Annotated in this window: 44 protein-coding genes and 1 pseudogene; 26 read left to right on the top strand and 19 right to left on the bottom strand. The window is 60.0% G+C overall.

Annotated features, from left to right (window positions below):
* Positions 1-98 precede the first annotated feature (98 nt).
* The 6 genes from KGB20_RS20080 to dadA form a co-directional block, all read right to left on the bottom strand.
* Entirely contained in the window at positions 99-2021 is a 1923-nt protein-coding gene (locus KGB20_RS20080) for an acetyl-CoA hydrolase/transferase C-terminal domain-containing protein (protein ID WP_154909792.1), read from the bottom strand.
* 271 nt (positions 2022-2292) lie between these two features.
* Positions 2293-2715 carry a c-type cytochrome gene (locus KGB20_RS20075; protein WP_150815265.1) on the bottom strand — a complete coding sequence of 141 codons (423 nt, stop codon included), beginning with the start codon at positions 2713-2715 and terminating at the stop codon, positions 2293-2295.
* 182 nt (positions 2716-2897) lie between these two features.
* Positions 2898-3446, bottom strand: coding sequence for a cupin domain-containing protein (locus KGB20_RS20070; protein WP_008023455.1), 549 nt, complete (start codon positions 3444-3446; stop codon positions 2898-2900).
* Between the two features lie 128 nt (positions 3447-3574).
* Entirely contained in the window at positions 3575-4648 is a 1074-nt protein-coding gene (gene alr, locus KGB20_RS20065) for an alanine racemase (protein ID WP_154909790.1), read from the bottom strand.
* A gap of 99 nt (positions 4649-4747) precedes the next feature.
* Positions 4748-5101, bottom strand: a complete 354-nt coding sequence (locus KGB20_RS20060) for a RidA family protein (protein ID WP_090452150.1) — start codon at positions 5099-5101, stop codon at positions 4748-4750.
* Complete coding sequence (gene dadA, locus KGB20_RS20055) at positions 5073-6377, bottom strand: D-amino acid dehydrogenase (protein ID WP_057716537.1); 1305 nt, start codon at positions 6375-6377, stop codon at positions 5073-5075. The genes KGB20_RS20060 and dadA overlap by 29 nt, the downstream gene beginning before the upstream one ends.
* 157 nt (positions 6378-6534) lie before the next feature.
* On the opposite strand from dadA, the gene KGB20_RS20050 reads away from it, so the two are divergent.
* Positions 6535-7023: an Lrp/AsnC ligand binding domain-containing protein gene (locus tag KGB20_RS20050; protein WP_007975155.1), complete on the top strand. Its 489-nt coding sequence runs from the start codon at positions 6535-6537 to the stop codon at positions 7021-7023.
* A gap of 138 nt (positions 7024-7161) precedes the next feature.
* Here KGB20_RS20050 and KGB20_RS20045 read toward each other — a convergent pair whose 3' ends face one another.
* Positions 7162-7515 (bottom strand): YkgJ family cysteine cluster protein, encoded by a 354-nt coding sequence (locus KGB20_RS20045; protein ID WP_057398678.1) that lies wholly within the window; start codon positions 7513-7515, stop codon positions 7162-7164.
* Positions 7516-7662: 147 nt separating this feature from the next.
* Between KGB20_RS20045 and KGB20_RS20040 the strand changes: the two genes are divergently transcribed.
* Positions 7663-8970 (top strand): NAD(P)/FAD-dependent oxidoreductase, encoded by a 1308-nt coding sequence (locus KGB20_RS20040; RefSeq protein WP_150815258.1) that lies wholly within the window; start codon positions 7663-7665, stop codon positions 8968-8970.
* Between the two features lie 143 nt (positions 8971-9113).
* Here the strand turns inward: KGB20_RS20040 and KGB20_RS20035 are convergent, their stop codons facing one another.
* Positions 9114-9359, bottom strand: a complete 246-nt coding sequence (locus KGB20_RS20035; RefSeq protein ID WP_154909788.1) for a DUF1127 domain-containing protein — start codon at positions 9357-9359, stop codon at positions 9114-9116.
* Between the two features lie 179 nt (positions 9360-9538).
* Here KGB20_RS20035 and KGB20_RS20030 point away from each other — a divergent pair, with 179 nt between their 5' ends.
* Positions 9539-10972, top strand: a complete 1434-nt coding sequence (locus tag KGB20_RS20030) for a PLP-dependent aminotransferase family protein (protein ID WP_154909787.1) — start codon at positions 9539-9541, stop codon at positions 10970-10972.
* 141 nt (positions 10973-11113) lie between these two features.
* Here KGB20_RS20030 and KGB20_RS20025 read toward each other — a convergent pair whose 3' ends face one another.
* Positions 11114-12256, bottom strand: coding sequence for an MFS transporter (locus KGB20_RS20025; RefSeq protein WP_150815261.1), 1143 nt, complete (start codon positions 12254-12256; stop codon positions 11114-11116).
* Between the two features lie 186 nt (positions 12257-12442).
* Complete coding sequence (locus tag KGB20_RS20020; RefSeq protein ID WP_150815262.1) at positions 12443-13936, bottom strand: aldehyde dehydrogenase; 1494 nt, start codon at positions 13934-13936, stop codon at positions 12443-12445.
* Positions 13937-14160: 224 nt separating this feature from the next.
* On the opposite strand from KGB20_RS20020, the gene KGB20_RS20015 reads away from it, so the two are divergent.
* On the top strand, positions 14161-14523 hold the full coding sequence (locus tag KGB20_RS20015) for a cupin domain-containing protein (protein ID WP_057395874.1): 363 nt from the start codon (positions 14161-14163) through the stop codon (positions 14521-14523).
* A 209-nt stretch (positions 14524-14732) separates the two neighbouring features.
* On the opposite strand, the gene rpmG is transcribed toward KGB20_RS20015, so the two are convergent.
* Both rpmG and rpmB read right to left on the bottom strand, forming a co-directional pair.
* Positions 14733-14888, bottom strand: coding sequence for a 50S ribosomal protein L33 (rpmG, locus tag KGB20_RS20010; protein ID WP_003177274.1), 156 nt, complete (start codon positions 14886-14888; stop codon positions 14733-14735).
* Positions 14889-14899: 11 nt separating this feature from the next.
* Positions 14900-15133 carry a 50S ribosomal protein L28 gene (gene rpmB / locus KGB20_RS20005; RefSeq protein ID WP_007975166.1) on the bottom strand — a complete coding sequence of 78 codons (234 nt, stop codon included), beginning with the start codon at positions 15131-15133 and terminating at the stop codon, positions 14900-14902.
* Between the two features lie 446 nt (positions 15134-15579).
* Here rpmB and KGB20_RS20000 point away from each other — a divergent pair, with 446 nt between their 5' ends.
* On the top strand, positions 15580-17166 hold the full coding sequence (locus KGB20_RS20000; protein ID WP_150815264.1) for an ABC transporter substrate-binding protein: 1587 nt from the start codon (positions 15580-15582) through the stop codon (positions 17164-17166).
* Positions 17167-17301: 135 nt separating this feature from the next.
* Here KGB20_RS20000 and radC read toward each other — a convergent pair whose 3' ends face one another.
* The gene (radC, locus tag KGB20_RS19995) at positions 17302-17976 is read right to left on the bottom strand and encodes a RadC family protein (RefSeq protein ID WP_057712747.1); all 675 of its coding nucleotides are present in this window, start codon (positions 17974-17976) and stop codon (positions 17302-17304) included.
* A 135-nt stretch (positions 17977-18111) separates the two neighbouring features.
* Between radC and coaBC the strand changes: the two genes are divergently transcribed.
* The 7 genes and pseudogenes from coaBC (at position 18112) to KGB20_RS19960 (ending at position 23760) form a co-directional block, all read left to right on the top strand.
* Positions 18112-19320 carry a bifunctional phosphopantothenoylcysteine decarboxylase/phosphopantothenate--cysteine ligase CoaBC gene (gene coaBC, locus KGB20_RS19990; RefSeq protein WP_090452162.1) on the top strand — a complete coding sequence of 403 codons (1209 nt, stop codon included), beginning with the start codon at positions 18112-18114 and terminating at the stop codon, positions 19318-19320.
* A 5-nt stretch (positions 19321-19325) separates the two neighbouring features.
* A complete protein-coding gene (gene dut / locus KGB20_RS19985) occupies positions 19326-19781 on the top strand; it encodes a dUTP diphosphatase (RefSeq protein WP_007975171.1) in 456 nt (151 codons plus the stop codon).
* Between the two features lie 267 nt (positions 19782-20048).
* Positions 20049-21425, top strand: a pseudogene (locus KGB20_RS19980) (phosphomannomutase/phosphoglucomutase); the annotation flags it as partial.
* A 17-nt stretch (positions 21426-21442) separates the two neighbouring features.
* Positions 21443-22348 carry an acetylglutamate kinase gene (gene argB / locus KGB20_RS19975; RefSeq protein ID WP_053163877.1) on the top strand — a complete coding sequence of 302 codons (906 nt, stop codon included), beginning with the start codon at positions 21443-21445 and terminating at the stop codon, positions 22346-22348.
* A gap of 190 nt (positions 22349-22538) precedes the next feature.
* On the top strand, positions 22539-22799 hold the full coding sequence (locus tag KGB20_RS19970) for a hypothetical protein (RefSeq protein ID WP_057712744.1): 261 nt from the start codon (positions 22539-22541) through the stop codon (positions 22797-22799).
* Positions 22800-22817: 18 nt separating this feature from the next.
* Positions 22818-23390 (top strand): hypothetical protein, encoded by a 573-nt coding sequence (locus tag KGB20_RS19965; RefSeq protein ID WP_057712743.1) that lies wholly within the window; start codon positions 22818-22820, stop codon positions 23388-23390.
* Positions 23377-23760, top strand: a complete 384-nt coding sequence (locus KGB20_RS19960) for a hypothetical protein (RefSeq protein WP_150812730.1) — start codon at positions 23377-23379, stop codon at positions 23758-23760. The genes KGB20_RS19965 and KGB20_RS19960 overlap by 14 nt, the downstream gene beginning before the upstream one ends.
* A 133-nt stretch (positions 23761-23893) precedes the next feature.
* Here the strand turns inward: KGB20_RS19960 and pyrE are convergent, their stop codons facing one another.
* Positions 23894-24538 (bottom strand): orotate phosphoribosyltransferase, encoded by a 645-nt coding sequence (gene pyrE, locus KGB20_RS19955; protein ID WP_034147724.1) that lies wholly within the window; start codon positions 24536-24538, stop codon positions 23894-23896.
* An 81-nt stretch (positions 24539-24619) separates the two neighbouring features.
* Here pyrE and KGB20_RS19950 point away from each other — a divergent pair, with 81 nt between their 5' ends.
* A complete protein-coding gene (locus tag KGB20_RS19950) occupies positions 24620-25399 on the top strand; it encodes an exodeoxyribonuclease III (protein WP_003229491.1) in 780 nt (259 codons plus the stop codon).
* A 107-nt stretch (positions 25400-25506) separates the two neighbouring features.
* Here the strand turns inward: KGB20_RS19950 and gltS are convergent, their stop codons facing one another.
* The 3 genes from gltS to rph form a co-directional block, all read right to left on the bottom strand.
* The gene (gene gltS / locus KGB20_RS19945) at positions 25507-26715 is read right to left on the bottom strand and encodes a sodium/glutamate symporter (RefSeq protein ID WP_150812729.1); all 1209 of its coding nucleotides are present in this window, start codon (positions 26713-26715) and stop codon (positions 25507-25509) included.
* A 393-nt stretch (positions 26716-27108) separates the two neighbouring features.
* The gene (locus KGB20_RS19940; RefSeq protein WP_057712740.1) at positions 27109-27477 is read right to left on the bottom strand and encodes a DUF4870 domain-containing protein; all 369 of its coding nucleotides are present in this window, start codon (positions 27475-27477) and stop codon (positions 27109-27111) included.
* A gap of 28 nt (positions 27478-27505) precedes the next feature.
* Positions 27506-28228 (bottom strand): ribonuclease PH, encoded by a 723-nt coding sequence (gene rph / locus KGB20_RS19935; RefSeq protein WP_057395880.1) that lies wholly within the window; start codon positions 28226-28228, stop codon positions 27506-27508.
* A 268-nt stretch (positions 28229-28496) separates the two neighbouring features.
* Between rph and KGB20_RS19930 the strand changes: the two genes are divergently transcribed.
* From KGB20_RS19930 to KGB20_RS19905, 6 genes are all read left to right on the top strand, one after another.
* Positions 28497-29360, top strand: a complete 864-nt coding sequence (locus tag KGB20_RS19930) for a YicC/YloC family endoribonuclease (RefSeq protein WP_057712739.1) — start codon at positions 28497-28499, stop codon at positions 29358-29360.
* Positions 29361-29372: 12 nt separating this feature from the next.
* Positions 29373-29993 (top strand): guanylate kinase, encoded by a 621-nt coding sequence (gmk, locus tag KGB20_RS19925; protein ID WP_046038947.1) that lies wholly within the window; start codon positions 29373-29375, stop codon positions 29991-29993.
* 167 nt (positions 29994-30160) lie between these two features.
* Positions 30161-30424 carry a DNA-directed RNA polymerase subunit omega gene (gene rpoZ, locus KGB20_RS19920; protein WP_007921129.1) on the top strand — a complete coding sequence of 88 codons (264 nt, stop codon included), beginning with the start codon at positions 30161-30163 and terminating at the stop codon, positions 30422-30424.
* Between the two features lie 57 nt (positions 30425-30481).
* Positions 30482-32587, top strand: coding sequence for a bifunctional GTP diphosphokinase/guanosine-3',5'-bis pyrophosphate 3'-pyrophosphohydrolase (spoT, locus tag KGB20_RS19915; protein ID WP_150812727.1), 2106 nt, complete (start codon positions 30482-30484; stop codon positions 32585-32587).
* A gap of 24 nt (positions 32588-32611) precedes the next feature.
* Positions 32612-32992: a RidA family protein gene (locus tag KGB20_RS19910; RefSeq protein ID WP_003229509.1), complete on the top strand. Its 381-nt coding sequence runs from the start codon at positions 32612-32614 to the stop codon at positions 32990-32992.
* Between the two features lie 67 nt (positions 32993-33059).
* The gene (locus KGB20_RS19905) at positions 33060-33800 is read left to right on the top strand and encodes a hypothetical protein (protein WP_154909786.1); all 741 of its coding nucleotides are present in this window, start codon (positions 33060-33062) and stop codon (positions 33798-33800) included.
* A gap of 141 nt (positions 33801-33941) precedes the next feature.
* Here KGB20_RS19905 and KGB20_RS19900 read toward each other — a convergent pair whose 3' ends face one another.
* Positions 33942-34799 (bottom strand): SDR family oxidoreductase, encoded by an 858-nt coding sequence (locus tag KGB20_RS19900; RefSeq protein ID WP_150812725.1) that lies wholly within the window; start codon positions 34797-34799, stop codon positions 33942-33944.
* Positions 34800-34987: 188 nt separating this feature from the next.
* On the opposite strand from KGB20_RS19900, the gene exbB reads away from it, so the two are divergent.
* From exbB to KGB20_RS19870, 6 genes are all read left to right on the top strand, one after another.
* Positions 34988-35959 carry a tonB-system energizer ExbB gene (exbB, locus tag KGB20_RS19895; protein WP_154909784.1) on the top strand — a complete coding sequence of 324 codons (972 nt, stop codon included), beginning with the start codon at positions 34988-34990 and terminating at the stop codon, positions 35957-35959.
* Between the two features lie 6 nt (positions 35960-35965).
* Positions 35966-36394: a TonB system transport protein ExbD gene (gene exbD, locus KGB20_RS19890; RefSeq protein WP_154860885.1), complete on the top strand. Its 429-nt coding sequence runs from the start codon at positions 35966-35968 to the stop codon at positions 36392-36394.
* Positions 36391-37140, top strand: coding sequence for an energy transducer TonB (locus KGB20_RS19885; RefSeq protein ID WP_015097375.1), 750 nt, complete (start codon positions 36391-36393; stop codon positions 37138-37140). The genes exbD and KGB20_RS19885 overlap by 4 nt, the downstream gene beginning before the upstream one ends.
* Before the next feature lie 250 nt (positions 37141-37390).
* Positions 37391-38320: a hydrogen peroxide-inducible genes activator gene (locus tag KGB20_RS19880; RefSeq protein WP_008047093.1), complete on the top strand. Its 930-nt coding sequence runs from the start codon at positions 37391-37393 to the stop codon at positions 38318-38320.
* Positions 38321-38329: 9 nt separating this feature from the next.
* The gene (gene recG, locus KGB20_RS19875) at positions 38330-40405 is read left to right on the top strand and encodes an ATP-dependent DNA helicase RecG (RefSeq protein ID WP_090452170.1); all 2076 of its coding nucleotides are present in this window, start codon (positions 38330-38332) and stop codon (positions 40403-40405) included.
* A 78-nt stretch (positions 40406-40483) separates the two neighbouring features.
* The gene (locus tag KGB20_RS19870; protein ID WP_102669407.1) at positions 40484-41887 is read left to right on the top strand and encodes an aminoacyl-tRNA deacylase and HDOD domain-containing protein; all 1404 of its coding nucleotides are present in this window, start codon (positions 40484-40486) and stop codon (positions 41885-41887) included.
* Positions 41888-42027: 140 nt separating this feature from the next.
* Here the strand turns inward: KGB20_RS19870 and KGB20_RS19865 are convergent, their stop codons facing one another.
* Complete coding sequence (locus KGB20_RS19865) at positions 42028-42399, bottom strand: hypothetical protein (RefSeq protein ID WP_057395891.1); 372 nt, start codon at positions 42397-42399, stop codon at positions 42028-42030.
* Here KGB20_RS19865 and KGB20_RS19860 point away from each other — a divergent pair.
* Positions 42398-42538, top strand: coding sequence for a hypothetical protein (locus tag KGB20_RS19860; protein WP_191626082.1), 141 nt, complete (start codon positions 42398-42400; stop codon positions 42536-42538). The genes KGB20_RS19865 and KGB20_RS19860 overlap by 2 nt on opposite strands.
* Positions 42539-42707: the final 169 nt, after the last annotated feature.

Genomic DNA, 42707 nt, shown 5'->3' with positions numbered 1-42707 from the left:
GGCTTGCTCGCGAAAGCGATGTGTCAGTCAAAGTTGATGTCGACTGACACATCGCTTTCGCGAGCAAGCCCGCTCCCACATTTGTTTTGTGTTGGCTGTTATTGCGCAGTGGCTTTCAGGCCCGTGAGCAACAGCCGCTGAAACAAATCTTCCTTGAGGCCTTCCGGATCGGTCAATTGCATCCGCTCCAGATGCTCTGGAAACAACGCAGGCTCCGGCGCATCCAGCGCTGCCTTGCCCAACTCCAGCACCTCGCTCAGCTTGAACTTGCTCTTGAGCCAGTTCAGCGCCCGCAACACATCCCGCTCGACCTCGGTGAAATCACAACCCAGTGGGTACTCTGGAAATAGCTGCGGATGCCGCGCCTGAATCTCCTGCAAACGCTGCGGGCTGTTATCGGTAAAGCGCGGATCGAGACGGAAGTCCTTGGGCAGTTTGCCGACTTTCTGTGCCTGCGCGATCAGCCCCGACTGGAAACGTGAGTCGCTGATATTCAACAGTGCTTCAATCACCGCCGCATCGGTCTTGCCCCGCAGGTCGGCGATGCCGTACTCGGTGACCACGATGTCCCGCAGATGCCGCGGAATCGTGCAGTGACCATACTCCCAGACGATGTTCGAGTTGACGTCGCCTCCAGACTCACGCCAGCTGCGCAGCAGCAACACCGAACGCGCGCCTTGCAACGCATGCCCCTGCACCACGAAGTTGTATTGCCCGCCTACGCCGCTGAGCACACGTCCGTCTTCGAGCTGATCCGCCACCGCGGAACCGAGCAGGGTCACGGTGAACGCGGTGTTGATGAACCTCGCATCGAGACGTTGCAAGCGCTTGAGTTCTTCCTGGCCGTAGAGCTCGTTGATGTAGCTGATGCGGGTCATGTTGAATTCAAGCCGCTTGCTCTGCGGCAACTCACGCAAGCGTTCATAGTAGCTGCGCGGCCCAAGGAAGAATCCGCCGTGCACCGAGATGCCATCGGTTTGCGCAGCCTCGTCGAGGGTGCCGGCATTCGCCTGCTGTTGGGTCGCCGCGTCCGGATAAACCTTGCGCCGCACGATCCCGGCATCGGCCAGCACCAACAAGCCGTTGACGAACATTTCGCTGCAGCCATACAGGCCTTTGGCGAAGGGCTCGATGCCGCCTTCGCGCTCGATCAGTTGCGCCCAGTGGCTGAGGTTTACGTCTGCCAGCAAAGCCCTGTATCCGTCGTTGTCGGCTTGCCGCGCCAGCAGCGCCGCCGTCAGCGCATCACCCATGGAACCGATGCCGATCTGCAAGGTGCCGCCGTCACGCACCAGAGTGCTGGCGTGCAGGCCGATGAAATGGTCCTGAAAGCCCACCGGCATGTTTGGCGTGGAAAACAGCGTGGTGTTGTCCTTCTCATCGATCAGCAGGTCAAAGGTGTCGATGTCCAGTTCCGCATCGCCGGGCATGTAAGGCAGATCGTTGTGTACTTGGCCGACCATCAGGATGGTTTCTCCGGCGGCGCGGCGCTTGGCGATCATCGGCAATAGGTCGAGGGTGATGTCCGGGTTGCAACTGAGGCTCAAGCGGTCGGGATGCTCGGCATGGCTGGCCACCAGTTGCGCCACCAGATTCAACCCGGCGGCGTTGATGTCCCGGGCCGCATGGCTGTAGTTGCTGCTGACGTAATCCTGTTGCGCCGTAGCACTGTTGAGCAGGCTGCCAGGCTGCATGAAGAACTGCTGGATGTGGATGTTGCCCGGTAAACCCTCGCGACGCAGGTCGGCGAGAAACTCCAGCTCCGGATAATCGCCGAACACACGTTCGACAAAGGGTTCTAGAAATCGCTTTTGCAAACCATCGCCCAAGGGTGGACGCCCCAGACACAACGCGGTGTAGATCGTCAGTCGTCGCTCGGGCAACTGTGCGATTCGTTGATACAGCGCGTTGACGAAGTGATTGGGTTTACCCAACCCCAGAGGCAAGCCCATGTGAATATGCGTCGGCAATCTCGCCAACACGTCATCGACCGCTTGCTCGATTGAACACAGCTGCACCATCAGGTCCTCCCTTACATTCCATGACGTGGGGTTGGACCGAGCTTGCCGGGGATTCGCTGTGATGAACAGCCCGTTAATGCCAATCGGCTGCCACAAAGACCTTGTAGGAGCGAGCTCGCTCGCGAAGAACCTGAGAGCACCGCGGGGTGCCAGGTTTCCAGCGTTATCGTTGACGACCATCGCGAGCGAGCTCGCGCCTACAAGGGTCAGCGCGGAATTGCAGGCACAAAAAAACCGTCCTGGGACGGTTTTTTGCGAACGATGCGGCGCCTTATTTCAGGCCGGACATCTTCTGGATGGCGCCTTTGAGCTCGGCGTCTGCACAATCGGCGCAGGTGCCTTTTGGCGGCATCGCGTTGATGCCGGAGATCGCCTTGGCGAGCAAGCCGTCAACACCACCTTCTTTCTTGGCACGCTCGCCCCAAGCGGCGGCATCACCGATTTTCGGCGCGCCCAACAGGCCTGAACCGTGGCAAGCGTTGCAATGTTTTGCAATCACTTCATCCGGGGTTTTCGCTCCACCACCGCCGCCAGCGGAAGCGGCCACTTCCATGCCCTTGCACTCTTTACCCTGAACACAAACCTGGCCGACTGGCTCAAGGCGTTTGGCAATATCGTCGTTGGTCGCAGCCTGAGCGCTGACACTGACAGCCCATAGGGCCAATACGGTTGCTGGTGCAGCCAGCATTTTCATAATTAGGTTCACGCGTTCACCCTCAATGGTGGCTAGTCACGCCTACGGCCACGGTTCGCAGGCGGGCGCAAGTATAGCGGTAAGCCCGCCGCACTGAAACAACCCCAAAGTCGGAGGGGTCTTAGGCCGCGACGGAAAAACAGCCCGGGCGCCTCTGCGATGCTGGCAGGACGCCTCTTTTCTTAGAAATTCGCTGGTGTGGCTGCGCTGATTAGTCGCGCTGGCACATCGAACGGATTACGGAAACGGTGTGGCTTGGTACTTTCAAAGTAGTAGCTATCGCCGGCTTCGAGGACAAAAGTTTCGAGACCGACCACCAGTTCCAGTTTTCCTTCGACCAGGATGCCGGTTTCCTCGCCCTCATGGGTGAGCATCTCGTCACCGGTGTCGGCGCCTGGCGGATAGATTTCATTGAGGAATGCGATGGCCCGGCTCGGGTGCGCCCGGCCGACCAGTTTCATGGTCACTGCGCCATCGGAAATGTCGATCAGCTCATTGGCCTTGTAGACGATCTGAGTCGGTTTTTCCTGCAGGATTTCTTCGGAAAAGAACTCGACCATGGACATGGGAATCCCGCCCAGCACTTTACGCAGCGAACTGATCGAAGGGCTCACGCTGTTCTTTTCGATCATCGAAATCGTGCTGTTGGTGACCCCCGCCCGTTTGGCGAGTTCACGCTGGGAAAGGCCTTTGAGCCTACGGATGGATTGCAGTCGTTCACCGACGTCCAAAGCTAGCGCCTCCAGGATTCAGAAATGTTGGAATAGTGAGCGTTATCATGGCGACAGCGTTCAGTATTTACAACACCTTGACCTGAATCCTGCTCAGCGAGGCGACTTCCGGTCTGGAGCCCTGCTCACTAAGCCCCGGAATAGAGCAGTGGCACTCGGCGCAGGTTGCAGAAGATCTGGTAAGGAATCGTGCCGGCAGCCATGGCCACATCACTGGCGAGAATGTTCTTGCCCCACAACTCGACGGTCGAACCGAGACCGGCCTGCGGTACATCGGTCAGGTCGATGCAGAGCATGTCCATCGATACCCGGCCGATCAACTGGCTGCGCTGCCCGGCAACCAGCACGGGGGTGCCGGTTGGTGCCAGACGTGGGTAGCCGTCGGCGTAACCCATGGCCACCACGCCAATACGCATCGGTTTGGGGGTGATGAATTTGGCGCCGTAACCGACGGGCTCGCCAGCCGGCAACTCGCGCACACTGATCACCTTCGATTCCAGGGTCATGACCGGTTGCAGCCGCGATGCTACTTCGTTGGCTTCTTCGAAGGGCGTGGCGCCATACAGCATGATGCCTGGGCGCACCCAGTCACTCGGTATCTGCGGCCAACCGAGCACCGCCGGCGAGTTGCGCAGGCTGACCTCGGCGGACAAGCCCTTGCGCGCCGCTTCAAATACCGCCACCTGCTCCGCGCTGGCCTGTTCGTGCAGTTCGTCGGCACGCGCAAAGTGGCTCATCAGTACCACTTTTGCGACCTTGCCGCTGGCCAGCAGCCGTTGATAGGCCGCTTGATAATCCGCCGGGTGCAGCCCCACGCGATGCATACCCGAATCGAGCTTCAGCCACACGGTGATCGGCTTGCTCAACGCTGCTTTCTCGATGGCTTCGAGCTGCCACAGCGAATGCACCACGCACCAGAAATCATGCTCGACGATCAGCGCCAGCTCATCGGCTTCGAAAAAGCCTTCCAACAGCAGGATCGGCGCGCGAATTCCCGCCGCCCGCAACTCCAACGCCTCTTCGATGCAGGCCACGGCAAACCCGTCCGCCTCGGCTTCCAGCGCCTGGGCGCAACGCACCGCGCCATGGCCATAGGCATCGGCCTTGATCACCGCGAGGGCACGAGCCCCCGTGAGTTCACGGGCGATCCGGTAGTTGTGACGCAGGGCTTGAAGGTCGATCAGGGCACGGGCAGGACGCATGGCGGCAGACTTCTGGTCGGGTTATCGGGAAGAAAAACCGGTGCTGGCTGACAGCGTTAACCACCAACAGCACCGGGAGAGGGATCTTTTCTGACAGGCTTATGGCAGAGCGGCGACAACCGACAACTCGACCAGGATTTCCGGTTCGCACAATTTCGATTCAACGGTGGCTCGGGCGGGAGCGACGCCTTTTGGCAACCACTTGTCCCACACCGCGTTCATGCCTTCGAAATGCGCGTCGATGTCCTTCAGGTAAATCGTCACCGACAGCAGATTGTGCTTGTCGGTGCCGGCCAGATCGAGCAACCGCTCGATGTTGGCCAGTGTTTCGCGGGTCTGCTGTTCAATCCCGGCGTTCATGTCGTCGCCCACCTGTCCGGCCAGGTAAACCGTGCCGTTATGGGTGACGATCTGACTCATGCGCTCATTGGTGAGCTGGCGCTGGACTGACATGCTTAGCAGACTCCTGGGTTTTGTTGCCATAACGGGAAATATCGAGGCCTTCGGCGCTGATCTGCGGCTTTCTCTTGGCCATCAGGTCCGCCAGCAAGCGACCGGAGCCACAGGCCATGGTCCAGCCCAGCGTGCCGTGACCGGTGTTCAGGAACAGGTTCTTGAACGGTGTGGCGCCTACGATTGGCGTGCCATCTGGAGTGGTCGGACGCAGGCCGGTCCAGAAGCTCGCTTCGGCCAGATTGCCGCCCTGAGGATAAAGGTCGTTGACGATCATCTCCAGGGTTTCGCGCCGGCGCGGATTCAGCGACAGGTCAAAACCGGCGATCTCCGCCATGCCGCCAACGCGGATGCGGTTGTCGAAACGGGTGATCGCGACCTTGTAGGTCTCGTCGAGAATGGTCGAAGTCGGGGCCATTGCCGGGTTGGTGATCGGCACGGTCAGGGAGTAGCCCTTGAGCGGGTACACCGGCGCCTTGATCCCCAGTGGTTTGAGCAGTTGCGGCGAGTAGCTGCCGAGGGCCAGCACGTAGCGGTCGGCGGTTTCCAGCTTGCCGTCGATCCATACGCCGTTGATGCGGTCACCGGCGAAGTCGAGGCGCTGAATGTCCTGGCCGAAACGGAATTGCACACCGAGGTTCGCGGCCATCTCGGCGAGCTTGGTGGTGAACATCTGGCAGTCGCCGGTTTGGTCGTTCGGCAGGCGCAGGGCACCGGCGAGGATATCGGTGACGCTGGCCAAGGCCGGCTCAACGCGGGCAATGCCTTCGCGGTCGAGCAATTCGAACGGCACGCCGGACTCTTTCAGCACGGCGATATCTTTCGCGGCGCCGTCCAGTTGAGCCTGGGTGCGGAACAGTTGGGTCGTACCAAGGCTACGGCCTTCGTAGGCAATGCCGGTTTCGGCACGCAGTTCATCGAGGCAGTCACGGCTGTACTCGGACAGACGGACCATGCGCTCCTTGTTCACCGCGTAACGGCTGGCAGTGCAATTGCGCAGCATCTGTGCCATCCACAGGTACTGGTCGATGTCGGCCGTGGCCTTGATCGCCAGCGGCGCGTGGCGCTGCAACAGCCACTTGATGGCCTTGAGAGGCACGCCCGGCGCGGCCCACGGCGAGGCATAACCCGGCGAGACCTGCCCGGCATTGGCGAAACTGGTCTCCATGGCAGCGGCCGGCTGCCGGTCCACAACCACCACTTCAAACCCGGCACGGGCCAGATAATAAGCACTGGTGGTACCGATGACGCCGCTACCCAAGACCATGACGCGCATTTTCATATCCCTCATCGCGGCTAACCGCTGACGTTTGTTATTCAGAGCTTCAGATGTGCGCAGTGTAAAAAAGATTTGCCAGTGCATTTCACTATATAAGCGCCTATATTTGGCGACAATTCTCGGCAAAAACCCTTTTCACGGAGGCGCATCCCCTATGCGTACCAACACTCAGACCAAACGTGAGCTGGACAAGATCGACCGCAACATCCTGCGGATCCTGCAAGCGGACGGGCGGATTTCCTTTACCGAGCTTGGGGAAAAGGTCGGGCTCTCGACCACGCCCTGTACCGAGCGGGTCCGGCGTCTGGAGCGCGAAGGGATCATCATGGGCTACAACGCCAGGCTCAATCCGCAGCATCTGAAGGGTAGTCTGCTGGTGTTCGTCGAGATCAGCCTGGACTACAAATCCGGCGATACTTTCGAAGAGTTCCGGCGTGCGGTGCTGAAATTGCCCCATGTGCTGGAGTGTCACCTGGTGTCAGGGGATTTCGACTACCTGGTGAAGGCGCGGATTTCCGAGATGGCCTCGTACCGCAAATTGCTGGGCGACATCCTGCTCAAGCTGCCCCACGTGCGCGAGTCCAAGAGTTACATCGTGATGGAAGAGGTGAAAGAGAGCCTGACTCTGCCGATTCCGGATTGAGTATTGCGGTGTCTATTCGGCCGCTTTCGCGAGCAAGCCCGCTCCCACAGTGGATCAGTGTCAAACACAAACTCTGTGTTCACTGAAGATCGAATGTGGGAGCGGGCTTGCTCGCGAATGCAGGCGACTCGGTCTCTCTTAAACCAACACCTGCCGGTTCGAGGCCATGTACTCGAACACCTGCTTCTCCACCCGCGGATGAATCAACTCCACTGGCCCCCGCCCATTGGGGCACGGCAGGGTCTTGGTGGTGCCGAACAACCGGCAGATCAGCGGCCGCTCGTCATACACCGTGCAACCATTGGGCCCCAGATGCACACAGTTGAGTTCTTCCATGGCGGCATCCTGCTCGGCGCGGGTCTTGCGCGGCAGGCGTGACATTTCTTCCGGCGAGGTGGTCACCGGGCCGCAGCAGTCATGGCAGCCGGGAACGCACTCGAACGAGGGAATCTGCTGTCGCAATGTGCGGATTGTCTGGCTGTTGCAGCTCATTGAAGCGGTGACCAATAGCGGAATAGAGCGCGATTCTGACGCAAAAGCCCCGATCCAGACAGCAGCAGCCGACCAATGTTGCCCGTCCGGGAAGGTCCGGCTTATGCTCCGTCAAGTTTTCTAAACATCAACACCAGGATCACGCACATGAACCCTCGTGCTCAGCAGCCTGCTCCGGACCACATCGCCTCCTACTACGCCGCCAGCAGCCTGCCGCAGCCCGAACTTCCGGCGCTCAAAGGCGAAGTGCTGGCCGATGTCTGTGTAGTGGGCGGTGGGTTTTCGGGGTTGAACACGGCGCTTGAGCTGGCCGAACGCGGCCTCAGTGTAGTGTTGCTTGAAGCCCATAGAATCGGCTGGGGCGCCAGCGGTCGAAATGGCGGGCAACTGATTCGCGGCGTCGGCCACGGCCTCGATCAGTTCACCAACATCATCGGCGTCGAAGGCGTGCGACAAATGAAACTCATGGGCCTGGAAGCCGTGGAAATCGTCCGGCAACGGGTCGAGCACTTCCAGATCCCCTGTGACCTGACCTGGGGTTACTGCGACCTCGCCAACAAGCCCCGTGACCTTGAAGGTTTCGCCGAGGATGCCGAAGAGCTGCGCAGCCTCGGTTATCGCTACGAGACCCGCTTGCTGCAAGCCAACGAGATGCACACCGTGGTCGGCTCTACGCGTTACGTCGGCGGCCTGATCGACATGGGCTCGGGGCACCTGCATCCACTGAACCTGGCCTTGGGCGAAGCATCCGCGGCACAACGACTGGGGGTCCAGTTGTTCGAGCACTCGGCCGTGACCCGCATCGACTATGGCCCAGAGGTCAAGGTCCATGCCGCCGAGGGCTCGGTGCGCGCCAAGACCCTGGTACTGGGTTGCAATGCCTACCTCAATGACCTCAACCCGGAACTCAGCGGCAAAGTCCTGCCCGCCGGTAGCTACATCATCGCCACCGAACCACTGAGCGAAGAACAGGCCCACGCCCTGTTGCCGCAGAACATGGCGGTCTGTGACCAGCGAGTGGCGCTGGACTACTACCGGCTCTCGGCGGACCGGCGCCTGCTGTTTGGCGGCGCCTGCCATTACTCCGGCCGCGACCCGAAAGACATCGCTGCGTACATGCGTCCGAAAATGCTGGAGGTCTTCCCGCAACTGAGTGCAGTGAAGATCGATTACCAATGGGGCGGCATGATCGGTATCGGCGCCAACCGCCTGCCGCAGATCGGGCGACTCAAGGACCAGCCGAATGTGTATTACGCCCAGGCCTATTCCGGTCATGGCGTGAACGCCACACACCTGGCCGGCAAGCTGCTGGCCGAAGCCATCAGCGGCCAGCACAGCGGCGGCTTCGATCTGTTTGCCAAGGTGCCGCACATCACATTCCCGGGTGGCAAGCATTTGCGTTCACCGTTGCTGGCATTGGGGATGTTGTGGCATCGGTTTAAAGAGTTGGTCTGAAGGTTTAGCTGGGCCTGTACCGACGCCATCGCGAGCAAGCTCGCTCCCACAGTGTTTGGCAGTGTTCACAAAATTTGTGTTCACCACCGTTCCTTGTGGGAGCGAGCTTGCTCGCGATGAGGCCCTGAAGAACACCGCAAAACTCAGATCCGCCAGAAAGGCTTCAGCCCCTCCTCTCGCGCCTGCTCCCGTGTCAGCCCGACGTCCTTGAGCTGGTCAACCGTCAGGGCCAGCAACGCCTTGCGCGTGTGCAGGCGACGCCAGAACCGATCCCAGCGACTAAGGTCGGACGACGCATTGCCCATGCCCCCCTCCCGCGTGCCGTTGTTCTGCCCGGTCGCCAGCTCCTGACTGTGTAACGTCAGCCGCACATCGCTCAAACCGTTCATCTTGGATGCTCCTGTTTACTTGGGTAGCCAGAGGTTCCATGATGCGTGGGCGCGCAAAAGCATTACAGATTCAAAACAGCTGTATTAACTCCATACAGTTTTGCCGATTCCGCCACTGAATCCCGATTTTTTGCCCGATCTGTACTGGTTAACCAAATCACCCTTATCGAGGCTGCACCATGACCCTTTACGTCAACCTCGCCGAATTGCTCGGCACACGTATCGAGCAGGGCTTCTATCGCCCCGGTGACCGGCTGCCTTCGGTTCGGGCGCTGAGCGTCGAGCACGGCGTCAGCCTGAGCACAGTGCAGCAGGCCTATCGGGTGCTGGAGGACAGCGGGCTGGCCATGCCTCGGCCCAAGTCCGGGTACTTCGTCCCGGCCAGCCGCGAACTGCCGGATTTGCCGGCAGTCGGCCGCCCGGCCCAACGGCCGGTGGACATTTCCCAATGGGATCAAGTGCTGGAGTTGATTCGCGCCGTTCCGCGCAAAGACGTGGTGCAACTGGGTCGCGGCATGCCGGACATCACCAGTGCGACCATGAAACCGCTGCTGCGTGACCTGGCGCGAATCAGCCGGCGGCAGGACATGCCCGGCCTGTATTACGACAATATCCATGGCAACCTCGAACTGCGCGAACAGATCGCTCGCCTGATGCTCGACTCCGGCTGCCAGTTGAGCGCCAGCGAGCTGGTGGTCACCACTGGATGCCATGAAGCGCTGTCCACCAGCGTTCGCGCGATCTGCGAGCCCGGCGACATTGTCGCGGTGGACTCGCCGAGCTTTCACGGCGCGATGCAGACCCTCAAGGGCCTGGGCATGAAGGCCCTGGAAATCCCCACCGATCCACTGACCGGCATCAGCCTCGAAGCGCTGGAACTGGCCCTGGAACAGTGGCCGATCAAGGTCATACAGTTGACCCCCAACTGCAACAACCCGTTGGGCTACATCATGCCGGAGTCGCGCAAACGCGCGTTGTTGACGCTTGCACAGCGCTATGACGTGGCGATCATCGAGGACGATGTGTATGGCGAGCTCGCCTACACCTACCCGCGTCCGCGCACGATCAAGTCCTTCGACGAGGACGGTCGCGTCCTGTTGTGCAGTTCGTTTTCCAAGACCCTGGCACCCGGCCTGCGCATCGGCTGGGTCGCGCCCGGTCGCTATCTGGAACGGGTACTGCACATGAAATACATCAGCACCGGATCCACCGCGCCACAACCACAGATCGCCATCGCCGAATTTCTGAAAGGTGGCCACTTTGAACCGCATTTGCGGCGGATGCGTACGCAATACCAGCGCAATCGCGACATGATGATTGATTGGGTGACCCGCTACTTCCCGGCCGGCACCCGCGCCAGTCGCCCACAGGGCAGCTTCATGCTGTGGGTCGAACTACCGGAAGGTTTCGACACCCTGAAACTGAATCGTGCATTGCACGACCAGGGCGTACAGATTGCCGTGGGCAGTATTTTTTCCGCCTCGGGCAAGTACCGCAATTGCCTGCGCATGAACTACGCTGCCAAGCCAACACCGCAGATCGAAGACGCAGTACGCAAGGTCGGTACGACAGCGATCAGACTGCTGGCGGAAAACGATCAGCTCAGCGACTGAGCTTTCTTCGGGAATCAGCGTACATATGCCTATCTGCGCCGCCAAACGGAGTTGGTGGCGGCGCTTCAATGCCTGGCTGAGCAATTCGGTTGGCTGGGGACGATGTTGTAAGACTCGACCGCCACAGTCCTGCGATGCTAATCAGGCTGGCTGAGCGGCGCCAAACGCCCCTTGCCGCGACACCACAATCAGCACGCCCAAGGCCCCCACTGCCATCAGCAACGGCAACGCATGGCCGTTGATCCACTGGCTGCCGGCACCCGCCAGCAGCGGCCCGACCAGACAACCAATCCCCCACAGCTGTGCAATATGCGCGTTGGCCCGCACCAGTGCATCGTCGCGATAACGCTCGCCGATCAGGATCAGTGACAAGGTGAACAAGCCACCGGCACTGGCGCCAAACAAGACCCACAGCGGCCAGATAAGCAGCGTGTCGATCAGCATCGGAATCGCCAGGCTCGACACCAGCAAGACGACTGCGCAGCCGGTGAACAACGCCCGTCGCGACAAACGATCGGCCAACGCACCAATCGGCAATTGCAGCACCGCATCGCCGACGACCACCGTACTGACCATCGCCAGAGCAATCTCCGTGGTGAAGCCCTGGCGCAGGCAGTAAACCGGCAACAGCGTCAAAATCATCGCCTCGAACGCGGCGAACAGCGACACCGCCCAGGCAATCGCCGGCAGGCCACGACAAAACTCAAGCAAATCACGCAGGGTCACGCTGCTGGCTTCACTGCTCGGCGCGCCACTGCGGCCCAGCAACAGGAACGGAGCCCCCATCAGCAAGCCGACGCCCACCCAAAAGCCATAGTCATGCTCGGTACCGAGGAAGCCCAACAACACCGGCCCCGCCAGCTGACTCAATGCGTAGCTGCTGCCATACAGCGCCACCAGCCGCCCGCGCCATTGCTCGACCACCAGTTGGTTGATCCAGCTTTCACCGATGATGAATACAAGGGTCAGGATCACCCCGATCATCAGCCGCAGCACCAACCAGATCGGATAGCTCGGCAACAGCGCCAGCAAACCGATCGAAACCGCCCCGGCCCACAGGCACAGGCGCATCAGATTGGCCGTGCCGAATCGCGCCGCCAGATGGCTGGAGATTTTCGCCCCCAGCAGGACGCCGATGGCTGGCATCGCGGCCATCACGCCAATGGCAAACGAGCCGTAGCCCCAGCTTTCCAGGCGAAACGACACCAGCGGCATGCTGACACCCAGGGCCAGGCCGACACTCAGGACAGATGCCAAAACGGCGAAATAAGTCGCCCAACGCATGTTCCACGCTCCTGTGGATATTTTTATGTACAACACAAAACATTGTGGGAGCGAGCTTGCTTGCGATGACGGAGCAACATTCAACATTGAAGTCGACTGTTACACCGCTATCGCGAGCAAGCTCGCTCCCACAAGGGATCTGTGTCGTTCGGGAGGCCTGCTCTACAACAGACCTCCCTTAACGGCTTACAACTTGATCCAGGTCGCCTTCAGCTCGGTGTATTTGTCGAACGCGTGCAGGGACTTGTCGCGGCCGTTGCCGGATTGCTTGAAGCCACCGAACGGAGCGGTCATGTCGCCGCCATCGTACTGGTTGACCCACACGCTACCGGCACGCAGTGCGCGGGCGGTGAGGTGGGCCTTGGAAATGTCGGCCGTCCAGACCGCAGCGGCCAGGCCGTACGGTGTGTCGTTGGCAATCGCGATGGCTTCTTCGGCGCTGTCGAATGCGATGACCGACAGTACCGGCCCGAAGATTTCTTCCTGGGCGATTTTCATCGCGTTGCTTACGCCATCGAAAATCGTCGGCTCAACGTAAGTGCCGCCAGTTTCCTGGAGCGTACGCTTGCCACCGGCCACCAGCTTGGCGCCGTCGGCATGACCGGACTCGATGTAAGACAGTACGGTATTCATCTGTTGGGTATCGACCAGCGCGCCAACATTGGTCGCCGGATCCAGCGGATTGCCCGGCTTCCAGGCCTTCAGCGCCTCGATCACCAGCGGCAGGAATTTATCCTTGATCGAACGCTCCACCAGCAGGCGCGAACCGGCGGTGCAGACTTCGCCCTGGTTGAAGGCGATGGCACCAGCAGCGGCTTCGGCAGCATCCTGCAGATTCGGCGCATCGGCGAACACGATATTCGGGCTCTTGCCGCCGGCTTCGAGCCAGACTCGCTTCATGTTCGACTCGCCGGAGTAGATCAGCAATTGCTTGGCGATTTTGGTCGAGCCGGTGAATACCAGGGTGTCGACGTCGTTGTGCAGGGCCAAGGCCTTGCCGACGGTGTGACCGTAACCCGGCAGCACGTTCAGCACGCCTTTCGGGATGCCGGCTTCGACAGCCAGTTCAGCGATGCGGATGGCGGTCAGCGGGGATTTTTCGGACGGCTTGAGGATCACCGAGTTACCGGTGGACAGCGCAGGACCGAGTTTCCAGCACGCCATCATCAGCGGGAAGTTCCACGGCACGATGGCGCCCACCACACCCACCGGCTCACGGGTCACAAGGCCCAACTGATCGTGCGGAGTGGCTGCCACTTCGTCGTAGATCTTGTCGATGGCTTCGCCGCTCCAGCTCAAGGCTTGCGCCGCGCCGGGAACGTCGATGTACAGGGAATCGCTGATCGGCTTGCCCATGTCCAGGGTTTCAAGCAGGGCCAGCTCTTCGGCGTGCTGTTTGAGCAGGCCGGCAAAACGGATCATGGTGGACTTGCGTTTGGTCGGCGCCAGACGCGACCAGACACCGGAATTGAACGTGGCGCGAGCGTTTTCCACGGCGCGCTGGGCATCGGCGGCGTCACAACTGGCAATCTTGCCGAGCAGACGGCCATCGACCGGGCTGACGCACTCGAATGTCTCGCCGGAAACGGCGTCGGTGTATTCGCCATTGATATAGGCGCGGCCTTCGATTTTCAGGTCGCGGGCACGTTGTTCCCAGTCGGCACGGGTCAGGGTGGTCATGCGAGTGTCCTCCTCTTATTGATACGACACCCGCGTTCTTCGCGGGCGCTGTCAGGAATTCTGCCCGGCCAGCCTGCTTGTCGGCCCAAGGCAACCACCACCCTAAACCAGCGGCAGGTGAAGTTTCAATATATTTGACATAACGCCGGCAAACGGCCTTGCGATGTTCATTTTAATAAACATAGACTTTGGCAACACCAACGCAATGACGGGGGAATACAACAATGAGCATCCAGAATATCGTCGACTTCAGCCAGGCCACCACCGCCGCCGAACGCTATCGCCCGGATCCGACCAAAGTACTGAAGGGTGATCCTGAGCAAGTGGTGTACAACCACTACAACAGCCCTTGCGGCCAATTGAACGCCGGCGTGTGGGAAGGGGCTGTCGGCCAGTGGACGGTAAACTTCACCGAGCACGAATACTGCGAAATCGTGCAGGGGGTTTCCGTGATACGTGACCTCGACGGCAACGCCAAGACGCTGCGTGTGGGTGATCGCTTCGTGATCCCGGCAGGCTTTCGCGGCACCTGGGAAGTGCTGGAGCCATGCCGCAAGATCTATGTGGCGTTTGAACAGAAGGCTTGAGGACTTGCGTTGTCAGGGCTGGCCCCTTCGCGAGCAAGCCCGCTCCCACATTCGAGCTTCAGTGAACACCACATTTGTGTCCGGCGACAATCAAGTGTGGGAGCGGGCTTGCTCGCGAAAGGGCCCTGACAGGCACTGCATAACCCACAGGCAACAAAAAAGGCCCGTATCTCGCGATACGGGCCTTTTTCGTAAGAGGGAAAAATCAATTACTTGATTTTGCCTTCTTTGTAGATCACGTGCTTGCGAACAACCGGATCATATTTCTTGATCTCGATTTTGTCCGGAGTAGTACGCTTGTTCTTGTCGGTAGTGTAGAAGTGACCAGTACCGGCGCTCGAAATCAAACGAATCAATTCACGCATGATTAGCTCCCTTAAACCTTGCCATCGCGGCGAAGTTCGGCCAGCACGACAGTGATGCCACGCTTGTCGATGATACGCATGCCTTTGGCAGATACGCGCAGACGCACAAAACGTTTCTCTTCTTCAACCCAGAAGCGGTGATGCTGCAGGTTCGGCAGGAAACGACGACGGGTTTTGTTGTTTGCGTGGGAAATGTTATTCCCAGTCACCGGACCCTTACCGGTAACTTGACAGACTCTAGACATGCCTCAGCCCTCTAAAACCACATGCCCAACCCGGCATGGGTTGGCCGCTTAATCTCTCAGTCATTTGGCGCCAGGCGCCGCGTTTCTTTAGAGGTCTTACCGGCTACACCTACAGTGAAGGAACCGGGCCCCTAGAAAAGAGCGCTGCTTTATACCAGAAAGACTAGAGAGCAACAACATTCAGTGTGCGTTGAATTCACAAAAACCCCGTTTTTCTGGCTCCGAGCGCCTTGGACAAAGGCTATCGTCGATGGCGACCGCTCGTCGCAGAAAATCGTTCAGCGAGCCATCCAAGGGGTTTGCTCAACCGCTGCACAGCAAAATCAGTCGCCTATAGTCCCCTTAAAATGAAAAAGGGGATAGTCATTTGCAAAAGAGCCCACTAGGGTAGGCCTTTTCCAGACTGCACTTGCAGATGGGCCTTCGACCTGTATAGGAAGCCGACCATGCGCCTTGCTGCCCTACCGCTGTTGCTCGCCCCGCTTCTGCTGAGCCCACAGGCATTTGCCGCCGCCCTGAGCGTCTGCACCGAGGCCAGCCCTGAAGGGTTCGACGTGGTGCAGTACAACTCGCTGACCACCACCAATGCCTCGGCCGATGTGTTGATGAATCGCCTGGTGGACTTTGACACAGCCAGTGGCAAGGTGGTCGCCAGCCTCGCCGACAGCTGGGAAGTCAGCCCCGATGGCCTGATCTACGTGTTCAAGTTGCACCCGCAGGTGAAATTCCATCGCACCGAGTACTTCACCCCGACGCGTGACCTGAGCGCTGAGGACGTGATTTTCAGCTTCGACCGCATGCTCGATCCGGCCAATGCGTGGCACAAAGTCGCCCAGAGCGGCTTCCCGCATGCGCAATCGATGCAGTTGCCTGCACTGATCAAGAAGATCGACGCCCTCGATCCCCAGACCGTGCGTTTCACCCTCGACCACCCGGACTCGACCTTCCTGGCGACCCTGAGCATGGGCTTCGCCTCGATCTATTCGGCCGAATACGCCGACAAACTGATGAAGGCCGGCACACCCGAGAAGCTCAACAGCCAGCCGATCGGCACAGGGCCGTTCGTTTTCACTCGCTTCCAGAAGGACGCCTCGGTTCGCTACAAAGCCAACCCCGACTACTTCGGTGGCAAACCCTCTGTAGATCCGCTGATCTTTGCCATCACCCCGGACGCCAACGTGCGCCTGCAGAAATTGCGCCGCAACGAATGCCAGATCGCCCTGTCGCCCAAGCCTCTGGACGTACAGGAAGCGCTGAAAGAGCCGACGCTGAAAGTCGAAAAGACTGACGCGTTCATGACCGCATTCGTCGGCATCAACAGTCAGCATCCGCCACTGGACAAGCCTGAAGTCCGCCAGGCCATCAACCTTGCCTTCGACAAGGCCAACTATGTCAAAGCCGTGTTCGAAGACACTGCCGAGGCGGCCAACGGTCCGTATCCGCCCAACACCTGGAGCTACGCGAAAGGTCTGCCGGGTTACCCTCACGACATCGCCAAGGCCAAGGGCTTGATGGCCAAGGCCGGACTCAAGGACGGCTTCCAGACCACGATCTGGACCCGCCCTTCCGGCAGCCTGCTTAACCCCAATCCAAGCCTTGGCGCCCAACTGCTGCAGTCTGACCTCGCCGAAATCGGCATTCAGGCCGAAATCCGCGTGATCGAATGGGGCGAACTGATCCGCCGCGCCAAGGCCGGTGAGCACGACTTGCTTTTCATGGGCTGGGCCGGTGACAACGGTGACCCGGACAACTTCCTCACGCCGCAGTTTTCCTGCGCGGCGGTCAAGTCCGGCACCAACTTCGCCCGCTACTGCAATCAGGACCTGGACAAGCTGATCAGCGCCGGCAAGACCACCGGTGAGCAAGGTGTGCGTAGCAAACTCTACGAACAGGCCCAGGCTCAGATCCAGCAGCAAGCGCTGTGGCTACCACTGGCTCACCCGACAGCCTTCGCGCTGACGCGCAAGGATGTCGAGGGGTATTCGGTCAGCCCGTTCGGCCGGCAGGATTACTCCAAGGTCAACCTCAAATAATCTGACACAACACAAAACCTGTGGGAGCGAGCTTGCTCGCGATAGCGGACTTTCAGGCAACATCAATGCTGAATGTGCCGACGCCATCGCGAGCAAGCTCGCTCCCACATGGAAAGCGTGCTTCTCACATCCTGCCTACATCCAGCCATACTCCGCCATCGACAACGGGTCGCCATCGCCGATGATGAAATGGTCGAGCACCCGCACGTCAATCAACTCCAGCGCCTTTTGCAGGCGCTTGGTCAGCACCCGGTCAGACTGACTTGGGTCGGTGTTGCCCGAAGGATGGTTGTGACAGAGGATCAATGCCGCTGCGTTGTTGGCCAGGGCGCGCTTGACCACCTCTCGCGGATGAACGCTGGTGTTGTCGATGGAGCCGCGGAACAGCGTCTCGAACGCCAGTACCTGATGCCTGGAATCGAGAAACAGGCAACCAAACACCTCGTGTGGCTCGTGGCGCAGCATCGATTTCAGATACTCGCGAACCGCGTGCGGGCTCTCCAGTGCCGATTTATGGCGCGCACGCTCGGCCAGATGACGCCTGCTCATTTCTTGCGCAGCCTGTAACTGCGCAAATTTCGCCGGCCCAAGTCCCAACTGCTTGCTGAACGCTTCCTGATCGGCTTCAAGCAACAAACGCAGGCTGCCAAACTGATTCAACAGGTGTCGCGCCAGATCTACCGCACTTTTACCCACCACGCCGGTGCGTAAAAAGATCGCCAGCAATTCGGCATCCGAAAGGCTTCCCGCGCCCCGCTCAAGCAACCTCTCCCGCGGCCGTTCCGCCGCCGGCCAATCACGAATACTCATAGCACCGCCCTGTCTGTGGGCACCGCTGTTCCGTAGCGGTCGCTGTGATATCGTAGCCCATCTTTTTTGCGGGCGAATTCACCCTGGGGAGGGGGTTTCGCCACGTATGTCACCAACGAATTGAAAGGCAGGCCTATGCAGCGGCTGTATCGGAAACGCATTGTTCTGGGCGTCGGCGGCGGTATCGCTGCCTACAAGAGCGCCGACCTGGTTCGCCGCCTGATCGATCAGGGCGCCGAAGTGCGCGTGGTCATGACCCGTGGCGGCGCAGAGTTCATCACCCCGTTGACCATGCAGGCCCTGTCCGGACACCCGGTCCACCTGGACCTGCTGGACCCGGCGGCCGAGGCGGCCATGGGCCATATCGAACTGGCCAAATGGGCCGATCTGGTGCTGATCGCCCCCGCCACGGCGGACCTGATCGCCCGCCTGGCCCAAGGCATCGCCGACGATCTGCTGACCACGCTGGTGCTGGCCACCGACGCAGTGGTCGCCGTCGCGCCGGCAATGAACCAGGCGATGTGGCGCGATCCGGCGACCCAGGCCAACCTGCAAACCCTCGAAAGCCGCGACATCAAGGTTTTCGGCCCAGCCTCCGGCAGCCAGGCCTGCGGCGACGTCGGCTTGGGACGCATGCTCGAAGCCCTTGAACTGGCCCAGTGCGCCGCCGACTGCTTCCAGCGTCAGGCATTGACCGGCAAACACGTGCTGATTACGGCCGGCCCGACCCAGGAAAACATCGACCCGGTGCGCTACATCACCAACCACAGCTCCGGAAAAATGGGCTTTGCCCTGGCCGAAGCCGCTGTGGAGGCTGGTGCCCGCGTAACCCTGATCACCGGCCCCGTGCACCTGCCGACTCCGGATCGCGTCAACCGTATCGACGTGGTCAGCGCCCGCGACATGCTGGCCGCGTGTGAAGCGGCGATCCCTTGCGACCTGTTCATCGCCTCGGCAGCGGTCGCTGATTACCGTCCGGAAGTCGTCGCCCCACAGAAACTCAAGAAAGATCCTACGAACGGCGACGGCTTGTTGCTACAGATGGTGCGTAACCCGGACATCCTGGCCACCATCGCCACCCGCCCCGACCGCCCGTTCAGTGTCGGTTTCGCTGCCGAGACCGAACACCTGCTCGATTACGCTGCACGCAAGTTGAAAGACAAGAACCTCGATCTGATCGTCGCCAACGACGTCGCCAACCCGAGCATTGGCTTCAACAGCGAAGAAAACGCCTGCAGCGTCATCGACCGCGAGCTTCACGCCACACTTTTCGCCCAGACCAGCAAGAGCAAGATTGCTCGCCAGCTGATCACTTTTATCGCCGAACGTCTGAACCAGGTTTAATTTACATGCACGCTTTGCAAGCCAAGATCCTCGACCCCCGCATCGGTACCGAATTCCCGCTGCCGCAATACGCCACACCGGGCTCCGCCGGCCTCGACCTGCGCGCCATGCTGGAACAGGACACCGTGATCAAGCCGGGTGAAACCGTGCTGATCCCCACCGGCCTGTCGGTCTATATCGGCGACCCGAACCTGGCGGCGCTGATTCTGCCGCGCTCGGGGATGGGCCATAAGCACGGCATCGTGCTGGGCAACCTGGTGGGGCTGATCGACTCCGACTACCAAGGCCCATTGATGGTTTCCTGCTGGAACCGTGGTCAGACCGAGTTCACCATGCCGGTTGGCGAGCGCCTGGCGCAACTGGTGCTGGTACCGGTGGTGCAGGCTCACTTCGAGATGGTTGAAGAGTTTGTTGAAACCGAGCGCGGCACCGGCGGCTTCGGCCATACCGGCACCCGCTGATCCGGCCTTGCTCTTCTTGTGGCGGGGGGATCTGGCTCCCTCGCCACAAAATTCAAATTGTCATCTGCAAGGTTTAGCTCCGAAAATCAAGGCATTGCCCGGTCAAACCCTTGTCGTCAGGGGCGTCATGGCCCTTTCACACCACGAACTCTCTGTGGAAAACGCCGTCATACCTTTCAGTTTGAACCTGCCACCGAATGAATCGGCGGCCTGTCCAGCCACTTTCGAGATGGAGCATTTCCACAGATGAACACCCCGGCCAAAATCGCACCCAAGTTCCCTGACAGCATCTTCCGCGCCTACGACATCCGCGGCACCGTCCCGGAATTCCTGAACGCCGAAACCGCTTACTGGATCGGCCGCGCCGTCGGCTCCCAAAGCCTGGCCCAGGGCGAGCCAAACGTGTCCGTCGGCCGCGATGGCCGTTTGTCCGGCCCGGAGCTGGTCGCGCAACTGATCAAAGGCATCGCCGACAGCGGCTGCCACGTCAGTGATGTCGGCCTGGTCCCGACTCCGGCGCTTTACTACGCCGCCAACGTACTGGCCGGCAAATCCGGCGTGATGCTCACCGGCAGCCACAACCCGTCGAACTACAACGGTTTCAAGATCGTCATCGCCGGTGACACCCTGGCCAACGAACAGATCCAGGCCCTGCACGACCGCCTCAAGACCAACAACCTGAGCAGCGGCCAGGGCAGCATCACCCAGGTCGAGATCCTCGACCGCTACACCACCGAAATCGTCCAGGACATCAAGCTGGCCCGTCGCCTGAAAGTGGTCGTCGATTGCGGTAACGGCGCGGCCGGTGTGATCGCTCCGCAACTGATCGAAGCGCTGAACTGCGAAGTCATCCCGCTGTTCTGCGAAGTGGACGGCAACTTCCCGAACCACCACCCGGACCCGGGCAAGCCTGAAAACCTCGTGGACCTGATCGCCAAGGTCAAGGAAACCAACGCTGACATCGGCCTGGCCTTCGACGGCGATGGCGACCGCGTCGGCGTGGTGACCAACACCGGCAGCATCGTCTACCCAGACCGGTTGCTGATGCTGTTCGCCCGCGACGTTGTGGCGCGCAACCCGGGCGCCGAAATCATCTTCGACGTCAAATGCACCCGCCGCCTGATTCCGCTGATCAAGGAATACGGTGGCCGGTCGTTAATGTGGAAGACCGGTCACTCGTTGATCAAAAAGAAAATGAAACAATCCGGCGCCCTGCTAGCTGGCGAAATGAGCGGGCACATCTTCTTCAAGGAGCGCTGGTTCGGTTTCGACGACGGCATTTACAGCGCCGCGCGGTTGCTGGAGATCCTCAGCAAGGAAAAATCCTCGGCCGAAGAGTTGTTCGCGACCTTCCCGAACGATATTTCTACGCCGGAAATCAATATCCATGTGACCGAAGAGAGCAAATTCAGCATCATTGATGCATTGCACGATGCGCAGTGGGGCGAAGGCGCCGACCTGACCACCATTGACGGCGTGCGAGTCGACTATGCCAAAGGCTGGGGCCTGGTACGCGCATCCAACACCACACCGGTGCTGGTGCTGCGTTTCGAGGCCGATGACGAGGCTGAATTGCAGCGCATCAAGGACGTTTTCCACGCCCAGTTGAAGCGTGTTGCACCTGATCTCCAACTACCGTTCTGATTCACCCGGAGCCCTGAATGACCCTCGAACGCGAAGCCGCCGCCAACACCGCCAAGGTCCTGTCCGAAGCGCTGCCTTACATCCGCCGTTATGTCGGCAAGACACTGGTGATCAAATACGGCGGCAACGCGATGGAAAGCGAGGAGCTGAAAACCGGCTTCGCCCGCGACATCGTGCTGATGAAGGCCGTGGGCATCAACCCGGTGGTGGTTCACGGTGGCGGCCCGCAAATCGGTGACCTGCTCAAGCGCCTGTCGATCGAGAGCCATTTCGTCGACGGCATGCGCGTCACCGACGCCGCGACCATGGACGTGGTTGAAATGGTCCTCGGCGGCCAGGTCAACAAGGACATCGTCAACCTGATCAACCGTCATGGCGGCAGCGCCATCGGCCTGACCGGTAAAGACGCCGAGCTGATTCGCGCGAAGAAGCTCACCGTTACCCGTCAGACGCCGGAAATGACCACCCCGGAAATCATCGACATCGGCCACGTGGGCGAAGTAGTCGGCATCAATACCGACCTGCTGAACCTGTTGGTCAAGGGCGATTTCATCCCGGTGATCGCGCCCATCGGCGTCGGCGCCAACGGCGAGTCGTACAACATCAACGCTGACCTGGTGGCCGGTAAAGTCGCCGAGGCATTGAAAGCCGAGAAGTTGATGCTGCTGACCAACATCGCCGGCCTGATGGACAAGTCGGGCACGGTCCTGACCGGCCTGACAACCCAGCAAGTCGACGACCTGATCGCCGATGGCACCATCTATGGCGGCATGCTGCCGAAGATCCGTTGCGCACTGGAAGCGGTCCAGGGCGGCGTGGGCAGCTCGCTGATCATCGACGGTCGCGTGCCGAACGCGATCCTGCTGGAAATTTTCACCGATACCGGCGTGGGCACCCTGATCAGCAATCGCAAGCGTCACTGATTCAAGAACGTCATAAAGATCGCAACCTTCAGCGGCACCTACGGAAGTATGAATTTTCCGTAGGTGCTGACGAAGTCTGCGATCTTTTTTATGCGTGCAGGAAATGCCTCACTTCAGATAACGAAACGTCCGACATCATTAAGGAATCAATCTGCATAGGATTTTCCCTGCATCCACAGGAGATCTACCCATGCAAAAAGACCATGTTCCATACGGCAGTGACATTTCAGCAGGCACCTACGCCTGCGTAGACTGCGGATTTGAGTATTCAGGCCCGTCGCAAACATCAATGCCACCCTGCCCTGATTTCAAAAAGACCCCTCACACGCGCAAAGCCTGGAAAGTATTGACCGGCCAGGGCGACGCCCCGAATGACCCGTATCCGGAAAAAACCGACAAATCCGTCGAGAACAAAAAGGCCGAGACAACCAGCCCTGCGAGCAAAAAATAGCCACGGAGGCACTGAGCCATGCAGATCTCGTTCACTATCGACGCCCAGGCTTTCGAGCAGGAGCAGAAGGAACCGGTCAAGAAAACCCTGAAGATTTCCGACACGGAAATTGCTCATGCCTTACAGCGTATAGCCAAGGCGAGCCTGACTGAATACTTGAAAATGCTGGTTGAGGGCGGCATGCCGAGCCGGGCCGATGAAGCAAAACAGGACCGTTTGCTGTATCTGATTCAAAGCTACTTCGGGCAGACCCTGCCAACCGAATCGCAGATATCGACGATTTTCCAGCTGACTCAGAGCCAAAGCAAAACCTTGCTGAAAAACACGGTTTCACGCTTCCGCAATCAATTGGACGAGATCCTGCAGCACAGCATGCGAGCCGTGATCGAGTCTGCGGAGCACGCGCAGACCGTGTATCTGGTGGTGATCAGCTCGGACGTCATCCGCGATGAACTGAACATGCTGATCACCCAGAACGAGCCGACTTTCAAACCCATCATCAAACGCAAAGGCAGTGCCGGGCAGTTCGAAATCAGCGAGGATTCCCACGCGCTGCTGTGCCGGACACTGGGCCTGAATGCCGTTCAGTGACATCGTCGCGGTCAGTGGTTTGCTGCTGACCCTGACCACCTTCATGTTCAACCTGGCATGGCCAAAATTGCATGAAGCGTTGGAACTGGATGAAAAACAACCAGGCCCACTGGCCAGAAAACGTAGCCGAGAGAAGGTTTCAGGCGTTCTGCTCGGTTGCGCCCTGCCCCTGACCTGCGCCTTCACAGCACTTTTTTACGTCAACCTGCCGGCCGCCGCTCGAATCATGCGTGGCAGCAGACTGGATCTGTGGGATTTCGATGTGGACCGCACGCTTTACGTTCTAGTCGTCGTGGCACTGCTGGTGTTCGCGCTATTCAATCTGGGATTGGCACTAAAACTGATAGGAAAATGGCGAAGACTGCACTGACAGCACAAACAAAAAGACCGTTGTAGGAGCGAGCACGCTCGCGAAAAACGTCAACGATAACGCGGGGGTGCCTGACAACCCGCGTTGTTGGGACGTCCATCGCGAGCAGGCTCGCTCCTACAGGGTCGGCGTATTAAACGCCGAACTGGGCGCGGTAGGCTTCCACAGCTGGCAGATGCTGCTTGAGCTGCGGATCGTCCGCCAGGAATTCCAGCACCTGGTTCAGCGAAACGATGCTGATGACCGGGATGCCGAAGTCACGCTCGACTTCCTGGATCGCCGACAACTCACCGTTGCCACGCTCCTGACGGTTCAGGGCGATCAGCACGCCAGCGGCCTTGGCGCCGTCCTGGGAGGCGATGATCTGCATCACTTCACGGATGGCGGTGCCGGCGGTGATCACGTCGTCGATGATCAGCACTTCACCGGTCAGCGGTGCGCCAACCAGGCTGCCGCCTTCGCCGTGGGCCTTGGCTTCCTTGCGGTTGAAGCACCATGGCAGGTCACGGTTGTGATGCTCGGCCAGGGCCACGGCGGTAGTCGCCGCCAGCGGGATGCCTTTGTAGGCAGGGCCAAACAGCACGTCGAACGAAATGCCGCTCTCGGCAATGGCGGCGGCGTAGAAACGACCCAGCTGCGCCAGGGCCGAACCCGAGTTGAACAGGCCGGCATTGAAGAAGTAAGGACTGGTGCGCCCGGACTTCAGGGTGAACTCACCGAAGCGCAAAACGCCGCGATCGATGGCAAAACGGATGAAATCGCGCTGATACGCTTGCATGAAAAAACCCCAAATACCACGGATTTAGCTAATTAGCTTGACGCCGTGTATCATACACGCACGCGATTTTTGGGGCCATTTATGCGGATCATCAGTGTGAACGTCAATGGTATTCAGGCTGCAGTCGAGCGTGGTTTGCTCAGTTGGCTGCAAGCACAGAATGCCGACGTCATCTGCCTGCAGGACACCCGTGCCTCCGCCTTTGAACTGGATGACCCAGCCTTCCAACTGGATGGCTACTTCCTTTATGCCTGCGATGCTGAAGTCCCCGCCCAAGGTGGCGTGGCTTTGTATTCGCGGCTGCAACCGAAGGCTGTCATCAGCGGTCTCGGTTTCGAGACGGCCGACCGCTACGGGCGCTACCTGCAAGCAGATTTCGACAAAGTCAGTATTGCCACCTTGCTGCTTCCTTCGGGGATGAACGGCGATGAGGATTTGAACCAGAAGTTCAAGCTCATGGACGACTTCGGCAAGTACCTGGACAAGCAGCGGCGCAAACGCCGCGAGTACATTTATTGTGGCTCGCTGTACGTGGCGCAGCAGAAGCTCGACATCAAGAACTGGCGCGACAGCCAGCAATCTCCGGGCTTCCTGGCACCTGAACGTGCCTGGATGGACGAGATTGTCGGCAACATGGGTTATGTCGACGCCCTGCGGGAAGTCAGCCGGGAAGGCGACCAGTACAGCTGGTGGCCGGACAACGAACAGGCGGAGATGCTCAACCTCGGTTGGCGCTTCGACTATCAACTGCTGACCCCGGGCCTGCGCCGCTTCGTACGCAGCGCACGCCTGCCACGCCAGCCGCGGTTCTCGCAACACGCGCCGCTGATCGTGGACTACGACTGGACGCTGACGATCTAAGTGATTTTTCACTGAGCAGTATGACGGATGGTCGAAAAAATGCCCGTATCGCAAGATACGGGCATTTTTTTATGCACTCTATCCAGAGGTTCCCATCGACCAGAACTTCAAGCCGCGGCGAAAAACGGCAGAGCGAGATACAACTTGATCACAATGACATTAATGATGTCGATGAAGAAAGCGCCCACCATGGGCACCACCAGGAACGCTATCTGCGAAGGCCCGTAGCGCTGCGTCACCGCTTGCATGTTAGCGATGGCAGTTGGCGTGGCCCCCAGTCCAAAACCGCAGTGTCCTGCCGCCAGTACAGCCGCATCGTAGTTACTACCCATGACCCTGAACGTCACGAAAATCGCAAACAGTGCCATGACCAGCGTTTGCGCCGCAAGGATGATGAAGATCGGCAAAGCCAATGCGGCCAGATCCCAGAGTTTGAGTGACATGAGAGCAATTGCCAGAAACAGCGACAAGCTGACATTCCCAAGCACGGAGACTTCACGCTCAAACACTTGATACAAGCCAAGCGCTGAAAGCCCGTTTCGCAAAAGTACACCCACGAACAAGACACAAACGAACGTCGGCAACTCGAATGCGCTTCCGTGGAGCATCTCGTTCAGAAGAGTACCTGCCAGCAGGCTGACGGCGATCAGCGCGAGCGTCTCGATAAACGAAAAGGGTGTGATCGAGCGCTCTTTGTTTGGCTGTTCAAAGCCTTTTGGCACCCGTGGTTTTTCTTGATCAACGCAGCCGGGTACTTGTACGCGCTTGATGAGGTGGCGAGCAACTGGCCCACCGATCAATCCGCCCAGCACCAATCCAAACGTCGCAGAGGCCATCGCAAGCTCGGAGGCAGATGCCAGACCGTACTTCTCACTGAACGTAGCCCCCCATGCAGCACCCGTACCGTGGCCGCCGGCCAACGTAACCGAGCCTGTCAGCAGGCCCATCAAGGGATCGAGCCCCAAGAGACTCGCAAGACCGATACCCATGGCATTCTGGACCAGTAAAAGCCCGGTGACCGCCAGTATGAAAACACCCACCACCCGCCCGCCCTTCTTCAGGCTGGCGAAATCTGCACTCAAGCCAATGGTGGCGAAAAACGCCAACATCAAGGGTGTCTGCAACGAAGTGTCGAACCGGACCTCAGCATCAAAGCCGCGCAAAACCAGGAGAACCAAGGCAACCACCAGGCCACCTGCTACAGGTTCGGGGATATTGTAGGCGCGTAAAAAACCGACACGCGTGACAAGTCCGCGCCCCAGCAAAAGTACTAAAGAGGCCGCTACTAATGTTCCATAAAAATCGAGCTGAAGCATTCTGGATATTCTTGCTTATATATTCAGGGGCGAACTTTTTACCTGGACACGCCTCTTGAACAGGTTGATGGATCTCAACACTGATTGGTATTAGATTCAGGAGCCGTCAATGGTCTGAATATATCGAAATATTTCTTGATAAATATTGCTTGGGCCAACCTTATCAACCGCCAAGTCCAATTGCCAAGCCTACAAGCGGCACTGAGCTTTGCAGTTTGTGTCTAAACGTGTAAAAAATATTATGCGCACGAATTAACTTAGTTTGAATAGCGAGCAACAAAACACGCAATAATAGAGATTAATCTGATTGCAAAAAAACAAATGCCCCGACATGTCGGGGCATTTGTTTTGAATTGCGCTGAAGTGTGCGTCAAACAACAGCAGTGTCTTGGCTTACTTGATCAACCGCCATGTGAACGGATACCGATAAGGCTGCCCTTCATTGGCCTTCACCCCGGCAATGATCGTTAGCACCAGCGCACCGATCGCGATCAGGCCAAACAGGAAGAACCCGATAATCACCAGCATCAGCAAGAAGCAGATAGCCGAGGCGATCGCCACCGTTATCTGAAAGTTCAGCGCTTCCTTGCCCTGGGCATCGATGAACGGGTCCATCTCGCGCTTGATCTGCCAGAGAATCAGCGGGCCGATGATCGTACCGAACGGAATCCAGATCCCCAGCAAGGCGGACAAGTGGCAAAACATGGCCCACTGACGCGCCTCTTGGCTCGGCGTGGGCAGCGGCAGTTGCTCGTCACTCATGGTGTCCTCCTTGTCTGGAGCAGCCCGGTCAGTCGGCCAGGGCGGCCTTTTGCAGTTCGAAGATCTCGTTCATGCCTTTCTTGGCCAGTTCGAGCATGGCGTTCAGCTCTTCAGGCTGGAACGGCGCGCCTTCGGCAGTGCCCTGGACTTCGATGAAGCCGCCAGCGCTGGTCATTACCACGTTCAGGTCAGTCTCGGCGGCCGAGTCTTCCAGGTAATCGAGGTCGAGCACCGGTTCACCCTTGTACATGCCCACGGAAACAGCGGCGATCATCTGTTTGACCGGGTCGCCGCCCTTCAGGCCGCCACGCTTCTTGATGACTTTCAAGGCATCGATCAGCGCCACCATGGAGCCGGTGATCGAAGCCGTGCGGGTGCCGCCATCAGCCTGGATCACATCGCAGTCGACGTACAGGGTGATGTCGCCCAGTTTGGACATGTCCAGCGCAGCGCGCAGGGAGCGACCGATCAGACGCTGGATTTCCAAGGTGCGGCCGCCTTGCTTGCCACGGCTGGCTTCACGCTGGTTACGCTCGCCGGTAGCACGCGGCAGCATGCCGTACTCGGCAGTCAACCAACCCTGGCCCTGGCCTTTCAGGAAACGCGGTACGCCCGGTTCAACGCTGACGGTGCAGATGACCTTGGTATCACCGAACTCGACCAGCACAGAACCCTCGGCGTGTTTGGTGTAGTTGCGGGTGATGCGGATCGAGCGGAGCTGATCGGCAGCGCGACCACTTGGACGTATCATAGGGAGTACCTGTACTGGGGACGGAAAACTGCGGAGCATTATAGAGCCGACGGCCGCCACTGGGCACTTCTAAAAAAATCCGCCGACGACCGAGGGCTCTGTACCGCGCGCCGCTGCAGGCCTGCCGCTCTTTGTCACACTGTGTGTTTGGGCGCATCCGCGCCACTGCGCTACAATCCTGCGCCTTTGCTGCCAGTCGGCTTTAATTCATTGATATCGGATTCCCGGAACCTTGGTTCTGTGCCGATCTGCCTTGCGAGGTACCTCCATGGTGCACAGCATGACCGCCTTCGCCCGCGTCGAAAAAGCCGGCGTCCAGGGCACCCTGAGCTGGGAACTGCGCTCGGTCAACAGCCGCTACCTGGAACCCCACCTGCGCCTGCCGGAGTCCTTTCGCGACCTCGAGGGCGCTGTTCGTGAAGCCCTGCGCCAGGGTGTATCGCGGGGCAAGCTTGAATGCACCCTGCGCTTCACCGAAGAAAACACCGGCAAGGCGCTGCAAATCGATCAGGAGCGCGCCGCGCAACTGGTCGCCGCCGCCGAGACCATCGCCAGCCTGATCAAGAATCCGGCAGCGCTGAACCCGCTGGAGGTCCTTGCCTGGCCCGGCGTACTGGTAGGCGACGCCACCGACCCGCAAGCCTTGAACGCCGAAGCGCTGGCACTGTTCAATCAGGGCCTCAAGGAGCTGAAGGCCGGCCGCGAGCGCGAAGGCGCGGAGCTGGCGCGGCTGATCAACGAGCGCCTGAGCGCCATCGAAGAAGACGTGGTGACCTTGCGCGAACTGGTCCCGCAAATGCTCGCCACCCAGCGCCAGAAAGTCCTCGACCGTTTCGCCGACATGAAGGCCGAGATGGATCCGCAGCGCCTGGAGCAGGAAATGGTCATGCTCGCGCAAAAAAGTGACGTCGCCGAAGAACTGGATCGCCTGAGCACTCACATCATCGAAGTTCGCCGGGTGCTCAAATCCGGCGGTGCCGCCGGTCGGCGCCTGGACTTCCTGATGCAGGAACTCAACCGCGAAGCCAATACACTGGGCTCCAAAGCCTTCGACCCGCGCAGCACCCAGGCTGCGGTCAACCTCAAGGTGTTGATCGAGCAGATGCGCGAACAAGTGCAGAATATTGAGTAAGGCTACCCCGACATGACACACAGCACCGGCACCCTGTACATCATTTCCGCTCCTTCGGGCGCGGGCAAGAGCAGTCTGGTCAAGGCTTTGACCGACGCAAATCCGGAGATCCGCGTCTCGGTCTCCCACACCACCCGCGCCATGCGCCCCGGTGAAGTGAATGGCGTGAACTATCACTTCGTCGACCGCAGCGAGTTCGTGAAGATGATCGAGCACGGGGACTTCCTCGAGCGCGCCGAAGTGTTCGGCAACCTCTACGGCACCTCGCAAAGCCACCTGCAGCAAACCCTGGACGAAGGCCACGACCTGATTCTGGAAATCGACTGGCAAGGTGCCGAGCAAGTGCGCAAGCTGATGCCTCAGGCCCGCTCGATCTTCATTCTGCCGCCGTCATTGCAGGCCCTGCACCAGCGCCTGACCAATCGCGGCCAGGACAGTGACGAAGTCATCGACGGCCGGATGCGCGAAGCCGTCAGCGAAATGAGCCACTACGTCGACTACGACTACCTGATCATCAACGACGATTTCGCCCACGCGCTGCACGATCTGAAGGCGATTTTCCGCGCCAATCAGCTGATTCAAAAGCGTCAGCAACAGCGTCACGGCAAATTGCTGGCTGAATTGCTCGGTTAATCAGCTCTTCCCAAAACCGCTGCAAGGGCTTTACATTGGTACTTGCAGCGCGTTGAAGGGCTTGGTCAAAAAATCAGCGCTTCCCTAAACGCTGGTGATTTTTTAAACTGTCGAGTCCGCTCGCCCATCCGGGCAGCGCGCATATTGCATTTGCTACGAGGAAGACCATGGCCCGCGTAACCGTTGAAGACTGCCTAGAACACGTGGATAACCGCTTTGAGCTGGTCATGCTCTCTACCAAGCGTGCCCGTCAACTGGCCACCGGCGGCAAAGAGCCGAAAGTAGCATGGGAAAACGACAAGCCTACCGTCGTTGCCCTGCGCGAAATCGCTGAAGGCCTGATCGACTACGCAGCTATCGCCGAAGCCGAAATCGTTGAAGATGAACCGCTTTTTGCTGCATTCGAGGACGAGTCCAACGAGGCCGTCTAAGCCTATGCCTGGTCGACGTAGCACGGCGCGGGATAAAAGCTTACGGCAGGAGACATCATGCCGAGCATAGACGCCCTCGCCGATCGCTTATCGACCTACCTCGGCAAGGACCAGGTCAACCTGGTCCGCCGAGCGTATTTCTACGCCGAACAAGCCCACGACGGCCAACGCCGCCGTAGCGGCGAGGCGTACGTCACGCACCCACTCGCGGTTGCGAATATTCTTGCCGACATGCACATGGACCATCAGAGCCTGATGGCCGCGATGCTGCATGACGTGATCGAAGACACCGGTATTGCCAAGGAAGCGCTGCAAGCGCAGTTCGGCGAAACCGTGGCGGAACTCGTCGACGGGGTCAGCAAACTGACCCAGATGAATTTCGAGACCAAGGCCGAGGCCCAAGCCGAAAACTTCCAGAAAATGGCCATGGCCATGGCCCGCGACATTCGCGTGATCCTGGTCAAGCTGGCCGACCGCCTGCACAACATGCGCACGCTGGAAGTGCTGTCCGGCGAAAAACGCCGGCGCATCGCCAAGGAAACCCTGGAAATCTATGCGCCCATCGCCAACCGGCTGGGCATGCACGCCATCCGCATAGAGTTCGAAGACCTCGGTTTCAAGGCCATGCACCCGATGCGTTCCGCGCGGATCTACCAGGCCGTCAAACGCGCCCGGGGCAACCGCAAGGAAATCGTCAACAAGATCGAAGAATCCTTAAGCCACTGCCTGGCCATCGATGGCATCCAGGGCGAGGTCAGCGGTCGCCAGAAACACCTCTACGGCATCTACAAGAAAATGCGCGGCAAGCGTCGGGCCTTCAACGAGATCATGGACGTCTACGCGTTCCGGATCATCGTCGACAAGGTCGATACCTGCTACCGCGTGCTGGGTGCTGTACATAACTTATATAAACCGCTGCCGGGGCGCTTCAAGGATTACATCGCGATCCCCAAGGCCAACGGCTATCAGTCGCTGCACACCACGCTGTTTGGCATGCACGGTGTGCCGATCGAGATCCAGATCCGCACCCGCGAAATGGAAGAGATGGCCAACAACGGCATCGCCGCCCATTGGCTGTACAAATCCAGCGGCGACGAGCAGCCAAAAGGCACCCATGCCCGCGCCCGCCAGTGGGTCAAGGGCGTGCTGGAAATGCAGCAACGCGCCGGCAACTCGCTGGAATTCATCGAAAGCGTGAAGATCGACCTGTTCCCGGACGAGGTCTACGTGTTCACGCCCAAAGGCCGGATCATGGAGCTGCCCAAGGGCTCCACGGCGGTCGACTTCGCTTACGCGGTGCACACCGACGTCGGCAACAGCTGCATCGCCTGCCGGATCAACCGTCGACTCGCGCCTCTGTCCGAACCGCTGCAAAGCGGCTCCACGGTCGAGATCGTCAGCGCTCCCGGCGCACGGCCGAACCCGGCCTGGCTCAACTTCGTGGTCACCGGCAAGGCGCGCACACACATACGCCACGCACTGAAGCTGCAACGCCGCTCCGAATCCATCAGCCTCGGCGAGCGCCTGCTGAACAAGGTCCTCAACGGGTTCGACAGCTCGCTGGAGAAAATCCCGGCCGAGCGCATCAAGGCCATGCTGGTCGAGTACCGCCTGGAACTGATCGAAGACCTGCTGGAAGATATCGGCCTGGGCAATCGCATGGCCTATGTAGTGGCCCGCCGGTTGCTGGGCGAAGGCGAACAGTTGCCAAGCCCTGAAGGCCCGCTGGCGATTCGCGGCACCGAAGGCCTGGTGCTCAGCTACGCCAAGTGTTGCACGCCGATCCCGGGTGACCCGATTGTCGGCCACCTGTCCGCCGGCAAAGGCATGGTCGTGCACCTGGACAACTGCCGCAATATCAGCGAAATCCGCCACAACCCGGAAAAATGCATCCAGCTCTCGTGGGCCAAGGATGTCACCGGCGAATTCAACGTCGAGCTGCGCGTCGAGCTGGAGCACCAGCGCGGCCTGATCGCCCTGCTGGCCAGCAGCGTCAACGCCGCCGACGGCAACATCGAGAAAATCAGCATGGACGAACGCGATGGGCGCATCAGCGTGGTCCAGTTGGTGGTCAGCGTGCACGACCGCGTGCACCTGGCCCGCGTGATCAAGAAACTGCGCGCCTTGACCGGGGTGATTCGCATCACCCGCATGCGCGCCTAAGCCCCTAATTACAAGGAGTCCTACATGACCAAGACTGTTATCACCAGCGACAAGGCCCCGGCCGCCATCGGTACTTACTCCCAGGCGATCAAGGCTGGCAACACCGTTTACATGTCGGGTCAGATTCCCCTGGACCCAAAAACCATGGAACTGGTTGAAGGCTTCGAAGCCCAGACCGTCCAGGTATTCGAGAACCTCAAGGCCGTGGCTGAAGCTGCCGGCGGTTCGTTCAAGGACATCGTCAAGCTGAACATCTTCCTCACCGACCTGAGCCACTTCGCCAAGGTCAACGAGATCATGGGCAAGTACTTCGACCAGCCTTACCCTGCACGCGCCGCCATCGGCGTAGCCGCCCTGCCAAAGGGTTCGCAGGTCGAAATGGATGCCATCCTGGTCATCGAGTAATGCGTACGGCGCAGCCTCGGGCTGCGCCGACTGCTCTGCTGTAAAGAAAGCTTGAAAGGATTCCACCATGCGCAACGCGCTTGTTCTCTCGCTGCTTGCCCTGTTCCTGGGCGGATGTGCCAGCAACCCTGCCGACCGTGACATCAGCGGCACCTGGATCAACCAGGTGGCGATCGATGCTGCCGCCAAAGGCGTCCCCCTGCGTGAAGCGCTCCAGGCCTATGGCCCGAACCTGGAATGGGACATCAACACCAAGGCCGGTCAGGCCCGCTACACCAACGGTTTTGAAAATGTCGATGGCAAGCTGCTGGGTGAAGACTCCGGCGCCTGGAAAGTCGACTTTTATGGCAGCTCGGCCAGTGAGCTGAAGCGTGACGGCAAGCAACTGAGCCAGTCCGCCAGCGACAATGAGCCTGAGCAAGTCTTCGACCGCGTACAGATCCAGGTACCGGATGGCGCACCGATGGGTGCCACCTTCGAGCGTGCCCTGTATTCAGCCTACATGGGTGGCGGCTGGACAATCGTCAACGGCCCGGGCGAAGGCAACACGGTTCAATTCCAGGCCGACGGCCAGGTGACCGGCCTGCCGGGCAGCGACCGCTATGCGTTGTGCCTGGCCGGCGATTGCGCATCCATGAGCGGCGGCAATGACAACATTTGGCTGCAACTCAATGGCCAGGGCAACGCCTGGATCTTTGCGCGCAAGGGCAAAGAGCTGGAGATTTTCCAGACCGTGAACACGGCGCAGGCGGACGAGATGCCTCAATACACGCCGGGTGATCGCAAGTGGTTGCTGGAGAAGCAATAACCCGGATCTAGCTGCAAAGAAGTTTTAATGTGGGAGCGGGCTTGCTCGCGAAGGCTATCTATCATTCAACGTTGATGTTGACTGATACACCGCTTTCGCGAGCAAGCCCGCTCCCACATTTTGGTTTCTGGTGACTGAATGTCAGCAGCGCCCTTCAATGATCGCCGCATACCCCTCGCGAAAACTCGGATACTTCGGCGTCCAGCCCAACGCTTTGGCCCGCGCATTGCTGCAGCGCTTGCTGCCAGTGCGACGCACGCTGTCGTCATCGGCCCATTCGGTCACACCCAGATATTCGCGCAACCAGCCCACCACATCGGCCAGCGCTGCCGGCGCGTCATCGACGCCGATGTAGACATCATCCAGCGCCACGCCTCGCCGATCCGCCTCAAGCAGGCACGCGATCAACCCTGCGGCATCGTCGGCATGAATCCGATTGGCATACAACGGTGGCTCGACCGCCACGCGATAACCCCGGCGCACCTGGGTCAGCAGCCATTCACGGCCGGGACCGTAAATGCCGGTCAGGCGCACGATACTGGCCGGAATGCCGCTCTTGAGGGCAAGTTGCTCGGCTTCGAGCATCACACGTCCGGAATAGCCCGCCGCCACGGCCGGTGAAGCCTCGTCGACCCATTCGCCATTCTGCTGACCGTAGACACTGCTGCTGGAAACGAACAACAGGCGATTGGGCATCTGCCCGTAGTCGTCCAGCCACTCCAGCACATGCTCCAGACCCTGAACATACGCAGCGCGGTAACCGGCTTCGTCGTGATCGGTGGCCGCCGCGCAATACACCAGGTAATCCACGGCGCCGATTGGCCAAGTGTCCGGGCAGTCTTTGTTGAACAGGTCACCGGCCACGCCGATGACGCCCTTGGGCAGGCGTGAAACGTCGCGTCGCAGGCCATGGACCTCCCATCCCGCCGCCAGCAATTGTGTGGCCAGGCGGCTGCCGACATCACCGCAGCCGGCGATCAAAACAGTAGGCGCAGACATCAGAAAACTCCCATCGGAAAGCCACAGACTAGCGCCGGCAACAGACAGGCGGCTAGTAATGCAGGAAAAAAAGAGACGCTATTACTTCTGTTAACAAGAATTACTTGCAATAATGCCTCCCCACTTTTGTTCTCGGCCTTCGAGGCCTGGAAGAACATCACCCGTTTTTTCTCTCAGGTCCGGCCAGCATGACACGCAATCAATTCTCCGCTTCGCCAACCAAACGACCTCGCGCCTGGAGCGCGGTGGCCGCCCTGTTCTTCAGCCTGATGCTCGCGCCAGTCGCCGCTTTCGCCGATGCCCAGGCGCCAGCCACACCAGCCGCCACCGCGCCTGCGCCGGCCGATCACGCCGCCCCGGCCGTTGCTCCGGTCGCGACCGATCCTGCCCAGGCCGCACCGACAGAAGCGTTGGGTGAAGACGTCCCTGAAGTCCTCGAAGCCGACAACACCCTGGGCATGGCCCACGACCTGTCGCCGTGGGGCATGTACAAGAACGCCGACATCATCGTGAAAATCGTGATGATCGGCCTGGCCATCGCCTCGATCATCACCTGGACCATCTGGATCGCCAAGGGTCTTGAGCTGATGGGCGCCAAGCGTCGTCTGCGCGGTGAAATCGCTCAACTGAAAAAATCCACCTCCCTCAAGGAAGCCAGCGCCACCGCGGCGAAGGAAGGCACCCTGGCCAACCTGCTGGTACATGATGCCCTTGAAGAGATGCGCCTGTCGGTCAACAGCCGTGAGAAAGAAGGCATCAAGGAACGCGTCAGCTTCCGTCTTGAGCGCCTGGTCGCGGCCTGCGGTCGCAACATGAGCAGCGGCACCGGCGTGCTGGCCACCATCGGTTCCACCGCGCCGTTCGTCGGCCTGTTCGGTACCGTATGGGGCATCATGAACAGCTTCATCGGCATCGCCAAGACCCAGACCACCAACCTCGCCGTCGTCGCCCCCGGTATCGCCGAAGCCTTGCTGGCTACCGCGCTGGGCCTGGTTGCAGCTATCCCTGCGGTCGTGATCTACAACGTCTTTGCCCGCTCCATCGCCGGTTACAAGGCTCAGGTGTCCGATGCGTCGGCACAGGTCCTGCTGTTGGTCAGCCGCGACCTCGACCACCAGCCTGAGCGCAGCTCGCAACCGCACATGGTGAAAGTGGGGTAATCGGCCATGGGCCTGCATTTGAAAGAAGGGGCAGACGACGATCTGGCCGAAAACCACGAAATCAACGTTACGCCGTTCATTGACGTGATGTTGGTGCTGTTGATCATTTTCATGGTGGCGGCTCCGCTGGCCACCGTGGACATCAAGGTCGACCTGCCCGCCTCGACCGCCAAGCCGGCTCCGCGGCCAGAGAAACCGGTGTTCCTCAGCGTCAAGGCTGACCAGCGCCTGTTCCTTGGTGAAGACGAAGTGAAGGCCGAAGCACTCGGCGCCACCCTCGACGCCAAGACCCAGGGCAAGAAAGACACGACAATCTTCTTCCAGGCCGACAAAGGCGTGGATTACGGCGACCTGATGAGCGTGATGGACAACCTGCGTTCCGCCGGTTACCTGAAGGTAGGTCTGGTCGGACTCGAGACGGCAGCCAAGAAATGATCACGACGCGCCATAAGCTGACGCGTTACAGCGGTAGCCTGGCCGTGGTGCTGGGCGTTCACGCGCTGGCCATCGCGCTGGCGTTGAACTGGTCCGCCCGTCCGCCCATCGAATTGCCCCCTCAGGCAATGATGGTCGAACTGGCACCGGTTCCTGCCCCGCCACCGCCTGCCCCGCCGAAGGTCGTCACCCCGCCGCAGCCACCGGCTCCGGTTGAAGAACTGCCGATACCCAAGCTCGCTGAAGCGCCGAAAGCTGAAATTGCCGTGCCCAAGCCGGTCAAACCCAAGCCGAAGCCGCAACCGCCCAAGCCGGTAGAGAAAAAACCCGAACCGCCGAAGGAAAAACCGGCCGAGGAAAAGCCTGCCGAAACGCAACAGACTCAGGCACCAACGGAGAAATCCGCCCAGCCTGCGCCGGGCCCATCGCCTGCTCAATTGGCGGCCAAGGCCAGTTGGCAAGGCACGCTGTTGGCACACCTGCAGAAGTACAAAAAGTACCCTGCAAGTGCCCAGGCGCGGGGCAAGGAAGGCATGAACCGTCTGCGTTTCGTCGTGGATGCCGAAGGCAATGTGTTGTCGTTTGAGCTGGTAGGCGCCTCGGGCACTGCCGATCTGGACCGGGCCACTCTGGAAATGATCCGTCGCGCCCAACCGCTGCCCAAGCCACCGGCCGACATGCTGACCAATGGCTCCATCGAAATCGTTGCACCGTTTGTTTATTCGCTGGAAAAACGCCGGCGGTAAATGTGGGAGCGGGCTTGCTCGCGAAGAGGCCGACACATTCAACATCCATGTTGATTGGCACACCGCTTTCGCGAGCAAGCCCGCCCCCCATGATCACGCTTCAACGATAAAAGGCACCGAAAGGTGCCTTTCGCTTATCTGCCAGCGGCAAACCGGTATAACCCGGTGTCACGCGACAGTCTCAGTCTGATAACGTGCGTCTATCGATTGCAGCCGGTATGCTTGGCCCGCAACTACATGGACGCTTGCTATGACCCTCACAGAATTACGCTACATCGTTACCCTCGCCCAAGAGCAGCACTTCGGCCACGCGGCCGAGCGTTGCCACGTCAGCCAGCCGACCCTGTCGGTGGGTGTGAAAAAGCTTGAAGACGAACTCGGTGTGCTGATTTTCGAGCGCAGCAAAAGCGCCGTGCGCCTGACGCCGGTCGGCGAAGGCATCGTGGCCCAGGCCCAAAAGGTATTGGAACAAGCCCAAGGCATCCGCGAACTGGCCCAGGCCGGCAAGAACCAGCTGACCGCCCCACTCAAAGTCGGCGCGATCTACACCGTCGGGCCGTACCTGTTTCCGCATCTGATTCCACAACTGCACCGGGTCGCCCCGCAGATGCCGTTGTACATCGAAGAAAACTTCACCCACGTGCTGCGCGACAAACTGCGCAACGGCGAGCTCGACGCGATCATCATCGCCCTGCCGTTCAATGAAGCCGACGTGCTGACCCTGCAGCTCTACGACGAGCCGTTCTACGTGCTGATGCCGGCGCAGCACCCGTGGACACAAAAGGAATCCATCGACGCCAGCCTGCTCAATGACAAGAGCCTGTTGCTGCTCGGCGAAGGCCACTGCTTCCGCGATCAGGTATTGGAAGCCTGCCCGACCCTGACCAAAGGCAACGACGGCGCCAAGCACACCACGGTGGAATCCAGCTCCCTGGAAACCATTCGCCACATGGTCGCCTCGGGTCTCGGGATTTCGATCCTGCCGTTGTCGGCGGTCGACAGCCATCACTACGCCCCCGGCGTAATCGAGGTGCGTCCGTTGTCGGCACCCGTACCGTTCCGCACCGTGGCCATTGCCTGGCGCGCCAGCTTCCCGCGCCCGAAAGCGATTGAAATCCTCGCCGACTCCATTCGCCTGTGCTCGGTGGCCAAGCCAGCGGCGCAAGTCGCTGCGGGCTAAGCAACGGTCATGAGCGAGTTGTCGCAAGTGTCGGTGACGGCACTCAAGGGTGTCGGTGAAGCCATGGCCGAGAAACTGGCCAAGGTCGGCCTGGAAAACCTCCAGGACGTGTTGTTTCACCTGCCCCTGCGTTATCAGGACCGCACTCGCGTGGTGCCGATCGGCGCACTGCGGCCCGGTCAGGATGCGGTCATCGAAGGCACTGTCAGCGGTGCCGATGTGGTCATGGGGCGTCGGCGCAGCCTGGTGGTCCGGTTGCAGGATGGCACCGGCGGACTCAGCCTGCGCTTCTACCATTTCAGCAACGCGCAAAAGGAAGGCCTCAAACGCGGCACGCGGATTCGCTGCTACGGCGAAGCGCGGCCCGGTGCTTCGGGGCTGGAGATCTACCACCCGGAATACCGCGCCATCACCGGCGACGAACCGCCGCCAGTGGATGAAACCCTGACCCCGGTCTACCCGCTCACCGAGGGCCTGACCCAACAGCGCTTGCGCCAGTTGTGCATGCAGACCCTCACCCTGCTCGGCCCCAGCAGCCTGCCCGACTGGCTGCCGAGCGAACTGGCCCGCGACTACCAACTGGCGCCGCTGGCCGATGCGATCCGCTACCTGCACAACCCGCCCGCCGATGCCGACGTCGATGAACTGGCCCTCGGTCACCACTGGGCGCAGCACCGTCTGGCTTTCGAAGAACTGCTGACCCATCAACTGTCGCAACAGCGCCTTCGTGAAAGCATGCGCGCCCTGCGTGCTCCAGCGATGCCCAAGGCAACGAAGCTGCCAGCCAAATACCTGGCCAACCTCGGCTTCAGCCCGACCGGTGCCCAGCAGCGGGTTGGCAACGAAATCGCCTATGACCTCAGCCAGCACGAACCGATGCTGCGGCTGATCCAGGGCGATGTCGGCGCCGGCAAAACCGTGGTCGCCGCCCTTGCCGCGCTGCAAGCGCTGGAGGCCGGTTATCAGGTTGCGCTGATGGCGCCCACCGAGATTCTCGCCGAGCAGCACTTCATCACCTTCAAGCGCTGGCTCGAACCGCTGGGCATCGAAGTCGCATGGTTGGCCGGCAAGCTCAAGGGCAAGAACCGCGTCGCCGCACTGGAGCAAATCGCCAACGGCACGCCGATGGTGGTCGGCACCCACGCGCTGTTCCAGGACGAAGTGCAATTCAAGAACCTGGCACTGGTGATCATCGACGAACAGCACCGTTTCGGCGTACAGCAGCGTCTGGCCCTGCGGCAGAAAGGCGTCGGCGGGCGCATGTGCCCGCACCAGCTGATCATGACCGCCACGCCGATTCCGCGCACGCTGGCCATGAGTGCCTACGCCGACCTCGACACCTCGATCCTCGACGAACTGCCCCCCGGCCGAACCCCGGTCAACACCGTGCTGATCACCGACACCCGGCGGGTCGAAGTCATCGAGCGAGTGCGCAGCGCTTGCGCAGAAGGGCGTCAGGCCTATTGGGTGTGCACGCTGATCGAAGAGTCGGAAGAGCTGACCTGCCAGGCCGCCGAAACCACGTTTGAGGACCTTACCGCCGCCCTCGGCGAACTGAAAGTCGGGCTGATCCACGGCCGCATGAAGCCTGCGGAAAAAGCCGCGGTGATGGCCGAATTCAAGGCCGGCAACCTGCAATTGCTGGTCGCGACCACGGTGATCGAAGTCGGCGTGGACGTGCCCAACGCCAGCCTGATGATCATCGAGAACCCTGAACGCCTGGGCCTGGCGCAATTGCACCAGTTGCGCGGCCGCGTCGGCCGGGGCAGCGCCGTCAGCCATTGCGTGCTGCTCTACCATCCGCCGCTGTCGCAGATCGGCCGCCAGCGCCTGGGCATCATGCGTGAAACCAACGATGGTTTCGTCATCGCCGAAAAGGATCTGGAACTGCGCGGCCCCGGCGAAATGCTCGGCACCCGGCAGACAGGTTTACTTCAATTCAAGGTCGCCGACCTGATGCGCGATGCCGATTTGCTGCCCGCCGTGCGGGATGCCGCCCAGGCATTGCTCGAGCGCTGGCCGACCCACGTCAGCCCGCTACTCGATCGATGGCTGCGTCATGGCCAACAATACGGCCAAGTGTGACAACCGTCACGGTTTCTGAGGCGTGGCCCCAAGCAAGCTGGTTATACTCCTGCAATTGTTTAAGTCCGGATACAGACCATGACCGACGTTGCCTTCGCACCCGACACCCCGCACGCTCCGTCGGTTATTCGGCTGATGCTGGGCAAGCTGGGCATTGCCTACGAAGAGGTGCTGGACCGTCACGGTCTCAATGCCGCGCGCAAAGTGCAGGCTGTTCTCCTGGATGACAGCATTGGCGTATTGATGGTGCTGTTCCCGCAGAGCCAATTGCTGGACCTCAATCGCCTGACCGAGCTCACCGGTCGCCGCCTCGCCGCCGTACCCACCGAACGCCTGACAAAAATGCTCGGCAAGCACAATCTCAGCTTGCTGCCGGGCTTGCCGGCGCTGACCAGTTCACCGTGCCTGTATGACGAAAGCCTGCTGCGCGAGCCGAAGTTGCTGATCAACTCCGGTGAGCCGGGCGTGCTGCTGGAAATCACCAGCGAAGACTTCAAGGCGACCATGCTGACCAAGGCCAGCGCCGCCAACTTCGGCGAAAACCTGACCAGCATCCGTCCCAACCTCGACCGCCCCGATGACGACCGCGAGGAAATCACCCAGGCCGTCCAGGCGTTCACCGCACGGCGTATCCAGCAGCGTCTGGAAGCGACCATCGAAATTCCGCCGCTGGCCGAAACCGCGCAAAAAATCATCAAGCTGCGCGTCGACCCCAACGCCACCATCGACGACATCACTGGCGTGGTCGAAACCGACCCGGCGCTGGCCGCACAAGTGGTGAGCTGGGCGGCATCGCCCTACTACGCGTCGCCGGGCAAGATCCGCTCCGTTGAAGACGCCATCGTGCGCGTGCTGGGCTTCGACCTGGTGATCAACCTGGCGCTGGGCCTGGCCCTGGGCAAAACCCTGAGCCTGCCCAAGGACCACCCGCAACACTCCACCCCGTACTGGCAGCAATCGATCTACACCGCCGCCGTCATCGAAGGCCTGACCCGCGCCATGCCGCGCGCCCAGCGTCCGGAAGCCGGCCTGACCTACCTCGCCGGCCTGCTGCACAACTTCGGCTACCTGCTGCTGGCCCATGTGTTCCCGCCGCACTTCTCGCTGATCTGCCGTCACCTGGAGGTCAACCCGCACCTGTGCCACAGCTACATCGAGCAACACCTGCTGGGCATCAGCCGCGAACAGATCGGCGCATGGCTGATGCGCCACTGGGACATGCCCGAAGAACTGTCCACGGCGCTGCGCTTCCAGCACGACCCGGCCTACGACGGCGCCTACGCCGAGTACCCGAACCTGGTCTGCCTGGCCGTGCGCCTGCTGCGCAGCCGCAACATCGGCTCCGGCCCCGACGAAGACATCCCCGACGCCCTGCTTGAACGCCTCGGCCTGAGCCGCGAAAAAGCCAACGACGTGGTAAGCAAAGTGCTGGAAGCTGAAGTGTTGCTGCGTGAACTGGCGTCGCAGTTCACGCAGGGCTGAAAAACATCGCGAGCAAGCTCGCTCCCACAAGGATCACCAAAACCTTGTAGGAGCGAGCCTGCTCGCGAAAGTCGTCAACGATGACGCGTGCATCCTGGATAACCGCGGGGGCCTTGAGTTTCTCGCGAGCAAGCTCGCTCCTACACCTTCTTCGGCTTCAAATACTTCGTCAGCCCCTGGAACCAGATCACCAGCGCCGGGTTGCCCTTGATCTGAATCGACTTGTCCTGAATCCCCGTCATGAACGCCAGCTGCTTGTTCTTCGCCTGCATCGTGGCAAAGCCATACGCGGCGTCTTTAAAGGCAATCGCAAACGCAGGCTCGGCATGCACACCCGATTGACTGGTGATGCGCTGGTCCTTCACGCGGAAATGCCGCGCCACTTTCCCGTCCAGGGTCTGCAGTTGAAACACCAGGTCCTTGTCACCCAACTGCTGCTGAAACGCCGGATTGGTCCGGCTGGCCTTACCCATCAACAAACCCAGCATCCACAGCAGAAAACGAAATTTCATGCGTAAGCCTCAGAAGAAAAATGAACGGCTGGGGCAGTTTAACGGCTTCGAACGAGAACGCCACTGTTGTGTATCGTTAGCGGGAGATGATGTTATTTTTGACGCTGATGACTACCAAGTCACGAAACAAATAGAGTGATGCCGTCACTCCCGGCGGGATGCTTCTACCGGCAGAATTTGGCCCAGAGTGTGTAAAAACGCCTTCGTGAACCCTTGCTATGATTTCTGAGGAATTCATCGCAGGGATCGCCCATGAAGCGCTTTATCCAAGGTGAACATCGAGGCCAAGGTACCTTACTTCCCGAAAG

It is taken from the genome of Pseudomonas sp. BF-R-30 (assembly GCF_019956175.1).
Classification (GTDB): Bacteria; Pseudomonadota; Gammaproteobacteria; order Pseudomonadales; family Pseudomonadaceae; genus Aquipseudomonas; species Aquipseudomonas jessenii.
This window is presented reverse-complemented; position numbering and strand designations above follow the sequence as displayed.

Excerpts from the sequence above, each read along its gene's own strand:
- KGB20_RS20025 (WP_150815261.1), bottom strand. The coding sequence starts at position 12,256 with ATGCGTTGGGCGACTTATTTCGCCGTTTTGGCATCTGTCCTGAGTGTC.
- alr (WP_154909790.1), bottom strand. The coding sequence starts at position 4,648 with ATGCGTCCTGCCCGTGCCCTGATCGACCTTCAAGCCCTGCGTCACAAC.
- pyrE (WP_034147724.1), bottom strand. The coding sequence starts at position 24,538 with ATGCAAGCGTATCAGCGCGATTTCATCCGTTTTGCCATCGATCGCGGC.
- rpoZ (WP_007921129.1), top strand. The coding sequence starts at position 30,161 with ATGGCCCGCGTAACCGTTGAAGACTGCCTAGAACACGTGGATAACCGC.
- exbB (WP_154909784.1), top strand. The coding sequence starts at position 34,988 with ATGACACGCAATCAATTCTCCGCTTCGCCAACCAAACGACCTCGCGCC.
- KGB20_RS19860 (WP_191626082.1), top strand. The coding sequence starts at position 42,398 with ATGCGTAAGCCTCAGAAGAAAAATGAACGGCTGGGGCAGTTTAACGGC.
- argB (WP_053163877.1), top strand. The coding sequence starts at position 21,443 with ATGACCCTCGAACGCGAAGCCGCCGCCAACACCGCCAAGGTCCTGTCC.
- gmk (WP_046038947.1), top strand. The coding sequence starts at position 29,373 with ATGACACACAGCACCGGCACCCTGTACATCATTTCCGCTCCTTCGGGC.
- rpmG (WP_003177274.1), bottom strand. The coding sequence starts at position 14,888 with ATGCGTGAATTGATTCGTTTGATTTCGAGCGCCGGTACTGGTCACTTC.
- KGB20_RS19865 (WP_057395891.1), bottom strand. The coding sequence starts at position 42,399 with ATGAAATTTCGTTTTCTGCTGTGGATGCTGGGTTTGTTGATGGGTAAG.
- KGB20_RS19905 (WP_154909786.1), top strand. The coding sequence starts at position 33,060 with ATGCGCAACGCGCTTGTTCTCTCGCTGCTTGCCCTGTTCCTGGGCGGA.
- gltS (WP_150812729.1), bottom strand. The coding sequence starts at position 26,715 with ATGCTTCAGCTCGATTTTTATGGAACATTAGTAGCGGCCTCTTTAGTA.
- rpmB (WP_007975166.1), bottom strand. The coding sequence starts at position 15,133 with ATGTCTAGAGTCTGTCAAGTTACCGGTAAGGGTCCGGTGACTGGGAAT.
- dut (WP_007975171.1), top strand. The coding sequence starts at position 19,326 with ATGCACGCTTTGCAAGCCAAGATCCTCGACCCCCGCATCGGTACCGAA.
- KGB20_RS20075 (WP_150815265.1), bottom strand. The coding sequence starts at position 2,715 with ATGAAAATGCTGGCTGCACCAGCAACCGTATTGGCCCTATGGGCTGTC.
- KGB20_RS20030 (WP_154909787.1), top strand. The coding sequence starts at position 9,539 with ATGACCCTTTACGTCAACCTCGCCGAATTGCTCGGCACACGTATCGAG.
- recG (WP_090452170.1), top strand. The coding sequence starts at position 38,330 with ATGAGCGAGTTGTCGCAAGTGTCGGTGACGGCACTCAAGGGTGTCGGT.
- KGB20_RS19870 (WP_102669407.1), top strand. The coding sequence starts at position 40,484 with ATGACCGACGTTGCCTTCGCACCCGACACCCCGCACGCTCCGTCGGTT.
- KGB20_RS19940 (WP_057712740.1), bottom strand. The coding sequence starts at position 27,477 with ATGAGTGACGAGCAACTGCCGCTGCCCACGCCGAGCCAAGAGGCGCGT.
- KGB20_RS19950 (WP_003229491.1), top strand. The coding sequence starts at position 24,620 with ATGCGGATCATCAGTGTGAACGTCAATGGTATTCAGGCTGCAGTCGAG.
- KGB20_RS20040 (WP_150815258.1), top strand. The coding sequence starts at position 7,663 with ATGAACCCTCGTGCTCAGCAGCCTGCTCCGGACCACATCGCCTCCTAC.
- KGB20_RS20020 (WP_150815262.1), bottom strand. The coding sequence starts at position 13,936 with ATGACCACCCTGACCCGTGCCGACTGGGAACAACGTGCCCGCGACCTG.
- KGB20_RS20045 (WP_057398678.1), bottom strand. The coding sequence starts at position 7,515 with ATGAGCTGCAACAGCCAGACAATCCGCACATTGCGACAGCAGATTCCC.
- KGB20_RS19880 (WP_008047093.1), top strand. The coding sequence starts at position 37,391 with ATGACCCTCACAGAATTACGCTACATCGTTACCCTCGCCCAAGAGCAG.
- KGB20_RS20035 (WP_154909788.1), bottom strand. The coding sequence starts at position 9,359 with ATGAACGGTTTGAGCGATGTGCGGCTGACGTTACACAGTCAGGAGCTG.
- KGB20_RS19910 (WP_003229509.1), top strand. The coding sequence starts at position 32,612 with ATGACCAAGACTGTTATCACCAGCGACAAGGCCCCGGCCGCCATCGGT.
- dadA (WP_057716537.1), bottom strand. The coding sequence starts at position 6,377 with ATGCGCGTCATGGTCTTGGGTAGCGGCGTCATCGGTACCACCAGTGCT.
- radC (WP_057712747.1), bottom strand. The coding sequence starts at position 17,976 with ATGAGTATTCGTGATTGGCCGGCGGCGGAACGGCCGCGGGAGAGGTTG.
- spoT (WP_150812727.1), top strand. The coding sequence starts at position 30,482 with ATGCCGAGCATAGACGCCCTCGCCGATCGCTTATCGACCTACCTCGGC.
- coaBC (WP_090452162.1), top strand. The coding sequence starts at position 18,112 with ATGCAGCGGCTGTATCGGAAACGCATTGTTCTGGGCGTCGGCGGCGGT.
- KGB20_RS19960 (WP_150812730.1), top strand. The coding sequence starts at position 23,377 with ATGCCGTTCAGTGACATCGTCGCGGTCAGTGGTTTGCTGCTGACCCTG.
- KGB20_RS19965 (WP_057712743.1), top strand. The coding sequence starts at position 22,818 with ATGCAGATCTCGTTCACTATCGACGCCCAGGCTTTCGAGCAGGAGCAG.
- exbD (WP_154860885.1), top strand. The coding sequence starts at position 35,966 with ATGGGCCTGCATTTGAAAGAAGGGGCAGACGACGATCTGGCCGAAAAC.
- KGB20_RS19885 (WP_015097375.1), top strand. The coding sequence starts at position 36,391 with ATGATCACGACGCGCCATAAGCTGACGCGTTACAGCGGTAGCCTGGCC.
- KGB20_RS20050 (WP_007975155.1), top strand. The coding sequence starts at position 6,535 with ATGCGTACCAACACTCAGACCAAACGTGAGCTGGACAAGATCGACCGC.
- KGB20_RS19930 (WP_057712739.1), top strand. The coding sequence starts at position 28,497 with ATGGTGCACAGCATGACCGCCTTCGCCCGCGTCGAAAAAGCCGGCGTC.
- KGB20_RS19970 (WP_057712744.1), top strand. The coding sequence starts at position 22,539 with ATGCAAAAAGACCATGTTCCATACGGCAGTGACATTTCAGCAGGCACC.
- KGB20_RS20015 (WP_057395874.1), top strand. The coding sequence starts at position 14,161 with ATGAGCATCCAGAATATCGTCGACTTCAGCCAGGCCACCACCGCCGCC.
- KGB20_RS19900 (WP_150812725.1), bottom strand. The coding sequence starts at position 34,799 with ATGTCTGCGCCTACTGTTTTGATCGCCGGCTGCGGTGATGTCGGCAGC.
- KGB20_RS20060 (WP_090452150.1), bottom strand. The coding sequence starts at position 5,101 with ATGTCAGTCCAGCGCCAGCTCACCAATGAGCGCATGAGTCAGATCGTC.
- KGB20_RS20080 (WP_154909792.1), bottom strand. The coding sequence starts at position 2,021 with ATGGTGCAGCTGTGTTCAATCGAGCAAGCGGTCGATGACGTGTTGGCG.
- rph (WP_057395880.1), bottom strand. The coding sequence starts at position 28,228 with ATGATACGTCCAAGTGGTCGCGCTGCCGATCAGCTCCGCTCGATCCGC.
- KGB20_RS20000 (WP_150815264.1), top strand. The coding sequence starts at position 15,580 with ATGCGCCTTGCTGCCCTACCGCTGTTGCTCGCCCCGCTTCTGCTGAGC.